Annotated in this window: 43 protein-coding genes (1 of these 43 cut by a window edge); 19 read left to right on the forward strand and 24 right to left on the reverse strand. The window is 65.4% G+C overall.

Features of this window, described 5'->3' with window-relative positions; all coding sequences use genetic code 11:
• The first annotated feature begins 142 nt into the window (after window positions 1-142).
• The gene (locus WFI54_RS06295; protein ID WP_336651941.1) at window positions 143-1,330 is read left to right on the forward strand and encodes a multidrug effflux MFS transporter; all 1,188 of its coding nucleotides are present in this window, start codon (window positions 143-145) and stop codon (window positions 1,328-1,330) included.
• A gap of 119 nt (window positions 1,331-1,449) precedes the next feature.
• Here the strand turns inward: WFI54_RS06295 and WFI54_RS06300 are convergent, their stop codons facing one another.
• From WFI54_RS06300 to WFI54_RS06315, 4 genes are all read right to left on the reverse strand, one after another.
• Entirely contained in the window at window positions 1,450-3,168 is a 1,719-nt protein-coding gene (locus WFI54_RS06300) for an ABC transporter ATP-binding protein (RefSeq protein WP_336651942.1), read from the reverse strand.
• Window positions 3,165-4,145, reverse strand: coding sequence for an ABC transporter permease (locus WFI54_RS06305; RefSeq protein ID WP_336651943.1), 981 nt, complete (start codon window positions 4,143-4,145; stop codon window positions 3,165-3,167). Before WFI54_RS06305 ends, WFI54_RS06300 begins: the two co-directional genes overlap by 4 nt.
• On the reverse strand, window positions 4,138-5,064 hold the full coding sequence (locus WFI54_RS06310) for an ABC transporter permease (RefSeq protein ID WP_336651944.1): 927 nt from the start codon (window positions 5,062-5,064) through the stop codon (window positions 4,138-4,140). The genes WFI54_RS06305 and WFI54_RS06310 overlap by 8 nt, the downstream gene beginning before the upstream one ends.
• A gap of 177 nt (window positions 5,065-5,241) precedes the next feature.
• Entirely contained in the window at window positions 5,242-6,858 is a 1,617-nt protein-coding gene (locus tag WFI54_RS06315) for a peptide ABC transporter substrate-binding protein (protein WP_336651945.1), read from the reverse strand.
• 290 nt (window positions 6,859-7,148) lie between these two features.
• On the opposite strand from WFI54_RS06315, the gene WFI54_RS06320 reads away from it, so the two are divergent.
• Window positions 7,149-7,940 (forward strand): CPBP family intramembrane glutamic endopeptidase, encoded by a 792-nt coding sequence (locus WFI54_RS06320; RefSeq protein WP_336651946.1) that lies wholly within the window; start codon window positions 7,149-7,151, stop codon window positions 7,938-7,940.
• A gap of 13 nt (window positions 7,941-7,953) precedes the next feature.
• Here the strand turns inward: WFI54_RS06320 and WFI54_RS06325 are convergent, their stop codons facing one another.
• The 7 genes from WFI54_RS06325 to WFI54_RS06355 form a co-directional block, all read right to left on the reverse strand.
• Window positions 7,954-8,661: a hypothetical protein gene (locus tag WFI54_RS06325; RefSeq protein ID WP_336651947.1), complete on the reverse strand. Its 708-nt coding sequence runs from the start codon at window positions 8,659-8,661 to the stop codon at window positions 7,954-7,956.
• Between the two features lie 63 nt (window positions 8,662-8,724).
• A complete protein-coding gene (locus tag WFI54_RS06330) occupies window positions 8,725-9,645 on the reverse strand; it encodes a homocysteine S-methyltransferase family protein (protein ID WP_336651948.1) in 921 nt (306 codons plus the stop codon).
• An 89-nt stretch (window positions 9,646-9,734) separates the two neighbouring features.
• Entirely contained in the window at window positions 9,735-10,490 is a 756-nt protein-coding gene (locus WFI54_RS06335) for a phosphotransferase (RefSeq protein WP_336651949.1), read from the reverse strand.
• A 9-nt stretch (window positions 10,491-10,499) separates the two neighbouring features.
• A complete protein-coding gene (locus WFI54_RS06340) occupies window positions 10,500-11,231 on the reverse strand; it encodes a GTP pyrophosphokinase (protein WP_336651950.1) in 732 nt (243 codons plus the stop codon).
• Between the two features lie 199 nt (window positions 11,232-11,430).
• Window positions 11,431-12,231, reverse strand: a complete 801-nt coding sequence (locus tag WFI54_RS06345; RefSeq protein ID WP_336652200.1) for an alpha/beta fold hydrolase — start codon at window positions 12,229-12,231, stop codon at window positions 11,431-11,433.
• Between the two features lie 19 nt (window positions 12,232-12,250).
• Window positions 12,251-12,682 carry a VOC family protein gene (locus WFI54_RS06350; RefSeq protein WP_336651951.1) on the reverse strand — a complete coding sequence of 144 codons (432 nt, stop codon included), beginning with the start codon at window positions 12,680-12,682 and terminating at the stop codon, window positions 12,251-12,253.
• A 74-nt stretch (window positions 12,683-12,756) separates the two neighbouring features.
• Entirely contained in the window at window positions 12,757-12,966 is a 210-nt protein-coding gene (locus WFI54_RS06355) for a DUF4287 domain-containing protein (RefSeq protein WP_336651952.1), read from the reverse strand.
• 36 nt (window positions 12,967-13,002) lie between these two features.
• Here WFI54_RS06355 and WFI54_RS06360 point away from each other — a divergent pair, with 36 nt between their 5' ends.
• Window positions 13,003-13,638, forward strand: a complete 636-nt coding sequence (locus WFI54_RS06360) for a maleylpyruvate isomerase N-terminal domain-containing protein (RefSeq protein WP_336651953.1) — start codon at window positions 13,003-13,005, stop codon at window positions 13,636-13,638.
• 5 nt (window positions 13,639-13,643) lie between these two features.
• Here the strand turns inward: WFI54_RS06360 and WFI54_RS06365 are convergent, their stop codons facing one another.
• The 5 genes from WFI54_RS06365 to WFI54_RS06385 all read right to left on the reverse strand — a co-directional run bounded on the left by WFI54_RS06365 (window position 13,644) and on the right by WFI54_RS06385 (window position 33,245).
• On the reverse strand, window positions 13,644-13,976 hold the full coding sequence (locus WFI54_RS06365; RefSeq protein ID WP_336651954.1) for a hypothetical protein: 333 nt from the start codon (window positions 13,974-13,976) through the stop codon (window positions 13,644-13,646).
• 122 nt (window positions 13,977-14,098) lie between these two features.
• Window positions 14,099-30,394, reverse strand: coding sequence for an SdrD B-like domain-containing protein (locus tag WFI54_RS06370; RefSeq protein ID WP_336651955.1), 16,296 nt, complete (start codon window positions 30,392-30,394; stop codon window positions 14,099-14,101).
• Window positions 30,395-31,004: 610 nt separating this feature from the next.
• Window positions 31,005-31,430 (reverse strand): SRPBCC family protein, encoded by a 426-nt coding sequence (locus WFI54_RS06375; RefSeq protein ID WP_336651956.1) that lies wholly within the window; start codon window positions 31,428-31,430, stop codon window positions 31,005-31,007.
• A gap of 15 nt (window positions 31,431-31,445) precedes the next feature.
• On the reverse strand, window positions 31,446-32,519 hold the full coding sequence (gene ychF, locus WFI54_RS06380) for a redox-regulated ATPase YchF (protein WP_336651957.1): 1,074 nt from the start codon (window positions 32,517-32,519) through the stop codon (window positions 31,446-31,448).
• A 153-nt stretch (window positions 32,520-32,672) separates the two neighbouring features.
• The gene (locus tag WFI54_RS06385) at window positions 32,673-33,245 is read right to left on the reverse strand and encodes a TetR/AcrR family transcriptional regulator (RefSeq protein WP_336651958.1); all 573 of its coding nucleotides are present in this window, start codon (window positions 33,243-33,245) and stop codon (window positions 32,673-32,675) included.
• 64 nt (window positions 33,246-33,309) lie between these two features.
• On the opposite strand from WFI54_RS06385, the gene WFI54_RS06390 reads away from it, so the two are divergent.
• Genes WFI54_RS06390 through rmuC form a run of 3 tightly spaced genes read left to right on the forward strand, consistent with a single transcriptional unit; the run spans window position 33,310 to window position 35,852 of the window.
• The gene (locus WFI54_RS06390) at window positions 33,310-33,930 is read left to right on the forward strand and encodes an NAD(P)H-dependent oxidoreductase (protein WP_336651959.1); all 621 of its coding nucleotides are present in this window, start codon (window positions 33,310-33,312) and stop codon (window positions 33,928-33,930) included.
• A gap of 12 nt (window positions 33,931-33,942) precedes the next feature.
• Window positions 33,943-34,527 (forward strand): 3'-5' exonuclease, encoded by a 585-nt coding sequence (locus tag WFI54_RS06395; protein WP_336651960.1) that lies wholly within the window; start codon window positions 33,943-33,945, stop codon window positions 34,525-34,527.
• 47 nt (window positions 34,528-34,574) lie between these two features.
• Complete coding sequence (gene rmuC, locus WFI54_RS06400) at window positions 34,575-35,852, forward strand: DNA recombination protein RmuC (protein ID WP_336651961.1); 1,278 nt, start codon at window positions 34,575-34,577, stop codon at window positions 35,850-35,852.
• A 75-nt stretch (window positions 35,853-35,927) separates the two neighbouring features.
• On the opposite strand, the gene glpX is transcribed toward rmuC, so the two are convergent.
• Window positions 35,928-36,911: a class II fructose-bisphosphatase gene (gene glpX, locus WFI54_RS06405; protein WP_336651962.1), complete on the reverse strand. Its 984-nt coding sequence runs from the start codon at window positions 36,909-36,911 to the stop codon at window positions 35,928-35,930.
• Between the two features lie 75 nt (window positions 36,912-36,986).
• Here glpX and fbaA point away from each other — a divergent pair, with 75 nt between their 5' ends.
• Both fbaA and WFI54_RS06415 read left to right on the forward strand, forming a co-directional pair.
• Window positions 36,987-38,015 (forward strand): class II fructose-bisphosphate aldolase, encoded by a 1,029-nt coding sequence (gene fbaA, locus WFI54_RS06410; protein WP_336651963.1) that lies wholly within the window; start codon window positions 36,987-36,989, stop codon window positions 38,013-38,015.
• Window positions 38,015-38,791: a DUF6264 family protein gene (locus WFI54_RS06415; protein WP_336651964.1), complete on the forward strand. Its 777-nt coding sequence runs from the start codon at window positions 38,015-38,017 to the stop codon at window positions 38,789-38,791. The genes fbaA and WFI54_RS06415 overlap by 1 nt, the downstream gene beginning before the upstream one ends.
• A 265-nt stretch (window positions 38,792-39,056) precedes the next feature.
• On the opposite strand, the gene WFI54_RS06420 is transcribed toward WFI54_RS06415, so the two are convergent.
• From WFI54_RS06420 to WFI54_RS06435, 4 genes are all read right to left on the reverse strand, one after another.
• Window positions 39,057-39,821, reverse strand: coding sequence for an amino acid ABC transporter ATP-binding protein (locus tag WFI54_RS06420; protein ID WP_336651965.1), 765 nt, complete (start codon window positions 39,819-39,821; stop codon window positions 39,057-39,059).
• Entirely contained in the window at window positions 39,818-40,768 is a 951-nt protein-coding gene (locus WFI54_RS06425) for an amino acid ABC transporter permease (RefSeq protein WP_336651966.1), read from the reverse strand. Before WFI54_RS06425 ends, WFI54_RS06420 begins: the two co-directional genes overlap by 4 nt.
• A gap of 3 nt (window positions 40,769-40,771) precedes the next feature.
• Window positions 40,772-41,695: a transporter substrate-binding domain-containing protein gene (locus WFI54_RS06430; RefSeq protein ID WP_336651967.1), complete on the reverse strand. Its 924-nt coding sequence runs from the start codon at window positions 41,693-41,695 to the stop codon at window positions 40,772-40,774.
• 64 nt (window positions 41,696-41,759) lie between these two features.
• A complete protein-coding gene (locus WFI54_RS06435; protein ID WP_336651968.1) occupies window positions 41,760-43,421 on the reverse strand; it encodes an amidohydrolase in 1,662 nt (553 codons plus the stop codon).
• A 156-nt stretch (window positions 43,422-43,577) separates the two neighbouring features.
• Between WFI54_RS06435 and WFI54_RS06440 the strand changes: the two genes are divergently transcribed.
• Window positions 43,578-44,570 (forward strand): LacI family DNA-binding transcriptional regulator, encoded by a 993-nt coding sequence (locus WFI54_RS06440; protein ID WP_336651969.1) that lies wholly within the window; start codon window positions 43,578-43,580, stop codon window positions 44,568-44,570.
• Window positions 44,571-44,611: 41 nt separating this feature from the next.
• Here the strand turns inward: WFI54_RS06440 and WFI54_RS06445 are convergent, their stop codons facing one another.
• Complete coding sequence (locus WFI54_RS06445; protein ID WP_336652201.1) at window positions 44,612-45,643, reverse strand: 4-hydroxy-3-methylbut-2-enyl diphosphate reductase; 1,032 nt, start codon at window positions 45,641-45,643, stop codon at window positions 44,612-44,614.
• Between the two features lie 162 nt (window positions 45,644-45,805).
• Between WFI54_RS06445 and xseA the strand changes: the two genes are divergently transcribed.
• Entirely contained in the window at window positions 45,806-47,035 is a 1,230-nt protein-coding gene (xseA, locus tag WFI54_RS06450; protein WP_336651970.1) for an exodeoxyribonuclease VII large subunit, read from the forward strand.
• 31 nt (window positions 47,036-47,066) lie between these two features.
• A complete protein-coding gene (locus WFI54_RS06455; RefSeq protein ID WP_336651971.1) occupies window positions 47,067-47,588 on the forward strand; it encodes an Lrp/AsnC family transcriptional regulator in 522 nt (173 codons plus the stop codon).
• 20 nt (window positions 47,589-47,608) lie between these two features.
• Here the strand turns inward: WFI54_RS06455 and WFI54_RS06460 are convergent, their stop codons facing one another.
• Window positions 47,609-48,730: a class II histone deacetylase gene (locus tag WFI54_RS06460; protein ID WP_336651972.1), complete on the reverse strand. Its 1,122-nt coding sequence runs from the start codon at window positions 48,728-48,730 to the stop codon at window positions 47,609-47,611.
• A gap of 260 nt (window positions 48,731-48,990) precedes the next feature.
• Here WFI54_RS06460 and WFI54_RS06465 point away from each other — a divergent pair, with 260 nt between their 5' ends.
• From WFI54_RS06465 to WFI54_RS06500, 8 genes are all read left to right on the forward strand, one after another.
• Entirely contained in the window at window positions 48,991-49,974 is a 984-nt protein-coding gene (locus WFI54_RS06465) for a sugar ABC transporter substrate-binding protein (RefSeq protein ID WP_336651973.1), read from the forward strand.
• A 78-nt stretch (window positions 49,975-50,052) separates the two neighbouring features.
• A complete protein-coding gene (locus tag WFI54_RS06470) occupies window positions 50,053-51,570 on the forward strand; it encodes a sugar ABC transporter ATP-binding protein (protein ID WP_336651974.1) in 1,518 nt (505 codons plus the stop codon).
• A 12-nt stretch (window positions 51,571-51,582) separates the two neighbouring features.
• A complete protein-coding gene (locus tag WFI54_RS06475) occupies window positions 51,583-52,593 on the forward strand; it encodes an ABC transporter permease (RefSeq protein ID WP_336651975.1) in 1,011 nt (336 codons plus the stop codon).
• Between the two features lie 157 nt (window positions 52,594-52,750).
• Complete coding sequence (locus WFI54_RS06480) at window positions 52,751-52,993, forward strand: exodeoxyribonuclease VII small subunit (protein ID WP_336651976.1); 243 nt, start codon at window positions 52,751-52,753, stop codon at window positions 52,991-52,993.
• A gap of 5 nt (window positions 52,994-52,998) precedes the next feature.
• Complete coding sequence (locus tag WFI54_RS06485) at window positions 52,999-53,688, forward strand: DUF4245 family protein (RefSeq protein WP_336651977.1); 690 nt, start codon at window positions 52,999-53,001, stop codon at window positions 53,686-53,688.
• Entirely contained in the window at window positions 53,688-54,362 is a 675-nt protein-coding gene (locus WFI54_RS06490) for a carbonic anhydrase (RefSeq protein ID WP_336651978.1), read from the forward strand. The genes WFI54_RS06485 and WFI54_RS06490 overlap by 1 nt, the downstream gene beginning before the upstream one ends.
• A gap of 84 nt (window positions 54,363-54,446) precedes the next feature.
• Window positions 54,447-55,850 (forward strand): class II fumarate hydratase, encoded by a 1,404-nt coding sequence (locus WFI54_RS06495; RefSeq protein ID WP_024355581.1) that lies wholly within the window; start codon window positions 54,447-54,449, stop codon window positions 55,848-55,850.
• Window positions 55,851-56,026: 176 nt separating this feature from the next.
• Window positions 56,027-56,803 (forward strand): SGNH/GDSL hydrolase family protein, encoded by a 777-nt coding sequence (locus WFI54_RS06500; RefSeq protein WP_336651979.1) that lies wholly within the window; start codon window positions 56,027-56,029, stop codon window positions 56,801-56,803.
• A 58-nt stretch (window positions 56,804-56,861) separates the two neighbouring features.
• Here the strand turns inward: WFI54_RS06500 and WFI54_RS06505 are convergent, their stop codons facing one another.
• Window positions 56,862-57,671 carry the 3' portion of a PhoH family protein gene (locus tag WFI54_RS06505; RefSeq protein WP_336652202.1) on the reverse strand. Its footprint extends 486 nt past the window's final position, so only the last 810 of its 1,296 coding nucleotides appear in the window; its start codon lies beyond the right edge, outside the window; it ends in the stop codon at window positions 56,862-56,864.

Consider the following 57,671-nt stretch of genomic DNA (forward strand, 5'->3'; position numbering starts at 1 on the left):
CGCGACAACGCGGTTCACAGTGCCTCTGTCTGGTATTACGGACATGGCGGATCGGGCGCTTCGCCCCTCCGCGCGCGCGAGCGCCCTGCCCAGTCGCGCTCACGCCCCGCACCCCGAGCCGCAGATCGTATATGATCGGGAGATGTTCGCGCGCGATCGTCTCTCCCCCGGACTGCTCGCCGTACTGTCGTTCCTCGCCGCCGTCGGCCCCTTCGCGACCGACATGTACCTCGCGTCGTTCACGTCAATCGCTGCCGACCTCGGCGCTGCGCCCTCGTCTGTGCAGCTCACCCTCACCGCGTTCCTCATCGGCATGGGCCTCGGCCAGCTCCTGCTCGGCCCGCTCTCCGACCAGTGCGGCCGCCGCCCCGTGCTCGTGATCGCACTCGCCGTCTTCGCCGCATCGAGCATCGCGATGGTGTTCGCTCCCAACATCGCCGTCTTCGTCGCGCTCCGCGCCGTGCAGGGCATTTCGGGCTCTGCCGGGGTCGTCGTCTCCCGCGCGATCGCCGTCGATCTCAGCCAGGGTGCCGACGCGATCCGCGCCATCAGCCTCATCGCGATGTTCGTCGGGCTTGGCCCGCTGCTCGCCCCTCCTGTGGGCGGTGCGATCCTCACCCTCGGCGACTGGCGCGCCGTGCTCGCAACGCTCGCAGCCATCGCCACCGCCATGTTCGCACTCGCGCTGATTCTCGTGCCCGAGTCGCTCCCCCGCGAGCACCGCACATCTTCAGGTGTGCGCACCGCGCTGCGAGACTTCGGCAAGCTGCTCGCAAACCGCCGCTTTCTGCTGCTCAGCTGCGTCTTCGGCCTGGGCTTCGGCAGCATGATGGCCTACATTTCCGCCTCACCCTTCGTGGGTCAAGCGGTGCTCGGCATGCCGCCTCTGCTGTACTCACTCGCCTTCGCAGCTGGCGCCTTCGCGATGATCCTCGCGAACCTCACCAACGCCAGACTCGCAGGAACCGTGCCCGCCACACGCATGCTGCTCATCGGCAGCGGCCTCTCCCTCGCCGCCGGCGCAACGCTCACCACCGCCGCACTCACCGACGCGCTCTCACCCCCGCTCTTCATCGTCTGCGCCTTTGCCCTCACCGGCGGCACCGGGCTCATCATGTCGAACGCGAGCGCTCTCGCCCTCAGCCTCGCCGAGACCTCGCGAGGAGCGGGCTCCGCGCTGCTCGGGGCCAGCCAGTTCGCCGTCGGCGGCCTCGCGTCGCCCCTCGTCGGCGCTTGGGGCGAGCACACCGCCCTGCCGATGTCGTTGTTCGTGCTCACCGCCACGACCCTCGGGGGCATCGGCGCGCTCCTCTACCGTCGCGGCGCCTGAGCGCGCACCCGATCCGCACGCCCACACACCTGCTACGCGGGGCAGAAACGCCGGAGGGGCGGATCAGCATCAGCTGATCCACCCCTCCGGTCTGCGCCGCGCAGCGCGCGTGCGCAGACTCAGCTCAACCCGAGCTCGATCTTCGCGCCGGGAATCGCAGCGAGCAGGTTCTTCGTGTACTCCTGCTGCGGGTTCTCGAACACCTCAGCAGTCGTTGCCTGCTCCACGATGCGACCCTGCTGCATTACGCACACCCTGTCGGCGATGAGTCGCACCACCGCGAGATCGTGAGTGATAAACAGATACGTCAGCCCCAGCTCTTGCTGCAGCTCGGCGAGCAGATCGAGGATCTGCGCCTGCACCAGCACGTCGAGCGCCGAGACTGCCTCGTCGAGCACGAGAATGTCGGGCTTCAGCGCGAGACCACGTGCGACGGCGACGCGCTGCCGCTGCCCGCCCGAGAGCTCGTTCGGATAGCGGGTGGCGAGCTCGCGCGGCAACGCGACCTGGTCGAGCAGTTCGAACATGCGCGCCTTCCGGCTCGCAGTATCGCCAACGTTGTGGATCTTCAGCGGCTCCATGATCGTGTTGCCGATGTTGTGCAGCGGATCAAGCGAACCGTAGGGATCCTGGAAGACGGGCTGCAGGGTGCGCCGCAGATCGAACAACTTGCGCCCTGACAGCGTCGCAGTCTCTTCACCGCCGATGCGGATCGAACCCGTCGTGGGCTTCTCCAGCTGCAGCACCATCTTCGCGATCGTCGATTTGCCCGACCCCGACTCGCCCACGAGCGCCATCGTCTCACCGCGGTTCACGGTGAAGGAGGCGTCGGAAACGGCGTGGAAATCTTCAGAACCGAAGTTGCCCTTTCGGATCTTGTAGACCTTGCCGAGCCCCTGCACCTCGATCATGGGTTCACCGTGCTTCACCGTGGGCTTCTCGCTCTCGGCCAGGGCCGCAAGATCGAAACTCTCGGTGGGTGCCGCCGGCACCACAGCGTCGGAGCCGATTCGCCGCGAGGCGAGGCTCGGCGCAGCCGAAACGAGGCGCTTGGTGTAGGGATGCTGCGGATGCTGCAGAATCTCACGGCTCGGACCCGACTCGACGATGTTGCCCTTGTACATGACGATCAGCTTCTCGGCGCGCTCGGCAGCAAGGCCGAGGTCGTGCGTGATGAACACCACGGCGGTGCCGAGCTGCTCGGTCATGGAGGAGAGGTGATCGAGCACCACGCGCTGCACGGTGACATCGAGCGCCGAAGTGGGCTCGTCGGCGATCAGCAGTTGCGGATTCGCGGCAAGACCGATGCCGATGAGCGCGCGCTGCTTCATACCGCCCGAGAACTGGTGAGGGTACTGCTTCATGCGCTGTTCGGCGTTCTGCAGACCTGCCTGTTCGAGCACCTCGACGGCGCGCTGCTTGACCTCCTTGCGACCCTTCGCCAGCCCGTTGGCGCGGATCGCCTCTTCCACCTGGAAGCCGACCGACCACACCGGGTTGAGGTTCGACATGGGATCCTGCGGCACGAGGCCGATCTCACGCCCGCGGATCGACTCCATATCGCGTCGACCGATGCCCACGAGCTCGCGCCCGTTCCACTGCACCGAGCCGCCGGTAGTGCGGCCGGTGCCCGGCAGCAAGTTGATGACGGCGTGCATGGTCGTCGACTTGCCGGATCCCGACTCGCCCACGATCGCAACGGTCTCGCCCGGGTACACGTCGAAGGAGATGCCGTGCAGCACCTCGTTCGGCTGCTTCTTCGTGCCGAACGCGACCCTCAGATCGCGCACGGTCAGCAGCGGCTTCGCGGCCTGCTCGTTTTGATTGGCTGCGCTCATCGACGGGCCCTCGCCTTCGGGTCAAGCGCATCGCGCACAACTTCGCCGAGCAGGATGAACCCCAGCACGGTGACCGTGAGCGCGAGCGACGGATAGATGAGGGGCATGGGGTCGGTGCGCAACGAAAGCTGCGCGGCGCTGATGTCGTTGCCCCAGCTGATGAACTGCCCGGGCGGCAGGCCGACCCCGAGGAACGAAAGCGTCGCCTCGGCCACGATGGCCGAAGACAGCGAGAGCGTGGTCACCACGATGGCCGGTGCGAGCGCGTTCGGCAGCACGTGCCGCACGAGCGTCGCGAAGCGCGACAGGCCGAGCGACTCGGCAGCCATCACGAAGTCGGCGTTCTTCACCCGCAGAATCTCACTGCGCACGATGCGCGCGGTGATCGGCCACGAGAAGCCACCGATCGCGAAGGCGATCACCAGCGGGTTGCGGTACTCCTGCATGACGCTCATCACGACGACAGCGGCGAGGATGTAGGGGATCGAGAAGAAGATGTCGCCGATGCGCGAGAGCACGGTGTCGAGCGCTCCGCCGAAGAACCCGGCGAGCGCGCCCATCACGGTGCCCACCACGAAGGTGATGGTGATCACGATGAGACCCACCGAGACGGAGGTCGATGCGCCGTAGATGATGCGCGCATAGACGTCGTACCCCTGCTTCGTGAAGCCGAGCGGGTGCCCTGCGGTGGGGGCGCCGTTCGAGTTCGCGAGGGAACTGGCTCGCGGATCCACCTGGGTGAACATACCAGGGAAGAGCGCGACGAGCGCGACCACCAGGATGATCACCACCGAGATCCAGAACATGGGTCGGCGCCGCATATCGCGCCAGGCGTCGAGCCAGAGGTTCGACTTCTTCTCCTTGATGCGCACCGCATCGACGGGAACAACAGGGGTTTCGTCGACCGGAGCGACGAAGTGCTCGATCGGCGGGCGCACGCTGCGCCCGGGCTGGGACTGGTTCTGGGAATCAGGCATAGCGGATCCTCGGATCGAGCACGGCGTAGAGCAGGTCGACGACCAGGTTCACGCCGAGGTAGATGAGCACCATCACGGTGACGAAGGAGACGACCGTGGCGTTCTCGCCCTTCAGAATGGCCTGGAAGAGCACGTTGCCAACGCCGGGCACGTTGAAGATGCCCTCGGTGACCGTCGCGCCGACCATGAGCACGCCGAAGTCTGTTGCGGTGTTGGTGATCGTCGGAATGAGGGAGTTGCGCAGCACGTGCACGGGGATGACCCGGCGGCGGCTGAGCCCCTTCGCGTAGGCCGTGCGCACGAAGTCCTGGTTGAGCGTGTCGATCACGGAGGCGCGCGTGAGGCGCATGCTCGTGGCGTACAGGCTCACGCCCAGCACGATTGCGGGCAGCAGCAGATCTTGCACCGGAGCGCCCGAACTCACCGTGGGTTTGAACCACCCCAGCTTGAGGCCGAGGCCGAACTGCGCGATGAACGCGATCACGAAGATCGGGATGCTCATGAACAGCAGGCCGATGATCAGGTTGACGTTGTCGAACAGCTTGCCCTTGCGCAGCCCCGAGAAGAGGCCGATGACCACGGCGAGCACGAGCTCGATGGCAATCGCCATCGCGGCGAGCTTGATCGTCACCGGGAAGGTGCGGGCGAGGATCTGCGAGACCGGCTCCCCCGAGAAGCTGACGCCGAAGTCGCCGACGAAAATGCCCTTGAGGTAGAGCAGGTACTGCACGATGAACGGCTGATCGAGATGGTACTGCGCGCGCACGCGCTCAAGCACCGCTTCGCTCGGCTGCTTGTCGCCGAACATTGCGGCGATGGGATCGCCCGGCATCGCAAAGACCATGAAGTAGATGAGGAAGGTGGTTCCCAGCAGCACCGGGATCACCTGCAGCAGACGGAAGAGGATGTATCTCAGCACGAGCTGGTTCCTCCCCGTTCGGTGTGGGTTGACATGTTGCGTATTCTCTCGCAATTAGGCGGAAACACGAAGCCGAGAACTGCAGCGTTCTCGGTTCGGAAGAAAAGGGCCGCTCGGCGCACCGCGCCGAGACGAGGCGAGGGCCCCGGGTCTGAGACCCGGGGCCCTCGCTGAGGGTTACTTCTTGGTGATCTCGTTGAAGATCGGCACCGAGTTCCAACCGAACGCGACGTTGTCGACGTTCTCCGAGAACCCACCGGTGGTGCCCTGGTACCAGAGCGGGATGGAGGGCATGTCCTCAAGGAGCATCTCCTGCGCCTCGTTCAGCATCTTGTTGCGGGCCTCGTGGTCGCTCTGCTGCACGGCCTCATCAAGCTTCGCGTCGAACGCGGGGTTCGAGTAGAAGCCGTGGTTCGAGCTGGCACCCGTGTAGTAGAGGGGCTGCAGGTAGTTGTAGGCACCCGGGTAGTCGCCCTGCCAGCCGGCACGGAACGGACCGCCGACGACGTCGGCCTCACGGTCATCGAGGAAGGCTGCGAAGGTCGGGTAGAGCTTCGGAGCGGCCGAGACGCCGAGGTTGGTGGCCCACTGGTTGGCCACAGCCTCAACCCACACCTGGTGGGGGCCGTCGGAGTTCGTGGCGACCTGGATGGTGCCCTCGTAGGGGCTGATGGCGTCTGCCTGAGCCCACAGCTTCTTGGCCTCGTCGAGGTTGAACTCGAGCTTCTCCTTGCCGGCGAGGTCGTCGGCGTAGCCGTCGACCACGGGCGAGGTGAAGTCGACCGCGGGAACGTTGGTGCCCTCGAAGATCACGTCGATGATCTCCTCACGGTCCACAGCCATCGAGAGCGCGGCGCGGCGCAGCTTGCCCTCTTCGTCCATACCGAAGTGCGGCAGGCTGGTCGAGATGGCGAGGGTGGTGGTCAGAGCGCCGGCCTGGTTGATGGCGCGGTCACCCAGCTCGTCCTGGAACACCGCGAAGGAGGTGTCGGGGATCTGGTCGAGCACGTCGAGGTTGCCGGCGAGCAGATCGGTGTAGGCGGCGTCGAGCGAGGCGTAAACCTTGAACTCGATGCCGTCGTTCGCGACCTCACGCGGGCCGACGTAGGTGTCGTTCTTCACGAGGCTGATCGACTCGTCGTGCTTCCAGGCGCCTTCGCCGTCGAGCTTGTAGAGGCCATTGCCGATCGGGTTCTGGCCGAAGGCCTCCATGTCCTCGAATGCGACGTCAGGCAGCGGGTAATACGCCGAGTAGCCGAGACGGTCGGGGAAGTCGGGCGAAGCCTCAATGGTGAAGGTGTGGTCGTCGACGACCTTCAGGCCCTCCATGGCCTCGACCGGATCGGTCTCGCTAAAGCCCTTGATAGCGCTGAAGAAGTACTGGTTGCCCAGCGCGTTGTCGACGTTCGCAGCGTAGTTCCAGGCGTCCACAAAGTTGTGGGCGAGCACGGGGGTACCGTCGGAGAAGACCGCGTCGTCGCGGAGCTTCACCTCCCACAGGGTGTTGGTGTCGTTCATGGGCTCGATCGACTCGGCAACGCCCATCTGGGTCACGCCGTCGGCATCGTAGTAAACGAGGCCTTCCCAGAGCGAATCGACAACCTTGCCGCCGCCGACCTCGGTGGTGTCCGCCGGGATCAGGCCCTTCTGGGGCTCGGTGTTATTGACGGTGATAATGCCGCCGGCTGCGGCCTCGCCGCCGCCGTTCGAGCCGCCGCCGGTGCAACCGGAGAGCGCAAGCGCGCCCGCCGCCGCCAGAGCGATGAACCCGAAGCCAATCTTGGATCGCTTCACGAGGTTTCCTCCTTGAAATGTTCCATCCGGTCAGGGCACGCCGATGTGGCTTCCGCCCCGGATGAATTCGAAATGACCTCCCCAGCCTAACGACAGCCGGGGAGGCGTCTGCACAAAACAGTGTCTGTAACGGCATCGTGATGGAGGTCTGTAGGAGTCCGAGAATCTTCTTCCATACTTCGCGGGCAGAACTGTACGAAATCGACATGTTCCTGGGAGATTGCGCCGCGAACAGAGCCATCGCCGCACCTGCACCGTCTCCGGGCCTTCGCTCTCTATACGCTGGTGCGGTGACGCAACCTCAATCGCCGGCGCGGCTGCGCTGGGAACTCGGCATCGTGCTCGCGCTCTCCTTTGGGGCCTCGGGTGTGTATGCGGTGGTGACTATCATCGAGCGCCTAACGCGCGAGGCCGCGCTCAGCGCGCAGACGGCCACGATCAACCGGCCTCTCGCCGAGAGCCCCGTCTTCGATCTGATCTACCAGCTGCTCGGCGTCACCTTCGGGCTCGCGCCGGTTGCGCTCGTGGTCTTCTTGCTCTGGCGCGACCGACGCCCCCATCTCGGGAGGCTCGGGCTCGGCGCACCCACCCGCCCGGCCGGCCCGCGGCGCGGCTGGTGGCTGCGCGAGAGCGGCGCTGGTGTTGCGCTGGCAGCGCTGATCGGCGTGCCCGGGCTGGGGTTCTATCTGTTCGCGAAGTGGATCGGCATCAACACGACGGTGGTGCCGACAGCCCTCGATGCCTTCTGGTGGACGGTACCGGTGCTCGTGCTGCAAGCACTCAGGGCCGCCCTCGGCGAGGAGCTGATCGTGGTCGCCTACTTCTTCGACAGGATGCGCCGTCTGGGCGTCGGGCCAGTCGCGACGGTAATCGCGAGCGCGCTGCTGCGCGGCAGCTACCACCTGTACCAGGGCTTCGGCGGCTTCATCGGCAACGTGGTGATGGGCCTCGTCTTCGGCTGGGCGTACCAGCGCTGGGGCCGGTCCCTCCCGTTGATCGTGGCCCACTGGATCCTCGACATCGTCAGCTTCGTGGGCTACCCGCTCGCCGTCGCACTCTGGCCGGCACTGTTCGCCGGGTAGCGCGAAACGATGCTCAGCGGATCGTGCGCACCCAGGCGTCCGTGAGCCCCCACACCTCGTCGTAGAGTTCGGGAGCCGCAGCACAGCGCGTGGCGGGCTTGCGCACGACATAGCCGGCGTCGGTCTTCGTGGCACCCCAGCCCTCGCGCATCGCGGCGCACGAGTCCGGGAACGACGACAGCAGGTCCGAGGTGAGCACGAGATTCACACCGTCAGGGATATTGAAGTTGACGGGACCGAAGCGCTGCGAGATCTGCGAGGTCGCGTTCCAGGGACCGATCGCCATGTCGTAGGTCGGCCCTACGTCGACGGTGGGCGGGCCGCTGGGCTGCGACGTCGGCGTGTCATCGTCATCGTTTGTGGTCTTGGGCTTCGCCGGGGAGGTCGTCTTCGGCGTCTGCGTGGGAGTCGCGTCGGTCGTGGGCTGCGGCGTTTCCTGGGTGCCCCGAGCGAGGTTCAGAATCATGATCGATGCGATGAGCGCCAGCACGGCGACGATACCGACGACGATCCAGGGCTTCGCGCGAGCGGCGCGATCGCCGGATCCGTCGCCCGGATCGGCCGGGGAGGTGCGCTTGCTCGCGGGGAGCTGGGAGGTGCGTACCCGCTCTGCCTGCTCGTACGCCAGACGCTCGCGGGCGGGGACCGGCGCCGGTGCAGACTCGTGAGCGTCGTTCTTCGACGACGCTCCGAACAGCTCCTCGAATGGGTCTCTATTCACGACACCAGCCTAGCCACAACCACCCTCGGCCCAATAACCGGCGAGGCCGATTCAGAGCACCCCCTAGGGAAGCAAAGCAGCGAGCGCCGCGATATGCGGGGTGTCCGTGCCGCAGCAGCCGCCGAAGACGCTCGCGTTCGGCGCGAGTTCGCGCAGGCCGGCCTCGAGCGCGGCGAACGACTCGGGGCCGTCACCGGGGCCGTCGTCGCCGACGTGCGCCGCGTTCAGACGGAAGCCGATGAGGCGCTCCAGCTCCGGGCTCGCACCGCAGGCGGCCAGGCCCTCTGCCACGGCGGAGGGGTGCGCGCAGTTCACTAGAAAACCAATCGCGGCGGATCCCGTCGCGCCGTCAACCGCGCCGATGGCGGCGGCGAGCGTGCTGCCATCGGCGAGCAGCCCGTCCTCGCCCACCACGAACGACACCGCCACAGGCATCCGGGCGGCCTGCGCAGCACGCACCACGCCGATGCCCTCGGCCGCGTCGAGCGTGGTTACCGCGGTGATCCGATCCGCTCCGGCCTCGGCGAGTGCGTTCACCTGAGGCGCGTGATACGCCTCGGCCTCGGCCTCGGTCATGCGCCGCCCCTCGATGTAGTGGTCGTCGAAGCGCGGGCCGACACAGCCGTTCACCACCACCTCGATCGACTCGTCGCCCTCGTCCTCGTCGAGTTCGCGCAGCAGCGCTACGGCGTCGGCGTTCAGGGCGTCGAGGGCCCGCTGTTCGTAGCCCAGGCGCTCACCCCAGTCGGTGTTGGCGCGCCAGGTGGGGGTGTCAAGCACGAGCGGGCGCCCGTGTTCGATCGCGAGCCGCAGAAACGGGCGGTAGTACTCGCGGAGCGCTTCGCGCCCCTCCACAGTGTCGAGCAGCGTGAATGCCGCGAACTCGGGCAGTCGTTGCCCCAGTCTGTCAGTCAGTGCCGTCTCGATCCCGCCGTCGGCCAGGCCGAGCTGCATTGCTCCGCTCGTCGTGGTGGTGCTCGTCATGCTGGTACTCCTCACGGGGCCGTTCCGAACGACCCTCTCCGGTAGTCTCGGCTCCAGTCTGGCATAAGCTCACCGCGGTTTAGTGCTCGCTACAGCAGTCGGCGGATCGCCTCCCGGCGGGCGTCGAAGCCGCGCACCCGCTCCAGGTGGCGATCCATTACACCCGAATCCCGCAGCGCGAGCGTGCCGGGGTCGCCACGCTCGATACCGGCACGCCAGCGCTGCGCGATGAGCTCCATGCGCGCATCGACAGCGTCGAGCAGCTCGCCTGGCGCGATCCCGCCATAGGCTTCTGCGGCGAGCGCAACCCTGCGTGCCGCTTCGGCGACGGGGATTTCGCGCAGCAGCGGCACCCCTGACCAGCAGAGAAAGGCGAGGTCGTCGATGGGGCGACCTGGGCCGGCGCGATCCCAGTCGATCATGCCCGCGAAGGTATCGCCCGCAACCACCCAGTTGTAGAGGCCGGGATCGTTGTGGCAGATCAGCTCGTCGGGGCGCAGATCTTGCCTGCCTTGCCGCCACTCCAGCGGGCCCGGGCGAAAGTCGCTCACAGCGTCGTGGAAGCGTCGCAACCAGGCGGCGGCCCCGGTGAGCGCCTGCTCGCCTGGCTGCTCGGTTTCGGGGTTGAGGGTCTCCCCCGGCAGGTAGTCAAGCACTTCGAGCCCGTCGGCGTCGAAGCCGTGCACCTGGGGCACGCCGTCGAGGTCGCGTGCGTGCAGGTGTGCGATCAGGGCGTGCACGGCAGGGGTCCAAGGGCCCGTGGGACGGTGCACACGGATCTCGCCGCTGGGCGTGCTCCGACGCCAGACGCCACCGGATCCGCCGGGAAGATGTTCGTTTTCCACGCCCCGACTCTACTGCCGCAGACCACGCAGTTCGATTGGTGCCGTGTGCAACGGCGGTTCTCCGTGCACCTGCACGTGCAGGCGCTGCATGCGGGTGTCGAGTTCGGCTGCGGTGTCGGCGGCGTGTTTGAGCTCTGCAAGCAGGGCGTCGGGCACGCGGCGAGCGTACTTGTAGTAGATCTTGTGCTCGAGGCTCGCCCAGAAATCCATGGCGACGGTGCGGAACTGCACTTCGACGGGAACGTCCACCCTGCCCGTCGAGAGGTAAACAGGCACTGAGATAATCGCGTGCAGGCTCTTATAGCCGTTGGGCTTGGGGTGCTTGATGAAGTCTTCAACTTCGAGCACGGTGATGTCGTCCTGCTGGGTGAGCAGGTCGAAGAGCCGATATACGTCGCGGATGAAGGCGCAGGTGACGCGCACGCCGGCGATGTCGTGGATTTCGCGACGGATCTCGTCGAAGTCGCTGCCGAGGCCGCGGCGCTGCAGTTTGTCGACGAGGCTGTCGACAGACTTCACCCGGCTCGAGACGTGCTCGATGGGGTTGTACTCGTGCATGTGCAGGAATTCCTCGCGCAGGATCGCGAGCTTGGTCTCGACCTCCTGCATGGCGAAGCGGTATTCGAGGAGGAAGCGCTGCATCTGATCGCCGAGGGCTCGCAGTGCGCTGGCGGAGATGGTGATCTCGTCGTCGGAGCCGTCCGATCCTGTCTCGAAACTGTCGACTGCGGCTGTGCTCATGTCGCCAGCGTAGTCGCCTCCGTTCGGATGGGGCTGAGATTGCGTCGGCGGGCCTTCCTCACCGGCGCGACCCTGCCTCGCTGATCGGGCAACACGACACCGGCGCCGTCGGTCTGGGATCTGCCCAACATATGTCGTTTCCTGCGGGATCGGGCATATCTTCGGCAGATCCCATATCGACAGCCGCGGCCGGGTCGCCTCAGCCGCCCAAGAAGGTGCGCAGCGCCGTGACGACCTCGTCGGGCTTCTCCGAGTGCACCCAGTGGCCGGCGCCGCGCACCGTCATTCTGACCGTGCGCGGGAAGAGCGCGCGCATCGCCGGCGCATCCTCGTCGGAGACGTAGCTGGAGCGCTCCCCCGCGATCCACAGCACAGGCCCGGTGAATGTCAGCCCCGGCAGCTCGGGGAAGCCCATCACTGCCGGAAGCTGCTCGCGCAGCAGCCGCAGGTTCGGCTCCCACTCGAAACCGTGCTCTCCGCGGCGTAGGTTCTGCAGCAGGAAACCGCGCACGCCGCTCTCGGGAATCGCAGCCTTGAGGGCCTCATCCGCGTCCGAGCGCCGCGTCACCGATCCGAGGTCGAGGCCGGCGAGGGCGTCGAGCAGGTGACGAAACTCGCCGCGCGAGGATCCTGAGGCGACCGGCGAGATGTCGATCACCACGAGTCGGCGCACCAACTCGGGGTGGCGCAGCGCGAGCACCATCGCCACTTTGCCGCCCATCGAGTGCCCCACGACATCGACCTGCCCGTCGGCGGCGAACCCTGCACGCAGGTGCTCGGCGACAAGATCGGCGATCTCGACGTAGTCGAAGGCCTCGGTCCAGGCCGAGCGGCCGTGGTTGGGCAGGTCGACGAGCAGGCTCTGCGCCTCCGGTTCGAGCCCCGTCGCGATGCGCATGAGGTTCTTGCCACGACCGAAGAGGCCGTGCAGGAACACCACGCGGCGCGGCGCGGCCTCACCCACCACGACGGAGTGCACGAAGGGGCTGGTCTGGTCGATCACCCCTCCACGCTACCGCTCAGGCGGCGTCGCAGGAGAACGACCACATCACGCCGTAACGGTCGAACACCTGCCCGTACCAATCGCCCCAGGGAGCCTGCTCGAACGGCATGCCCACGGTGCCGCCGCCGTCGAGGAACTTCTGGATGAAGGCACGCGCCTCATCGGGGGTGTCGGTGGTGTAGAGCATCGAGTAGGCGGATCCGCGCACGGGATAGTCGGTGCCGTCGTCCATGGAGTCACCGCCGGCGATCACTCCGGCACCATCGGGCAGCACGAGCGTCGAGTGGGCGACCGACTTGGGATCGGGCGTGAACGGCATCCCCTCCATCGGGGGCATGTCACCGTACCTCATGATCTGCAGCTCACCGCCGAAGATCTCGTGCCAGTGCTGCATCGCCTCACCTGTGGTGCCGGGCAGTGCGATGTACGTTGCGAGGGTGTGCGGCATGGTCTGCTCCTTTGCGCGGGGTGACGATCACCCCAGTATGCGCCTACCTGGCGCGACGCAAAAGCCCCTGGCAGCTATGCCCCGTCGTGCTCGGCGCGAAAGACGTGCACGAGGGCGTTCGCGTGCCCGTGGCCCATGCCCTGCTCTTTCAGAAACGCGACCTGCTCCATGTGCTTTTCGCCCGCATGGGGTCGCAGCAGAGCGATCCACTCGTCGATCGATCGACCGTACTTCGCTTCGATCGACGGAAAGTACGACTTCGGTCCCTGTGTTGGCTCCGCCATCTGGTGCTCCTTCTCTTGTGGCTCCACACTAGGAGGATGCAGCACGACACGCTAGACACCGCGAGATCCGCCGTCGCCGACTTCAGCGCCTCAGCAGAGTGGGTGAGCACCGTCGTAGCGGGCATCGTCGCACCCGACTGGGCCGCTCCGGGCCTGGGCACCTGGGATCTGCGCGCCCTCGTGGGGCACACGAGTCGCGCGCTCCTCACCGTTGAGCAGTACCTCGACAGGCCGGCGCAGCGGGCGGAGATCACCAGCCCGGCCGATTACTTCAGGCGCGCCGGTATCGCGACTGGTGCAGATCCGAACCAGGTGCACGCGCGCGGCGTGGCCGCGGGCGACGCGCTCGGCGATGATCCAGTCGCGGCATTCTCGCGGATCGCGGATCGGGTGACCGGCCTGGTGCGCGAGGCCGGAAACCCCGTGATCACCTGCATCGTTGGCGGGATCCGCCTCAGCGACTACCTCCCCACGCGCACCTTTGAGCTGGTGGTGCACGGGATGGATATCGCAACGGCAACGGGGGTGCACTCCGGCCCTCCCACCCGTGTGCTGGAGCGCACGGTCGCGCTTGCCGCTGAACTCGCCGTGGCAGCCGGCGACGGGCCGCAGCTGCTTGCTGCCCTCACGGGACGGGGCACCCTTTCCCCCGGATTCTCAGTGCTCGGCTAGCGAGGTCAGCCCTCTGACATGCCGTCCACGATGATGTGCAGATTCGACTCGCTCAGGGCCAGCACGTGCTCTCCCGGCAACAGCGTGTCGAGACTGTCGAGGAACTCGCGGATCTCGCGATTGTCTTCCGCGTCGGCGACCTCGATCACCACCCCACCGGCATCGGAGTTGACGGGGATGTAGGCGTACACGTAGCCGCCCTGCTCCTCCATCCGCACATTGCTGGTGTATTCAACACCACCGAGCGTCACAGGCTCCGCACCAGACTTCGGCCAGTTCGTCCACAGCAGCGCAGCGACCACCACTGCCGCGAGCACCGCTGCAGCGGCGATCCACACCGCCCTGCGCCTGGGTCGGGAAGACCGTCTCGGCCGGAGGGACCGCCGAGTGCGCGGCCCCTCCGCCTCCGACTGCGTAGAGCTGGGCTGATCCGGCTGCTCCTTCACCGCGTTCCCCTCCATCAGGCTGCCTCGCTTCCGCGCTTGCTTCGCTGACGCCGCACACCAATGAGCACCACGAGCCCGCCGAGCGCAAGCACCAGCGCGCCGAAAGCAAGGATCGACTGGGCACCCGTCAGCGCCAGAGCCGGCTTCGGCACCGCCGCAAACGGGAACTCGAGCGTGAGGTCGTCGCGGCTGGCCGAAAGATCGACCTTGCCGTCCTCATCGAGTTCGGAGATCTGCGCGCTCGCGGAGACCACACGCCCCTCTTCCAGGCCGGCCACGAGACTGCCACGGCTCAGCCGGTAGCCCTGGGGCTCGCCGACAGTAGTGCGGTACTCCCTCGGCTGCAGGAAGGCGTCCGACTCCTCGTCATAGCTCGTCGGGTACACCTCGAACTCGTAGCGGCCGGCGTCGTCGGTGAGCTGGGTCGCATGCCCGCGGGCATCCTCCGCAACCCGCCACTCGCCGTCGATCCGCTCCCACAGCGTCACCAGCTGGCCGGGCAACGGGGGCTCGGAAGACCGCTGGCGGCCGTCCTCATCGGTGTCATCCCAAACCGTTCCGCCGATGAGTACCTCGTGATCGTAAACCTTCAGACCGACATCCATAGCGCGATCATCACGCACACTCGCAACATCGACCACACCGCCGTTCTGATCCGCAATCGCGAAGGAACGAGTGACGCCGGTGTAACGCGTGCCGAAATCAGGCTCAGCGGGGCTGATATCGCTGTCGATCGCCGGGTCATCGCCAACGTTCATCGGCGACCACACGTGGTACCCCTCACGCTCAACGGTGACGCGGTACTCGCGCGGTGCGAGGAATCCGGGCTCGTGCTCCTCATAGTGAGTCGGACTCACCTCGAAGGCGTACACCCCGTCGGCGCCCGTCTGCACGCTGCTGTTCCCGGCAAGATCCGCAATCTCCTGCCACTCGCCATCGATCAGCTCCCACAGCACCGCCGTGCGGCCCGCAACACCTGCTTCGCCGGCATCCTGCAGACCGTTGAGATCAGCATCGTCCCACACCCGGCCGCCGATGACCACCGAGGTGGGGTACACCGCGAAGCCCGCATCAGCGGTCAGCACATCATGCGCAGTCGCGAGATCGACGCCGTCAACGCCGAACTCGACCAGGCTGATCGGATCGGTCAGCACGTAGCTGAAGGGCTTGTCGATCGCAATGCCATCGACATCCGCGGCGCCCGCGTAGAAGAAGGCATTGCCGATCTCCACGAGACGCATATTCGCAGGAGCCTCGACGAGCACACGGTACTCCTCGGCCTCACGATAGTGCGGAGAAGCCTTGTCGAGATCCGCCACCTCAACCGCGAAGCGGTACTCGCCGTTGGCGTCCGTGACCGTTGACGACGATGTGCCAGCCCCCTGCGAGGCCTCCCAGAGGCCGGTGTCGCGGTTCAGCTTGAAGAGCTTCACGGTGAGCCCGCCGAGGCCCGGCTCACCGGCCGACTGCACACCGTCGCGATCACGGTCATCGAAGACGGTGTCGCCGATCACCCGAACCGAATCATGCACCACGACGCCGCCGTCGACAAGCTCGGTGCTCGCCGCCGTGTCGTAAAGCGCATAGCCGTTCGCGTCGGCCGCAACGAGCGTGACCTCCTCGGAAACCGCGGTGTGGCGGGGATCCTGCACAGCGTGGCTGTATCGAGGAGCACCCGCAAGCTCCAGGTTCACGAACTTCGACTCCGTCACCACGCCGTCGACGACCGTCGGCGAAAGCGTCTGCCGCGAGCTCAGATTGAACTCAACCGCGTACACGTACGGCGTCTGATAGCCGGGGCTTGCGGGGTCAGTGTCTGCAACCTTCGCGGTGAACTCGTAGGCACCGTCGGCGCCGGTGCGCGTGCGATCGACGGGCACCAACGCACCCGCGACCACCCGATTCAGCACCACGTCGACACCCTTGAGACCGGGTTCACCGGTATCCTGCACGCCGTCGCCGTCGCGATCATGCCAGATGCGATCGCCGATCGTCACCTCGGTCTCGAACTCGGTGAGGCCGAGATCGACGTGCTCAGCCGGCACCCCGGTGAAGGTATCGATCGGCAGCAGCTGACCCTGCTGCAGCTTTCCGAGGATACGCGTATCCGAGACCGCCGAGTTGGCGATGGTTCGCGCATCGTGCACGAAGTCGTTGTCGCGCGCCGGATCAGCACCGACATGCAGCTTCGTCACAGCCTGCCACAGCGGGATCTCGGAAACCCGCACCCGATACTCGTAGGGCACCCGCTGCACCGAATCAATGATGTGCAGCTTGTCGAAGGAATACGAGGAAACCGCGGTACTGCGGATCGGGCGATCCGTGCTCTGCGCCGCTGCCGGCTCGATCATGAACCCCTGCGCGTCCTGCTTGGCTTCCACCCAGGCGCCCTGGTGCAGCACCTCGAGCGTCGCCGTGTAGCGCTTCTCTGCCTTCGCGGCGTCGTTCTTCACGCCGTCCCCGTCGGTGTCGATGAACACCTCCCCAGACAGCGTCGAGCGCGCGTGCGCGACCAGGCCGAGATCGACGGTGTTGTCGTTGACGCCGTACATCACGCCCGTCGCCTCATCGAAGTCGCCGATGCTGACGAGGTGGTCGCCCACCTTCGCGTTGCGGTGCATCGTGCCATTCGGGAAGAAGTCCGAGTCGAACTCAGCGGCATCGGCCGCCGAACCCTGATGGGCGAGCGCGAAGGTGTAGCCGTCGACGAGCCGATCGACCACCACCTGGTACTTCGTCTCGACAGGCTCGCCAGCCTCAAAGATCGAGCTCGGCACCTTCGTGAAGTAGTAATAGCCGTCGGCGTTCGACACCGTGGACTGCGTGAAGCCGGTGCGGGTCCACTCCCCTCCGCTGGGACGCACGTACTGCTGCAGGGAGAGCGCCTGGCCCGCAATGCCCGGCTCGCCGTCATCCTGCACGCCATCACGGTTGAGATCGTCCCAAACCCGGTTGCCGATCACACCTGAGGTCGACTTCTCGTAGAAACCGATACTCACCGACTCGCGATCGGCGAAGCCCGAGGCGAAGAGCCCTTCGAGATCGAACCGCAGCGTGTTGGTCTTGACGACCTTCGTCCCCTTCTCGGTCAAGCCGTCGTTGTCGTTCGCTTCGGTGAAGGGGTCGATGTGATGCACGAACGGCGAAACCACCCACTCGGGGTTGAAGCCGTCGTTACGGTCGGTCACCTCGATGTAGTACTCGCGGTCGACAGGCAATACGTCAAAGGCGTACTTGCCCTGCGCGTCGGTCACAGCGACCATCGGCTTCCCGTAGGCGTCGACGGCGGTCTCACCGTTCATGCGCTTCAGGTACACGTGGTAGCCGGCGATGCCGGGCTCGGCCGGTCCCGCCTGGTAGCCATCGAGGGAGTCGATGCCTTCCTGGAACACCGTGCCGCCGACGCGCAGTGTCTCGGCGACGCCGAAATCGAAGCTCATGCGCTCGGCATCACTGGTGGAGCTGTCTACCCTGGCCGCCTCGCTGATCGTCCTCAGTGCTGAGTTGTCGACCGGAGCCGGCACATCGAGTGTCTTGCCCGGCGCGTAAACCTGCACGCCCGCGCGCTTGAACACCTCTGTCGTGGTGGCCGAGAACGAGTCGTAGGCCTTCGGGAACTCGAGCATCACCCGGTAGTCGCCCGGCTGAATGTTCGAGAAGGTGTAATAGCCGTGATTGCCGTTGTAGTCGGTCTCCGTGAGCGTTGTCAGCGGGCCCGCCGAGCGGATCGGCTGCAGGAAGACCTCGTCGAGCACCGACTTGCCCGTGGCCTCGTCGACGACCTCCCACTGGTTACCCACCTGATGAATGGGGTTGCCCAGCGCGTCGACGTTGTAGCCCTTCGGGGTCAGCAGGCTGACGCGAACACCGTTGATGCCCGGGTCGTCGATCTTGCCGTCAAAATTGAGATCCTTCGACGGTTTGAGCAGCGTGCGGCCGTTGCCGTCAACGAAGGGGTCGCCCTCGTCTTGGACGCCGTTGTAGTTCACGTCGTGCCACACGTAGTTGCCGAGGTAGACGTGATCCCGCTTCTCGGTAACGAAGGAGCCGGCAAGGTTCGATTCCTGCGGGATGAAGCGGCTCACGCGCTGCGTCGCCATGAAGGAGTTCCAGAGCGCCGCGTTCGGCTTGCGCTCGGCATCGTCGAACTGCTCGAGGTAGGCCGGGGCGTTGAGCGGAGCCTTCATCTGGTAGGTGAACTTGAGCTTGCTCTGACCGGGCAGCTGCTCGGTCGGGTTGTTGAAGAGCACGAGGAGGGTCTTGGCCCGCTTCAGCAGCTCGGGATCGGCCTTGAGCTCATCAAGCTTTACGAAGTGGCGGTCGCGCACCGTGGAGGCCGCACCCGGGGTGCCGAGGGAGTCGTAGAACGACTCGGTTACGGCATCGGCGTGCGGCACCATCGCGGCGTCGACGATCTTGCCGCCCTGCTTCGTGAAGGGACCGACGTAGACCGTGTACTCGTTGGGTTGGTACGTCTTCTTCTCGGCACCCTCGCGCTCCAACTTCATCCCGTCGCTGCGCAGCCACGCCGAATACTGCGAGCCTCGCTGCAGAGTTGCGTTGCCGATGGAGGTGTCGCCGGAGAATGGCAGCACGTCGTACAGGATCGGATAGGGGTAGGCCCGGTCTCCCGATTCCTTCGAGTTGTCAACGGACACCTCGAAGGAGAAGTCGCCGCCCTCGCGCACCGGGGTCATCTCCGGCGCCACGGTGCCTGCCCGGTTCAGATCGGAGTAGGCGATCTTGCGCTTACCGAAGTTGTCGTAGGTCTCGTACTGGAACAGGGTGCGCTCCGAGAACACGAGCCTGTCGTTCATCAGGCTGTTCTTGTTGAAGTCGGTGAAGTCGGTCGAGTAGCCCAAGCGGTTGCCCGAGTTCTGCTGCGAGTTCAGCGGGTAGAGCAGACCGGTGCTGTTGGTGACCACCGCACGCGATTTCAGGTCTTCTGCTTCGGCTCCCGGCGAGTAGGCGTCGACAGCCCCGATGAACTCGACCACGATCTTGTCACCGGGGTAGACATTGCCCTCGAACCAGATCGACACGACGTTGCGGTCGAAGCCAGGCCACGGTCCCGCGTAGAGATCGGTGTACTTCAAGTGCGAATCAGGGCTCGCCTCGCTGCCGTCTGCGCGCACCAACTTCCAGGTCCAGAGGTTCTTCTCCTTACCCGTCAGCGAGTAGCGCGAACGGTGCTCGTTGCTCAGCGGGTGCTCGGGAGTGATCTGGTCGGCGGGCACATAGGTGAACGCGCCTCCCGACTCCATCACCGTCGGCAACTGGAACGTCACGAAGGGGTCGACGAGGGTGTCTTCGGAGTAGGTGTTGTCCTCATCGCGCGACCACATGGTGTCGTCGGCGTTGATGAACTCGCCCGTGAACTTCAGGTGCGGCGACGATTTTGGCGCGATGGCCATGATGTCGGACCAGCCGAAACGCTCGGTCGCGGGGCGGGACGAATCGCTGCGGTAGTAGAGCGCGTCGTACTTCACATTGACGACGGGGCGCGACGGTGTGAGGTAGGAGCGGGTCTGGTTCTGGGCGAGCTTCGACACACTCGTGCTCACATAGTTGCCCCACGCCTGTGCGGTACCGAAGATGAACAGCGTCGATTTCGCCGTCGACGAAGCGCGCAGACCCACCCGCACGGCATTGTCGGTCACCGAGGCGGGGTACTGGGTGATGCTCTGGTTGGTGGGATCAGTGTCGAGCACCGACTGCTTGCCCGCGGCAACGGGGTCGGCGTCGATGTCGAGACGCAGGCCCTGCGGCACCAGGTAGCGTTCCGGCTGAAGCGCCTTCACCACCACGCGGAACTTCTTGATATCGGTGCGCTCAGCACTGGTGTTCAAGGTCAGCTTCTCATTGCTGAGAATCGAGCTGCCACCGGGGTTGAGCAGTTTCCAGTCGCCGCCCTCGTAGCCGTTCTCTGCGAGTTCATGAGACACGTAGACGTAGCTGCGGAAGGCATCATCGACGTCGGTGCCGTCGGCGGCGAGGTGATCCAGCGTCGCCTGTGGCAGCTCCCACGCACCCGAGGTCAGGTACATCGTTGTCGTCGTCAGCGGCAGTCCGCTGACGGAGACGGTGCTGTCGTTGGTCTTGTGCGTGGGAAGTATGTTCTCCACGACAAACTCCTTCAGACCCGAACCCGAGTTCTTCGCGTGGGTCACGAGGTACTCGACCGTGTCTGAGGAGTTGAAGTAGTTGTCGCCGGACATGCCGTTGGAGTAGGCGATGCGGGGGCGCGTCGTGTTCACACGCACCTCTGCGCGAGGCTTCATGATCTCAACCTGCGCCGCATCGGTAGCGTAGCGTCCGGCCATGTCGCCATTGCCGTCGATGTCGACGGCAGCGCCCGTATCGGAGGCGTAGCTGTGGTAGCCCATTGATGCCGCGGACTGCACGATGAAGTCTTCGGGTCGCTGCGTCGAGGAGCCGTCGGTCGGGATCAGGCTCGTGTCGTCGGTAATGAGCGACACGTATGAGTCGACGATGAGATCCGGGGTCTTCCAGGTGGGATCCTCGGACACTTCGTTGTCTTCGTAGCCGGCCACGAGCTGCACCTGGGTGAACAGCTTGAAGCTCTGGCCCGACTGCAATTCGCCGCGGGTGCCGCGCTCGTTCGCGGGAGGGGTCACTAGCCACTGGATGCGATTGCGGTGCTCGCCCACCTTCACCACGGCGGGAGTCACCCGTTCAACGGTGTAGCCCATCGCTTCGAAGGCAGCGCGGTCGTAGATGTCGTTGCCGATCTGCAGACGCACCTCCCCCGTCGCCTCAGCGAACTCGATGACGTGCTGCGTGACCACGAAGCGGGAGTTGTGCACATCGCCGGCGGTCTTGATCATCTCGTAGGGATTGACGTTCGGGTCGGGAGCGTTCGTCACCTGGGTCGTGTACCAGTACTTGCCTGCGGCGTCGACCTTGATACTCTCCGCCTCAGAAGCACCTGGATAGGCGACGACCTTGGTCACATTCGTGATGGAGGGCTTCCGCAGGTTCAGAAGGGTGCCGCCGTAGGCACCGAACTTGGCGTGCTTGTCGTTCGGCAGTTCGGGGCTGAAGGTGTCGCCTGGTTCCGTCCACGGGACATTACTGTTGAGCGAAATCGCAGTGGATCCCTGGTAGCTCTTCGTCGCAGCAATGAGGCGTTCCGTCACCTTCAGCACACCCATGTTGGTGTTCCAGGTGCTCGTCGTGTCTCGTCTGTTGCGATCGTTCGCGGTGATGGTCAGGCCGTTCGACGACTTTACATAGGGGTAGCCGGTGGCCTGGTCTCGCTCCGTGAGCGAGGTTGGGGAGCCTGTGGTGTACCTGCCCGAAACGACCGGGTTGAACACCGGGCGCTCGGTGTTTGCGAAGGTGAGCACCTCCTGGTACCGGCTGTCGTCCGTGTCGGGGCCAAAGGTCGGGGTGTCGATGGTCACCACGCGCGGCGAGATCACGAGCGACTGGCCGTAGGCCACGTCGGCTGCGCGATCCTGATTGACGGTGAAGTGCAGCACGAATCGCTTGCCGACAGTGCTCTCCACGATCTCCACGCGCACATCGAAGAACTCGGTGACGGGCTTTCGCAATGTTGATGAGCGGTAGCTGATGTCGTTCACAGTGGCCGTGAACATGACGTTTTGCTGCTCGTCGAGGTCGCGATAGTAGCGGCCATAGGAGCCGTCCTCGAGTACCGGTGCCACGCCGTAGGGCAGGGCGATGGTGACGGTCGGCTCGAACCATGAGCCGCGAGCGCCACCGATGGTCTGCGGCGCATACCGCCAGATGTCGTCATTGAGGTTGTCACCCGAGTAGTAGTTGTAACCACTGTTCACCCGGTTGTACTCTCCCAGCACCTCCAGCTGCTGGTTCTCCACGGTCGAGTGGAGCGTGAACTCCTCGTAGAGATCGACGCTGAAATCCTGAATCGTGGGATCGATGCCGCTGGCGTGCTGATCCTTCTCCGGCTTGCTCCATACGCGAAGCGTCGGCTTGCGCATCGCGATCTGGTCACCGGTGACGATGGCGGGCTTGCCACCCGAGGTCGTCGTGGTGCCTTGCGCGTTGATGCCGCGAATGTAGGCACCCCACGGCTCAACGGCAAAGTAAGAGGTGTAGCTACCGAAGTAGTACGCGAGATCGTTGACCTCGATGCCCTGTGACATGCCGTCATTGGGGTAGCGCCAGGTGTTGTTCTGGTTGATGCCGGCGCTGAAGCCCCCGTAGGTGGCGCCGTAGATCTCGAGGTACTCCTCCTCCTTGATCGAGGTGAGCGTGAACTGGTCGTGCCAGTACGAGACACCGGAAAGGCGTGTGGCGTCAGCGGCTGTGGCCGGCGGGCGCTCCTCGTACACGCGCACCCCGATCTCGACGCGCTGGTACTTGTCGTTGGTGCTTGAACTGGGCGCGTTGAACATGCCTGTGAGCGGCGTCGCGACCTTCACCTGCACCACATACGGCACACCGTCATCGAGCGTCGCGGCGGAATACGATCCGGCCTCCTGCGACTGTGCCGGTGCACGATATCCCTGGTCGTTCTCGGGGGTCTGGATCACCTCGAAGGTACTCGGAATCGAGTTCCCGTTTCCGTCGACCGCGGTGATGCCAATCGGGGTGGTGCCGTCCTCCTCGTATGGTGTGATGCCCAACGGGAGGATCTCGGTGTACTCAAGGCCGCTCTCGACAGCACGGTCGCCGAGGTTCGCGGCGTGGAGCCGCACCGTGAAACGCTCGTGGAGTTCCACGGCGTAGGTGTACGGGTCGTCGACGTAGGGAGTGTAGCCAAGCCGTTCGCGGTTGTACGAGTTGAGGGTGCCGTCGTGCTCGTAGAAGTTCGCGGGATCGGTGCCGTACGCTTTTCGTTTCACAGCAGGAACCATCTCGCTCGCGCCATACAGCCAGGCGCGGCTCAACTGCATGCCGTCTTGCGCCCACAGAATGCGCTCGTCAGCTTGCACCGCCCCGTCGTTGACGCGCCCCTTCGCGGCATATCGGAAGTTGTCTTCCAGATCGGCTGCCGCGAAGGTGAGGTAGAGGTCGTTCTTGTATGTGTCGTTGCCTGAGGCATACCCCTCACGCAGGTAGGCGGGGTGCGACTTCTGCTTGTTCGCGGTCTCGTCGTAGAAGGTGCTTTGCAGGTTCGAACCGGAGGAGTTGTTCGGGTGGCGGCGCTGCCCATTCGAGCCGGGCTGCCACGAGAAGGAGTTCGACAGGAACTCGAGTTCGGTCAGCTCTGCGGGGCGCTCGCCAGTGATACCGGCGTCGTGCAGCAGCGACGCCATATCCATGGAGGTGTTCATCGCGGAGTTCGCGACGGGCACGTTGCTCGCGTACCAGCCGAAGAGCGGCGCAAACACGGGGGTGCCATCGGCGTAGTCGGCTCGGGGCAGCGGGATGTCGGTGCGCACCCGCGAGGGGTAGATAATCTCGATCTGCTCGCCGCGGCCCAGGGTTTCGTCCTGGAACTCGTAGCTGAACACCTGGAAGTCGATCTGGTCGGCGGGGTTCGCGGTGGTGTTCAGCGGTTCGGCGTTCGAGAGCAATCCCCAGCCGTTGTTGTGTCCCGCTTTGTTGAAGGTCTGGGAGCCGGCGATGTCAAGCCCCTTGGCCGATCGCACGGTGACCTTCGGCGGGGTGAACGCCCGCGACTGGCCGGCTTCGGTGCGCACCACGATCTGCAGCGCACCGGCGTCGATCGCCGCCTGCACGTCGAGTTCGCCGCCGCTCACGTACTGCGAGAGCTCGGTTTGCAGGTACTGCGGCAGCTTGTCGTAGATGACGGGGCGCCGCAGCGGCGCCTTGCCGTACGGAGTGTCCGTAGCCGTTCCCTGCCTGGTCGTGTGGTTCTTCGCGGTCAGCTTGTAGAACACCGCGTCTCCCGCGACGTACTCGCTCTTGCCGATCTTCGAACCGACATAGCTGGCTTCCGCCTCAGCGGCGGTGCCGAAGGATTGGATGTTGAACTCGACACCGGGAATCGCCTTGTATACCCGCTGATTCGCCGAGGCGAGGTAGGTGTACGAGCCGACGGGCTGCCACTGGTCATCCTGGTGGGTGAGCGTGGTGCGCGCCTGTGAGGTGATGACATATGACTTCGTGGTCGCCGCTCCCGCGGTGCGCCAGTGGCCGATGCCGGGGATCGTGAAGGGCACTGCCTCGAAGACGGTGCCGGTGGCCGGGTTCATGGCTGGCACGGTGCCGTAGGAGACGCGCAGTTCGTTGATCGCAGCCATCGAGTGCACGGCAGAATCGAAGTCGGCCACGGGCACCCAGGCATTGCCGTGTTTGAAGAACACCTTTGGCTCCGCGACGCCAGTCTCGCTCGCGCCGAAGGTTCCGGTGAAGCCCACGGGGTACTGCGGCTTCGGAAACGCGGTGAGCTCGAATGCGCCGAGCGCACCTGCGTCGAGCGTGATGTTCAGATCGAGGTCGGTGTTGTTGTGCAGGATCTCGTTGCGGATGTTCTTGACGGTGAGCGTCATCGTCTCACCCGAGACGTTCTCCTGGTCGAATCGGCTCTCGATGACGAGCTGGTTCGGGTCGGAATAGCGGTAGAGGTGGTTCTGCACCTGACCCAGGGACTCCGCAAAGCTGTCGCCGTCGTAGTTCTTCGTGGTGGTGGTGCCGGTGATGCGGGTGCCGTTCACGCCGGTGCTGTCGTAGCTCATGAAGTGGTGCGTGTAGGCGGGGCGCGCGTAGGCATTCCACTGCGGGGTTTTCGCCTGCGTGGCGCCGAGCCCGGGCCCGAAGTCGTTCACCGCGGTGAACTCCACGTAGAAGAACACCGATTCGCGATCGTTGAGGGTGACGTCGAACGACACGTCGGCGCGCTTGGTGTTGGGCGTGGAGATCGTCACAGCACCCGGGGCCACCTCTACTGCGGCGTTGGGGCTTTCCAGGAGGCGGGCCGCGCGGTTGGGGTCGCCTCGCATGAAGTCGGAGCTCGCCTGCACATCCGAGATCTTGAGCCCTGCGGGTGCTTCGATGTGCGCGATGGGACGGAAGACGGGAAGCGCGCCCGGCGCATCATCGCCTGCGGCCGTTGTTCCGACGTTCCGCAGCTCGTAGAGCACTTTCGTGGTGTCGCCGACTGCCATATTGCGGTAGTCGATCTGCGCGCCCGTGTCGGCGTCGTAGAAGAGTGCGGGATCCGCTGCTCGTTCGAAGTTCTGCTGCAAATGCACAGCGTGCGTTTCCATGCTCGCGACGCGGGTGAAGAGGCGCGGTGCCGCCTGCCCCGACGCGCTCGAGAGCGTGTATGTGGGCTTGTCGCTGTTGTTCGAGCCGCCCGCTGAGACGGAGATCGTGTTGTACGAGGTCACCACGGCGTTCGTGTTGAACGTGGTGTGGTACATGAGAGTTTCGGTGGCACCCTTGGTGCGGTCGGTAGCGAACGATGGCTTCGACTGCCAGCTCGCGCCGCCGGTCTCCTCGTCAACCCAGACGCCGGCGAGGAAGACATCGCCGCCCTCTCGCATCTTCGTGGGCAGCGGATCAGCGGAGGCCGCCCGGGTGATCGATCCCCACAGCCCTACTGATGCGTCCCTCGGCACGAACTTCACCGCGATGTTGTCGAGGTGCTGCTTGCGCAGCGTGGCGGTGCCGCCGAGCACCACGGGCACATCTTGTGTGGTGAGCGTGCCGTCGTCGAACAGCGGTTGCAGTTTGAAGACGTGGAATCCGTCGCCCCGGTCAGTGAAGTCAGCCAGGTCGAGAGTGACGTGCTTCGTGCCCTGCGAAACCACCACCGACTGCACAGACCAGTCCCCCGCGAAGATGTCGGAGGGGATCTCGATGGCGCGCGTGCGGAACGCGGCATCGGGGCGCACGTTGATGACGGCGTCCTTGATGTCGGCTTCAGAGCTGTTCTCGATGCCGACAGCAACCCGCGTGGTGTTGGGGTCGACACCGTTGGCTGCGTAGTCGTAGACCTTGGTGGCACCGTCGTTGAACACCATGCTGAGCTTTGCGCCGAGCTTCGGAGTGTAGCCGGTGAGGGTTGCGCTCGTGGTGCTCATGAGGGTCTTCGTGCCCGTATCGCCGGGCACGCGGTACAACTTGGTGGTGCCGCGCAGCGCCTTGTTGCCGTTCACGACGCCGCCGACGCGCACATCGACCTCGGCGAGCGATGCACCCAGGGTGTCAGGGGTGGCGCCCGCGATTTCCGCGGTGCGCTCGCCGAATCCTGCCACCTTCGAGAAGATCGCCTCGAAGCGTTTCGGGTGGCCGCCTTCTGCGCCGAAGGAGACCGTGAAGGTGCCGTCTCCGTCGTCGTGGATCCCGCGCGGCTGGGTGTTGTCGTAGTCGAAGCGCGCTGCCGCAGACAGCGGTGCGTCTAAGCGGATCTCGACAGCGTTGCCCTGCGCGTCGAATGCGCGCACCCCTGTCAGGTACTGAAGCGTCGTTGAGGCGGCAACGGTGAAGTACTTCGCTTCGAGGTTGTAGACGGGGTCTTCTTTCGGGTTCGCCGGATAGGTGAACTCGTAGATCATCTCGTCGTGGAAGGAGGCCGGATCATAGCTGCAGAGCCATTCGTCGGCTTCGGTAGCGGCAGGAACGTGCACATCGGGACCGTGCCCGAGGCAGTAGGACCTGCTGGGCTGATACGTGTTCACATTGCGGATGCTCGCGAGATACTCGCCGATCCGCCCCATCGGAATCACTTTGTCAGGCAGCGAGGTGTTGTCGTTGGCACCCGTGCTCGTCTCGGCCATGGGGTACGCGACAAGGGAGTTCACTGAGTGCGTGGCTGTGCGGGTGAGCACTGTTTTCAGGCCCATACGGTCGGTGGAGGTGAGCACCGTGGGCTTCTTGCCCGTGACTGAGGAGGAGTGGAAACGACCCATGTACTCGACGACATCGTTGTTGACGCCTGCCATCTGCGGCGCGGCGCTGTTGCTTTCGCGTGTGAACTGCAGATTCACTTCTACTCGCGACACCGGGGCCTCGGGTCGCACGTCTGCGTCCCAGGCTTCCTTGTAGTAGGGGTGCTCCGCAACACCCTGCCACTGTCCGTAGCTCGCGAAGAGCTGGTCGTCGGCCATGTCGGGGCGCGCGGTGTTGATTCGCCAGAATCGTGACCCCTCCTGGCTGTTTTCCACCCACGCGCTGCCGGGAACCGTCTTCCAGAGCTGTTCCTTTCCACCCACCATTCGGTAGATCTTCACGGTGTCGATGTAGGGGCGCATCTCATCGCGGATCTTGAGGTAGTACAGGTCGAAGTGCTCGAAGGGCATGTTGACGTCGAGGCTGACGCGCTGGTTGTTGTTGTCGTAGGTGGCGGTGGGCCTGGTGATCGTCGAGGTGAATCCGCCCAGCGACTTGTACCCCTGATCGAGCGTGTAGTCGTGGATCACGCAGGTGTAGCTGTCGCAGCTCCAGGGGCGGTAGATCTCCATCGAATAGGTATTGCCGGCGCCGAGCCCGCGGGTGACCTGGTTGACGCCCTCGATCTGCACCCCGGTCTTGGTTTCGCGCACCGTGATCTGGTTGTTCTTCGTGGCGGTCTTCTCAACGGAGTAGGGAGGTTCCTGCGTGCCGGTGAACGTGGCGCGAACTGTCTGCGAGGAGCCCATCTCGATGTCGGCGTCGTAGTCGACGATGGCGATGGTTTGCAGCCCCTTCAGGCTGAGATTCTTTCCCGAGATGATGATCTTGGCGATGTTGCTGAGCGTCACCTCGCCCGAGGCGACCTCGGCCTGGGTGAAGGACTGCTTGGTGCCGGCAGCATCCACGAAGATGATGCGAACATCGGAGGCATTGTCGAGGTAGGCACTCTGCAGTGCGATTTTCGAGAAGACGAGTGAGCCTGTCTTCGTCGCCTTCAGCATGTCGATGACGTACTCCGAGGAAGGAGAGTTCACTCCCAGCGTGTCGAGCTTGTACTCGACCCCGAAGCGAGACTCGTAGCCCACGTGGGTGGTGTTCTGAGTTTTGCTCGCACCGTACACGCCCACCACGTCAACAGCCGGGATGAGCTCGTTCGGCAGCTGAATATCGATTGTGCCGGTGGCCTGTCGTTTCGTGTTCTTGTCGTAGGGCTTCGGCTGGTAGGTGCGGATCTCGGCCGTCACGAGGTGCTGCTTGTCGAGCTTCTCACCGACCCGTGCCTCGACTGACGCGAAGTTCACCGCCCCGTTCGAACCGAGCTTGTCGGTCTCGATGAGCACCTTCGCCACTCCTGCCGGCAGAGCGACGCGCAAATCTCCGCTTCCGGTGTACTGGCTCAGATCGAGCACCCCGGTTTTGCCGTCGAGGGTTTCGTAGCTGGCCCTGACGTTCTCTGCCTGGGCGAAGAGCGCCTCCTTGAGGATCAGTTCGGCGTCTTTGAGTCGTTCCGCTCCGCTGTTGAGCACCAGCGTGGTGGTGGAGTTCGCTGCGACAGTGTCGTTCACGCCAAACAGGAAATCGATCGTGCTCTTCGCGTTCCAAGGCACCGTCGCACGGGGCCCCTTTCCGTCGATGCTGATCTGAATGCTGGGCACTACCTCTTTCGGGTAGATCACGTTGAAGCTCACGTCGCGCTTCGCCGTGTGCTCGACCTCGGTGTAGGTGGTGTTCTCGCCGAAGTCGTCGTTGCTCGCGATCTTCTCGATGTAGACGACGGTGGCCTCTGAGTTCATAGGGCCGACGCGATACGGCTCACCGAAGATTTTGATGGTGACGGGCAGGCTGGCGCCCGGGTTCACGCGGCCGGTGAGGCTGAACGACAGTTTGCGGTCCCAGTCGAGGCTGTTCAGCTCGGACAGGTCGAAGGTGAGGGTGACGATGCCGGTGTCGGCCTCGTCGCGCAGTGTCGGCTGCAGGGTCTTGGTGACCTTCTCGCCGGTCTTCTTGTCGGTGTAGGAGTAGACGATTTTGGCGTTCTCGAAGCGTTTCTCGGCCTTGTCAAACTCGTAGCTGACCCTGTCGATGGCGAAGTCGGGGTCGACGCCGTAGGTGATCCGCGGATCGAACACCGGGGCGTTCGAAGCGCTCTTGAGATCCGCGATCTCGTTGTAGGTCTCGTATCCGTACACGACGTCGTTCTGCTTCGTCGTGTGCGAGAAGGTGAAGTCGTAGCTGGGCGCGACGATCTCTCGCTCGACAAGCCGAGTCTTTGCCCAGTTTGCGGTCTTCGCGAACAGCACGTTCGTGATGGCGGTGACCTTGAACTTCGTGGGCGGGCTCGGGAAGCCCTGCCGGCTCAGCGGCAGCGAGATGAGGTACTTCCGCGCGCTGGGCCCCTGTGCCCCGTCGGGGGTGATCGGCTGCTTGTTCGCGCCGTGCTCGCGGTCGATGGAGATCATGCCCGTGCCCGAGTAGGTGTAGGGGATCTCTTCGGTGAGCTCACTCTCGCCATCCCAGTCGGTGACATCGTAGATGAGGATGCCGCCCTCGCCCGGCACACCGATGAACTGCCCCGAGGTGTAGTTGCGGTCGGGGTTGGGCGTCGGCGCTCCACCCTCGTTGTGCACCCACCTGTTGATATCGAAGGGGATGATGCCGTTGACACTGCTGGCGGTGGAGTCAATGTCGAAGGTGACCGAATAGCCGTCGATGTTCGCGGCGGGATTGGTCGAGGTGTTCGAAAGCGAGTACATGTACTCGATGTACTGGTAGCGATCCCAGATCGGCACCAGGTCGGGTCCGCCGCCGGGCACATACGACTCGATGGCGGTCTCCCACTTCAGGTCAGAGGAGATCACCGACACCCGCGACTCGTCGTCGAGATCGTGCGGGGTGCTCCACGACGAGCCCTCGACACGGTTGAACATGTCGTAGGAGACTGATCCGTTCACCTCGAAGGTCGTGCCCTCCGGCACGCCTCCGTAAGGGCCTTCGGTGCCGTCGTTGTAGGTGGTGAGGAAGATATCGAAGGCGGGGTTCGTGCCGGCACCGAGGTCGCCGTCGTACTCCATGATAAGGGTACCGCCGCGCATCGTCGTGTCAGAGATGACGTTCCAGCCACCACCGGCGCTCACGCGGCCCTGCACGCCGAGCTTGCTGGGCTCGCGATCCCGAGGCAGCACCCGGTACTCGCCGGTGGCCTCGTCGTATTCGAGCGACGGCAGGTGGATCATCACCCGGACGCCGCTGGCAGCGCCCGATGCCCATCCAGGCACGAGGCGGTAGTTCAGTCGCGTCTCCGTACCCGTCGAGAGCACGCTGGCCTTCGGGTTGAGATACCCCGGCTCGCCGGCACTCACGGTGCCGTTGAGCGTAATGCTGGGCAGTTCGTCGGCGACGGCAGCGGGGATCGAACTGGCCCCACCCAGCACATCCGTGAACGCCAACAGCACAGCGAGTACGCCGGTCACAGCCACTGAGAAGAGCTTCTTCAATGTATCCCCCAGCTGCGCGCGCGCAGCCTTCCCCTTTGTTCGGCCGCGCCAGCAGGCGCTCCCGAAACCCCGATCAGCGCCGCCATGCCCGGGACGCCTAGGAAATCAACGATGTCATCCCAACTGTCATCGCGATTTCGCCGCACTCATCCTATGAGAGATTTGAGCACTCCACCAACTGATTCATCGGCGCCGGCTCTGATCCTCGAATCCCGCCCCTGTAGGCCGCTTCACCGCGAGCGCGGAGCACGATCCGAAGGCCCTGGGCGAGCTGTCATTTTCCCGCCACGGCCTCTTTCGGGCGTTGCAGCCGCCAAGCGCGCACGGTTTCCTGTGAGAGGCAGGTGGTCCACCGAGCTACGACGAGACCCCGTCGGCATGATCGACGGCACTCAACTGACAACGCGCGTTCCTCCTGCGGCGCCTTTGAGACATTGGAGACACCGCCTGGGCCGCCGAACTCGTCGACGGCGAGCCGCCCGAGTCAGGTGCCGGGCGGCGGCAACGGGGGCCGGCAAACCGAATCCACGTCGGAGGCCGCGAGCTACTCGCGGCCTCTGCGGTCCTCTCCGCCGCGACCCCCCGGAGATTCGTATCCGTCGAAGCTTGCCTACCCCAGCAGATGGCCGAGCCGAACCAGGTCTGCGCGCAGCCCACGCCCGAACGAGAAGCCGATCACCGGCTCAAGCACCCGTGCGATCCCGCGCAGTCGCACCTCCAGGCATGCCTCGATCTCACAGCCCGCACCGACCGGGGTGACCCGGTAGCTGCCGCCCCCGTGCCAGGGGTTTCCGTCAAGACGCCATGCAACATATTCGCCGACCGTCAGGTGGGAAATCTCCCAGCTCATCGTGAGCGCCCGTGATCCCATCTGAACATCTGTCTGCCCATGCACTCCGAGCTCTGGAGCGTCGGCATCAACGTAACGTGAGCCGACAATCGACTGGCGCCACCGCGTCTCGTTTGAAACGTCTGCCAGGAACGAGTAAACACTCGCGGCCGATTGGTTCACCTGCAGCCGGCTTGAGGCCCTCATCGTCGCTGACGTCTCCTAAACGTTGAACCGCCATTCGCAGACGTCGCCGTCCTGCATGACGTAGTCCTTGCCTTCCATGCGCGCCTTGCCCTTGGCGCGGGCCTCAGCCACCGATCCGCACTCCACGAGGTCTTCGAAGGAGATGATCTCGCCCTTGATGAAGCCCTTCTCGAAGTCGGTGTGGATCGCACCTGCGGCCTGCGGCGCAGTGGCACCCTTCTTGATGGTCCAGGCGCGGGCCTCCTTGGGGCCGGCGGTGAGGTAGGTCTGCAGGCCGAGGGTGTCGAAGCCGACGCGAGCGAGCTGATCCAGTCCGCTCTCTTCCTGGCCGATGGAGGCCAGCAGTTCGGCGGCGTCCTCAGCGTCGAGCTCGATGAGCTCGCTCTCAATCTTGGCGTCGAGGAAGATCGCCTTGGCGGGCGCGACGAGCGCTGCGAGTTCGTCGAGGCGGGCGCGATCCTGCAGCACGGTCTCGTCGACGTTGAAGACGTAGAGAAACGGCTTCGCGGTGAGCAGGCCGAGTTCCTTGATCGGCTCAAGATCGATGCCTGCGTGTGAGAGCACCTGGCCCTCGTCGAGCGCGGCGCGGGCGGCCTTTGCGGTTTCAACGACGGAGGCGTCGATCTTCTTGTTCTTGAGCTCCTTTTCAAGGCGCACGATGGCCTTGTCGAGGGTCTGCATATCGGCGATGATCAGTTCGGTGTTGATCGTCTCCATGTCGCTTGCCGGATCGACAGCGCCGTCGACGTGCACCACGTCGGGGTCGCTGAAGCCGCGCACCACCTGTGCGATTGCGTCGGCCTCGCGGATATTCGCGAGGAACTGGTTGCCGAGGCCTTCGCCCTCGCTCGCGCCGCGCACGATACCGGCGATGTCGACGAAGCTGACGGGGGCGGGCAGGATCCGCTCACTGCCGAAGATCTCGGCGAGCTTGTCGAGGCGCGCGTCGGGCAGGTTCACTACACCCACGTTCGGCTCGATCGTGGCGAACGGGTAGTTCGCGGCGAGCGCGTCGTTCTGGGTGAGTGCGTTGAAGAGGGTGGACTTGCCCACGTTGGGGAGTCCTACGATGCCGATTGTCAGAGCCACAAGGGTTTATCCTACCCGTCGCCCGGGCGGCTCGCCGCTGGTGCGGCCGCCATGGACTGAGCGCCGCACCAGGGTCGGCGAATGGGTGGGGGCCCGGGTGGGGGCGCGGGCCGGCCGGGCCGAGGGCGCGGATCGCGCTGCGCCCGCCGATCCTCACCCCTTCGCGAGCATGCGATCGAGCGCCGACTCGCACGAGGCCCGCGCCTGTTCGGGCGTCAGATGCCCGGCGGCGGCGAGCGTTCCGAGGCCGTGTACAAGCCCCCAAACGGCGTTGGCGTCGGCTTCGGTGTCGAGGCCAACGCCCGACGCGACGGTGAAGAGCGCCGTTTCGAGCGCGTCAATGAGCGGGGCCATCGTCTCGGTGGGGGCACCGGGGATGCACACCGTCGGGTCGTAGACGGCGTCGAATGCGTGGGGGTGTTCGATTGCGAAGGAGATGTAGGCGTAGGCGCCCGCGCGCAGTGCTGCGGAGGGGGTGTCTGCGCTTTCGGTGGCGGTCTCGACCTGGGCGATCAGGTCCCGCATGCTGCGCTCGGCAATCGCTCTCAGCAGGCCGAGCCTGTCCGTGAAGTGGTGGTAGGGGGCGTTGTGGCTCACATTCGCGGCCCGGGCCACTTCGCGCAGGCTGATATCGTGTGCGGATCGGGTCGCGAGCAGCTGCATCGCCGCGTCTTCGAGCGCTCTGGCGAGACTGCCGTGGTGGTACCCATCGCGAGAACTTGACATGCGCAACATCTTCCCCTAACTTGACGATGTCCAGATGAGTTGACGCTGTCAAGATAGGAGCTTTGTGTTCACCACCCTCGTCATCGACGGCCACCCGAACCCCGACTCGCTCAGCGCGGCGATCGCCCGCAGCTACGCCGCAGCCCACGGCAATGCACGTCTCATCGCCCTGCGAGAGCTCGATTTCGACCCGCACCTGCGCTTCGGGTATCGCAAGCGCATGGAGATCGAGCCTGATTTGCAGGATGCCCGAGCGGCGATGCATCTCGCGAAGCGCATCGTGGTGGTCAGCCCGATGTGGTGGGGGTCCGTGCCGGCCCTCCTCAAGGGCTTCTTCGACCGCGCGCTGCTCCCGAAGCAGGAGTACCTCTATCCTGCCCGGGGGCTCCCGAAGGGCCTCCTCCGCGGACGCAGCGGTCGCCTCTTCCTGCTCGCCGACACCCCGGCGATCGCGGTGCCTTTCACTGGCACTCACGCCGTGGCGCAAGTAACTCGCCACACCCTGAAGTTCTGCGGGGTGCGACCCTTTCGCGTGCACCGTCTACTCGGCGTCAAGTACCGCGCCCCGGAGCGCATCGAGCGTTGGATCGCTCGAGCCGGGCAGATCGGGGCAGCGGACCGCCGACGCGACGATGCGGCGCAGGGTTCACAGACCCCCGCGCCCGTGAATGTCAGACGGGTGTGACACCCTAGACGCGTGCCCGTCGACTTCACCGCCATCGATTTCGAGACCGCCAACAGCCACCCTTCGTCGGCCTGCGCGGTCGGCTTGGTGCGCGTGCGCGAGGGGCGTGTGGTGGATCGCGTGGAGTGGCTAATCCGCCCGCCGGAGTCGCACGCCGCGTTTCTGCCGTTCAACGTCAAGATTCACGGTATTACGGCGGCGATGGTGGCGGAGGCGCGTGACTGGGCGGGGCAGTTGGCCGAGCTGCGCGACTTCATCGGCGATGACGTGGCTGTGGCCCACAACGCGAGCTTCGACATGGGGGTGATCCGTGAGGCGTGCGCTGAGAGCATCACCCCGGTGCCCCGACTGCGCTACTTGTGCAGTGTGCAGGTGTCGCGCAAGACCTACGAAATCCCCTCGCATCGCCTGCCCCTCGCGGCCGAGGCTGCCGGGTTCGGCGAGTTCGCGCACCACGATGCCCTCGCCGACGCCGAAGCCTGCGCCGCGATCATTTCCGACGCGGCGAAGCGCCACGATGTTGACGATGTGGCTGCGCTCGCTAAGAAGACGGGGCTGCGCATCCAGCAGTTGAAGGCGATTCCCCTCAAGCTGTAGCCGGGCCATTGAACAAGAATGTCAGTGGTCCCTGACACGATGTGACCATGACCATTCTCACTGTTCTCCTGATCGTCGTCGCGGCGCTCGTCTTCGGCGTCGCCGGTTTCGTAGCGGGGCGCCGGGGTGTCGCGTCCGCCGCCGCGCAGCGCGTCGCAGAGCTCGAAGCGCGGGCCGCTCACGAGCGCGCGTTGGCGGTGCAGCAGGCCAGGCTCGACGCCGAATCGGGGGCGCGGCTGCTGCGTGAAGAGCTCGCGGCTGCCGAAACCAGGGTACAAGGGCTTGAAGATCGGCTGCGTGACGCACACGAGCACGCGAGGCAGCGCTCCGAGCTCGATCGCGATGAGCAGCGGGTGCTGCAGCAGCTCGCTCCGCTGCGCGACAGTCTCGGCAAACTGGAGACCACGGTTTCGGCTCTGGAGCAGCAGCGTGCCTCTCAGCACGGTGAGCTGACCGAGCAGTTGCGACAGGCCGCGCGAGCCGAGGAGAAGCTGCGCGGCACCGCAGAGCATCTAGCTGCTGCGCTGCGCTCGAACAACACGCGGGGGCTGTGGGGCGAGACTCAGTTGCGGCGCATCATCGAGGCTGCTGGCATGGTCGAGCACGTCGATTTCGAAGTGCAGCAGCATCTCTCTTCGGAAAATGGGGCGGCCCGTCCCGACCTCGTGGTGCGCCTGCCCGGCGGCAAGAGCATCGCCATCGACGCGAAAGTGCCCTTCGACGCGTATCTCGAAGCGCAGCACGTCACCGACGAGACCCAACGAGCCAACCTGCTCGGTCGGCACGCGAAGGCTCTGCGCGAGCACATCGTGGCCCTGGGCAATCGCAGCTACTGGTCAGCGCTCGCCGACTCCCCCGAGCTCGTCGTCGCATTCGTGCCGAGCGAATCGCTGTTGTCGAGTGCCCTCGACACCGACCCCCTGCTGCTCGAGTATGCCTTCGAGCGTCGCGTGGCCCTGGCCTCACCGGTGAGCCTGTGGGCCATTCTCAAGTCGATCGCCCACAGCTGGCGGCAGGAGTCGCTCACCGCCGAGGCGCGCACTCTGTTCGACCTCAGCCGGCAGCTGCACACCAGGCTCGGTCGCACCGCAACCCACCTCGACAAGCTCGGCCGCACCCTCTCGCGGGGCGTGCAAGACTACAACGCCTACGTCGGCTCGCTCGAACGCCAGGTGCTGCCCACAGCCCGCAAGATCGGCGCCCTCAACGGCGAGAAGATCGGCACCGAGCCCGTACAGCTCGAAGATGCGGTGCGCCCGCTCATCGCCCCCGAACTGCGCCCCGGCGGGAGTGACGAAAGCGATAACGCCGACGCCCACAACTGATTGAAGCCCCAGGCGCAAACGCCTGGGGCTTCAATCATCAACCCCGCGAACTCCGAGGTCGGGCACTGAGCGGGATCAGCTCCAGCGATCCGGGTCCATGTCGCTGATGACGTGGCGGATCGTGCCCGAGTGAGCGCGCATCACGATGCTCTCAGCCCGCACGAAGGGGCCGCGACGCTGCACACCGTCGACGAACTCGGCGGAGGTGATACCCGTTGCCACGAAGTAGCAGTTGTCGCTCGAGACCAGGTCGTTCGCTTCCAGCACGCGGTCAAGGTCGTGGCCGGCGTCGATCGCCTTCTGGCGCTCTTCGTCGTCCTTCGGCCACAGGCGCCCCTGGATCACGCCGCCCAGCGCCTTCACTGCGCAAGCCGTGATGATGCCCTCGGGGGTGCCGCCGATACCCACGCACATGTCGATGCGCGAATCCCAGCGAGCGGCGTTGACGCCGCCGGCGACGTCGCCGTCCATGATGAGTCGCGTGCCAGCGCCGGCCTCGCGAATATCTGCGATGAGCTGCGCGTGACGCGGGCGGTCGAGCACGGCCACGCGAATGTCAGACACGTCGACGCCCTTGGCGCGGGCAAGCGCACGCACGTTTTCGCCGATCGGGCGGCGAATGTCGACAACGCCCACACCGGCCGGGCCGCACACGAGCTTGTCCATGTAGAAGACCGCTGACGGGTCGTACATGCTGCCGCGGTCGGCGACCGCGATCACCGAAAGCGCGCCGGGGCGACCCTCGGCGGTGAGTCGGGTGCCGTCGATCGGATCGACAGCCACATCACACTCGGCACCCTCACCATTGCCAACCTGCTCGCCGTTGTACAACCACGGGGCGTCGTCCTTCTCGCCCTCGCCGATCACCACGGTGCCGTTCATGTTGACGGTCGACAGAAAGCGCCGCATCGCATCGACCGCAGCGCCGTCGGCGGCGTTCTTGTCGCCGCGCCCGATCCACGGAGTGGCGCGCATCGCAGCGGCCTCCGTGGCGCGCACGAGTTCCATTGCGAGGTTGCGATCGGGCTGCCAATCGCCCAGCGAAACAGGTTCAGTCATACCGACAACCCTACCGCGTAGACTGGATCCTTGGAGCGGCAGGGAGCCGATCCTTCACGACGCCAAGGAGCACAGATGCCAGTTGCAACTCCGGAACAGTACGCAGCCATGCTCGACGCCGCGAAGACGGGCGGCTTCGCCTTCCCCGCCGTCAACGTCTCGAGCTCGCAGACTCTCAACGCAGCCCTGCAGGGCTTTGCCGAGGCCGGTTCCGACGGCATCATCCAGGTCAGCTTCGGCGGTGCCGACTACTTCGCCGGTCACACCGTGCAGAACCGCGTGGGCGGTGCGATCGCCTTCGCGAAGTACGCAGAAGAGGTCGCCAAGGCCTACGACGTGACCGTGGCCCTGCACACCGACCACTGCCCGAAGCAGCACCTCGACAACTTCGTGCTGCCGCTCGTCGCCGCAAGCGAGGAGCGCGTCGCGCAGGGCGGCCTGCCCTACTTCCAGTCGCACATGTGGGACGGCTCGGCCGTGCCACTCACTGAGAACCTCGACATCGCGAAGGAGCTGCTGCCCCGCATGGCCGCAATCGGGGTCATTCTCGAGGTCGAGATCGGTGTGGTCGGCGGCGAAGAAGACGGCATCACCCACGAGATCAACGACCAGCTCTACACCACGCTCGACGACGCAGTGGCGACGGTCGAGGCGCTCGGGCTCGGCGAGCAGGGCCGCTACCTCACCGCTCTCACCTTCGGCAACGTTCACGGCGTCTACAAGCCGGGCGGCGTGAAGCTGCGCCCCGAGCTCCTCGCCGAGATCCAGGAGGGTCTCCAGGCGAAGTACGGCACCGGAGCGAAGCCCCTCGATCTTGTCTTCCACGGCGGATCGGGTTCGAGCGCCGAGGAGATCGCCGAGGCGGTGCGCAACGGTGTCATCAAGATGAACATCGACACTGACACCCAGTACGCCTTCACCAGGCCAGCGGCCGACTTCATTCTGAAGAACTACGACGGTGTGCTGAAGATCGACGGCGAGGTCGGCAACAAGAAGCAGTACGATCCGCGCGCGTGGGGCAAGCTCGCCGAGAGCGGCATGGCGGCTCGAATCGCACTCGCCGCTGAGCAGCTCGGTTCCGCCGGCAAGTCGGTGAGCGCCTAGTGGCGGATCCGCGGGAAGAACGCCCCACTCCCGCATACGGCGAGTACGCGCCCGAGGGATGGAGGTGGAAGCCTGAGGGCGCCGAGGCCGCGCAGGCCGAAGCGCCCGACCAGGGCACCGTCTCCGGCGTGCCCCACAATCTCGGCGTGGCGCCGCAGGCGCCTCAGCCGGCACCGGCACCGCAGTCGGCACCCGCATCGCACCCCGCTCCGTCTCAGCACGCGCAGCCGGAACGCCCTGCGGCTCCCGCCTCGGAGCGCGCGCAGCAGCCCAACGCAGGCGATCCGCCACCCTACCGGGCAGATGACGCGCCTGCGGCCCGCGGCACCCAGCAGCCCCGTTTTGCGCCAGGGCCGCAGACGAAGCCACGACGCACCGGCGATATCGCGTTCACCATCGCACTGCTCGCGCTCGGAGCTTTCGGTGCGCTCTATTCGGCGCTGGTGCTGTTCTCGTTGCCGCCCACGGTGGCGCTGGTGGGGGATGCGCTGGAGATCGCCGATTTTGCTGCGCCGTCGTGGCTGGGCACCTTCAGCACGGTGAGCGCGCTCTCGATGTTCGCGCTGTATGCGGTCGCCCTCGTCTTCTCGATTCAGCGTATGCGCGGCGGCAAACTCGCGTTCTGGGTGCCGCTGTCGGCGGGCGTGCTCGCGATGATCCTCACTTTCGTGCTCACGCTCATCGCCATGACGAGCGTTCCCGAGCTCATGCAGGCCGCGGAGGATCCCGCATCCATGCAGAAGCTGCTCGACTACCTCAATTCGACGCAGCCGTAGGGTCTCACGGGCTCGCCGCTCGCGAGCTCGCGAGCCCGCGTCGCTCCCTGGGGAACGCGTCGAGGTCACCCGTGTGAACCTTTCGCTTACGCGCAAAGGGCCACACGGGTGACCTCGTTTCACAGCAGCCGGGCGGCGGAACCGGACGCGGGCCATGCAGGCAGTGGCGGATCCCACTCCCCCGCCCGGGTCACGCCTCTGGCGGCGCGCAGCGCGTCGGCGCGAACCGTGAACCGAGACCGCGATCCACGATCCGCCCCTCTGCTTAGAGCACCTTTGAGAGGAACGCTTGAGTTCGACCATGCTGGGGTCGCACCAGCACCTCTTCGGGTGAGCCGTGCTCGACGACCTGACCACCGTCCATGAAGGTCACCGTGTCTGCGACCTCCTTGGCGAACCCCATCTCGTGGGTGACCACGATCATCGTCATACCGGTCTCCGCGAGCGACTTCATCACGTCGAGCACTTCGCCGACGAGTTCTGGGTCAAGCGCGCTGGTCGGCTCGTCGAAGAGCATGAGATCGGGTTTCATCGCGAGCGCCCTGGCGATCGCGATCCGCTGCTGCTGTCCACCGGAGAGCTCACTCGGGTACGAGTCGGCTTTGTCGGCCAACCCCACCCGCTCGAGCAGATCGATCGCCGAGCGCTTCGCTTCTGCCTTCCCTTCGCCTTTGACGAACATCGGAGAGCAGGTGATGTTCTCCAGTGCCGTCATGTGCGGAAAGAGGTTGAATCGTTGGAACACCATGCCGATGTTCTCGCGCTGCTTGGCGGCTTCACGTGGGTGCAACTCGTACAGCTTGTCGCCGTGCTCACGGTATCCGATTACTTCACCGTCCACCTCGATGCGCCCGGAGTCGATCGTCTCGAGGTGGTTGATGCAGCGCAGAAACGTCGACTTGCCCGAGCCCGAGGGGCCCAGCAGGCAGCTGACCTCGCCCCGCTTCACCGTCATGTCGATGCCTTTGAGCACATGGTTGTCCCCGAAGGACTTGTGCACATCGAGCGCCGTCATCTTTGCTTCGCTCATCGCGTGGCCTCCTCGTTACCGACCACCGAGGTCTCGGCCTGTGCCGAACCGCGGGTCTTCTTACGCTTGCGCTCGATTCGAGCGTTCTGCCCCTTCGAGAAGTGACGCTCGAGTCGGCTCTGGCCGAACATCATGATCGATGTGAAGACCAGGTACCAGACCGAGGCGACCAGGAGCAGCGGGATCGGGTTGAGTGTCGCAGATGAGATGTCCCTAGCGCGGGTGTACAGGTCGTAGTTGTAGGGAACCGCGGTGACCAGAGAGGTCGTCTTGAGCATCGAGATGAGCTCGTTGCCTGTCGGCGGAATGATGACCCGCATCGCCTGCGGGATGACAACCTTGCGCATCCGCAGCCACCAGCTCATGCCGAGAGCGTCGGCGGCCTCGCTCTGGCCGCGGTCGACCGAGAGCAGACCTGCGCGCACGATCTCGGCCATGTAGGCTGCCTCGTTCAAGCCGAGGCCGACGACAGCAATCCAGAACACCGGGATGACGTCGGCGAGCTCGAGGGTGAACCAAGGCTCGGCGAACGGCAGTCCGACATTCACCTGCTGGTAGATCGCAGTGAAGAGACCCCAGAAGACCAACTGCACGTAGACGGGGGTGCCGCGGAACAGCCACAAGAACCCGAAGGCGATGCTGCGGAGCACCGGGTTTGTCGTCTCTCGCATGATCGCGATGACGATACCGACGACAATCGCAAGGATCATCGAGAGCACGGTGAGCGCGAGCGTGTTCAGCGCACCCATCATCACGCGGCCGTCAAAGAGGTACTGCGCGAAGGAGGGCCAGTCGTAGGCCTCGCGCTGAGCCGCATCGAGCACGAACGCGATGATCGCAATGATGAGAGCGACCGCGAAGAAGTTGCGCCAGGGGTGGCGGAGTGGCACCGCGCGAATTGGCTTCGGCGGTGCCACATTGACCACCTGGGTGATCGGCTGGGTCACGTGTTAGTCCTTATCGCCAGCGTTGATGGTGATCTTGTCGTAGCGACCGGCCTCGACGCCCCAGAACTCGAGGATCTGGTCGTAGGTGCCGTCGTCGTGCATCGACTGCAGGGCCACCGCGAAGGCCTTGGCGAGTTCGCCGCCGGTCTTCTTCGAGAACGGCGCACCGGCGGGCATGTTCTCGTAGATCGGCGAGCCGACAAGCTTGCCCTCGGAGTTCTTCACCGCGTAGCTGACGACGGGCGAGTCTGCGACGAGCGCGTAGGCGCGTCCCAGGTTCACCGCGGCGACCATTTCGTCAGTGGTGTCGTAGCCGAGGGTATCGATGGTGCCCTTGCCTGCCGCATCGCACTTCTTCTGCACCTCGGGGAGGTAGTAGAGGGGTGCGGAGCCACCGTTGGGCACGGCGATCTTCTGGCCGCAGATGTCGAGCTCGTCGTCGATCGGGTTCTTTTCGAGGGAGGCGAACTGGTTGCCTGCCCAGATAAAGTCGACCACGTCGAAGTCCTTCTGGCGCTTCAGCGTGTCGTAGTAGCCGGCGATGCCGAGGTCGAACTTGCCGAGCTCGATGTTCGGGATGATGTTCTCGAACTTCGCGATCTTGAGCTCGGGCTCGAGGCCCATTCGGGTGATGGCGGCGGCGACCATGTCGACCTCCCAGCCGATCGCGTTGCCGTCCGCATCCTTGAACTCGTTGGGCGGGTACGTCGCGTCGACGCCGACGACGACGCTGCCACGCTCTGCGATATCAGCGGGAACGAGGGCCTTGGCTTCTTCATTGACGCCGAGCTTCGCGAGGTCGACCGCGGTGTTCGCAGACGTCGACTCGTCAGCGGGCTTCGTGTCGGCGTCGTTGCCGGCGCCCGAGCAACCGGCGGTGAGCAACATGGCGGCGATCGCCGCTGCTGCCAGCAGGCTCTTCTTCATGGGGGTTCCTTTCATTGGATGGGTGTGAGGGATTCGAGGTGCGGATGGGGTCGGAGAGCGCGGATCAGCGGCTGTGCACGAGGCGACCGTCGACGTAGACCCGCTCTGCCACGGTTTCGTGGATGCTCGCGCTTTCGCCTGCGAAGGGGTCGCGATTCGCGATGACCACGTCAGCAAGCATTCCGGGGGCGATACGCCCGACCTCGTGATCGCGACCGTTGGTCTCGATACCGCCGAGGGTGTAGGCCCGCAGAGCGGCGGCGAGCGGGAGCCGCTCATGTTCAAGGAACACGCGTTCGCTGAAGTCGGGGTGGTCGGCGGGCACCTGGCGGTTCACCGCGACGTGGATCCCGAGCCACGGGTCGGCCGAGGTGACGGGCCAATCCGAGCCGCCGCTCAGGTGGCTGCCTGCGTTGAGCAGGGAAGCGAAGGGATACTGGTGCCCCACCCGCTCGTCGCCCAGGAAGGGCACTGTCAGTTCGACCATCTGGGGGTCGTAGCTGGCCCAGAGCGGCTGCATGTTCGCGGAGGCGTTGAGCTGCGCGAAGCGGGGCACATCGTCGGGGTTGATGATCTGGATGTGGGCGATCGTGTGCATCATGGTCGATGCCTCGCCGTTCGTCTTCCGTGCCTGCTCGACGGCGTCGAGGGCCTCGCGCACACCGCGGTCGCCGAGGGCGTGAAAGTGCACCTGGAAGCCTTGCCTGTCGAGCTCGGTGACGTAGTCGCGCAGACGCTCGGGATCGACGAAGGAGATGCCGGAGTTGTTGGACACGCGGTGTTCGCATCCCGGAGCGAGGTAGGGCGTGATCATTGCCGCGGTCTGGTTCTCGGCCACGCCGTCCTGCATGATCTTGACGGTGTCGGCGCGGAACCGACGCCCGGCCACCGCGGCTCGACGTGCGGCGAAGTCTGCGATCTGCTCGACACCTTGGGTGCGTTCCCACCAGAGCGCACCGTTGACTCGTGCGATCAGTTCGCCGCGCTCTTCTGCCGCACGGTAGACGTTGTAGAACTCGGGGCTGTGATTGCCGTACTGGCCGATCAGCGCGTCTTGCCAGCTCGTGATGCCGTATTCGATGAGTTTGCGCTGCCCGACGAGGAATCCTTCGTACATGAGCTCGACGGTGGGCTGCGGGGCGTGACGGAGGGCGAGCATGCGCGCGCCTTCGTGCAGGGTTCCGGTCGGTTCGCCTTGGTCGTCGCGCTCGATCCGCCCGTCTGCAGGGTCGGGGGTGTTCCGGTCGATACCGCATCGACGGAGCGCTTCGCTGTTCACCCATGCGCTGTGATGGTCGCGGTTCGAGATGATAATCGCCCGGTCGGTGCAGATCGCGTCCAGGTCTTCTTTTACCGGGGCCCCGCCGGGGAAGGCGGCCTGCTGCCAGCCGGCGCCGATGATCCAGTCGACGTCCGGGTTCTCTTCGACGTAGGCCCGCACCAGCTTGAGGTAGTCCTCGCGGGTGTATCCCTCGCTCAGGTCGCAGCCGAGCATCTCCATCCCCGCTTCGATCGGGTGGACGTGCGAGTCGTTCATGCCGGGGTGCACGAGCTTGCCGTCTGCGTCGACCACCTCGGTCGAGCTCTCGACGGCGTCGAGGACCTCCTGGCCCACCATAACGATTCGACCGTCGCGGATACCGATGTGGTGGGGTGCCGGAATATACTGCTCACCGTCGAACACCGCGCCGTTCAGAATGGCGAGGTCGAGAGAAACGTGCTCCACAGGACTCCTTTGTCAAGACAGGTCTTTCAGTAACTTAATCGTTTAAGCTACGAGAAGTGACATTAGACGACCGCGCATCGAGGTGTCAAGCCGCGAGGGCTACGCCCGATGCGAGAACGATTGCCGTCGCTATACTCGGGACGGCAACGGAGGACTATGGCGACGAAACTGACTGATATTGCGGCGAGCACCGGATTCTCGGTGGCCGCGGTATCCATGGCGATCAATGGCAAGCCCGGCGTCTCGGAATCGACGCGCGCAGTCATCCTCGCCGAGGCCGATCGTCTCGGATATCGGCCCAATCAGAGCGGGCGTGCCCTGCGACTCTCGCGGGTCGGCTCCATTGGCATCTACACCCCCGCGTCCCTCATGGAGTACCCGCTCTACTACGGCGAGATCACCCGCGGGGTGGTCGCCGGCCTGGCGGACTCCGGGTACTCACCCGTCATGCTGCCCTCAGCCGGCGAAACCGGAGACCTGCGGGATCTGCCAGCCGTCGACGGATATATCCTCGTCGAGCCGCACTCGGACGATCTCGGCACGCATGAAATTCTGCGCGGCGAAGCCGCAACTGTCTGCATCGACCCCGCGCCGCCTGGTTCAGCTGAGCCCTGGGGCGTTGTCGAGTCCGATACGCGCACCAGCACCACCGAGGCGCTTGACCTTATGGCTGCGAGGGGCAGCGAACGCCCGGGGCTGCTGACCGTCGAGACGGTCTCGCAGTGGACCGTGAGCATCGAGGCCCGATACCGCGAATGGTGCTCTGAGCGCGGGATCCCCCCTGAGGTGGTTCGCCTTGACCCCGGTGAGGGGAACGGTTCGCTGCGCCAGAAGCTGGCCGCAGCGATCGGCGAGCAGGCCGAGTCCTGCGATGGGCTGTTCATCTGCGGCGACAGCATCGCGGTCAGAATCGCCGGTGTGCTGCGCAGTTTGGGGTACGTCGTCGGCGAGGATGTGAAGCTCGTCTCAGGTGTGGACAGCACCATGATGGAGTATCACACGCCTCCGATCACCTCGGTCGACCTGAGCCCGCTCGTGTTCGGGCAACGCGCCGCCCGCATGATGCTCGACCTGCTCGAACTTCCCGAGCGACCGTCGACCATGCATCGGGAAGTGCTGCCCGCGCCGCTTGTGCCTCGCGCCACGTAACCGAGGCCGACACGCGACGCAGGCCGACACGCAACAGCTCGTCAGCGCACGCGCCCGCCGAGGGCACGCTCGTCTCGGTTGCCAGAGGCGTCCTGTCGCAGCTCCTTTGGCAGCGAGAAGACGAGGTCTTCTTCTGCAGTGACGGTCGCTTCGACGTCCGTGTAACCTGCGTCCGCGAGGTCGTCGAGCAGTTCTTGCACAAGCACCTCGGGCACTGATGCCCCGCTCGTCACGCCGATGGTGCGCACACCGTCGAGCCATTCCTGCTTGACCTCGCTCGCGAAGTCGACGCGGTAGGCGGCCTTCGCACCGTACTCAAGGGCCACTTCGACGAGGCGCACCGAGTTCGACGAGTTCGACGAGCCAACCACGATCACGAGGTCGGCCTGCGGGGCGATCTTCTTGATCGCGACCTGGCGGTTCTGCGTGGCGTAGCAAATGTCGTCGCTCGGCGGGTCCTGCAGATTCGGGAACTTCTCGCGCAAGCGGCGCACGGTCTCCATCGTCTCGTCGACCGAGAGCGTGGTCTGCGAGAGCCAGACGAGCTTGTCGGGGTTCTCAACCTCGAGCGTATCGACGTCCTCCGGGGAGTTCACGATGGTGATGTGATCGGGAGCCTCTCCAGCGGTGCCCTCGACCTCTTCGTGGCCGGTGTGGCCGATGAGCAGGATCTCGAGATCCTGCTTTGCGAAGCGCACGGCTTCGCGGTGCACTTTGGTGACGAGCGGGCAGGTGGCGTCGATGGCGTGCAGGCCGCGGTCTGCTGCGGCGTTCACCACGGCGGGCGACACGCCGTGGGCTGAGAACACGACGTTCGCACCCTCGGGCACCTCGTCGACTTCTTCGACGAAGATGGCGCCCATCTTTTCGAGCGTGCGCACCACGTGGACGTTGTGCACGATCTGCTTGCGCACGTAGACAGGGGCACCGTAGCGGTCGAGCGCTTTCTCAACGGCGACGACGGCGCGGTCAACGCCGGCGCAGTAGCCACGGGGGGCCGCGAGGAGCACTTTCTTGTCGCCCGCGACGGGTTCGTTCTTCAGTCGGCCGGCCTCGCGCCGCAGCCTGGGCATCGCGAGGCTGACAACCGGCGCACCGATAGTGCGCGGATCCCGGGCCTGCGGGGCGGTCTGGGCAGCGAGAACGTCACTCATGGCCGTGATTCTACCGGCCCTCCCTGGGCTGTCCCTCTTCGCCGCAGTTGGGCTCGGGGGGCTGCGGCTAGGCTGGTCGGCATGGCCGAAGCAGGATCCCAGGCACCAGCCACTCGCGACGCTCCGTGGCCGGTGGCCTTGATGAGCGAGAAGATCGCGGCGTGGATCGAGCGTCTGGGCCAGGTATGGATCGAGGGCGAGATCACGCAGTGGCAGCTGCGCGGCGGTCACGTCTACGGCAAGCTCAAAGATCTGGGTCAGGATGCGACGGTGAGTTTCACCGTGTGGCGTTCAGTCGCACAGCGCCTCACCAGCGATTTCTCGCAGGGCGACAGGGTGATCGCACTGGTGAAGCCCAATTTTTGGGTGAAGGGCGGCAGCCTCACGGTGCAGGTCTTCGAGCTGTCGCATGTGGGACTTGGCGAGCTGCTGGAGCGGCTGGAGCGGCTGCGGCGTGAGCTGCAGGCTGAGGGGCTGTTCGATGCCTCGCGCAAACGCCCCCTGCCATTCTTGCCTGGCCTCATCGGGCTAGTGACGGGGCGCGATTCGGACGCTGAGAAGGATGTGATCCGCAATGCGACGCTGCGCTGGCCTGGTGTGCGCTTCAAGATCCATTACGCGGCGGTGCAGGGGGATCGCGCGGCGGCCGAGGTGGCGGCCGGCATCGAGGCGCTGGATCGCGATCCCGAGGTCGAGGTGATCGTGGTCGCACGCGGCGGCGGCGACTTCCAGAACCTGCTGCCGTTCAGCGATGAGCGGGTGGTGCGGGCCGCGGCGGGTGCGAGCACGCCGCTCGTGAGCGCGATCGGGCATGAGGCGGATCGCCCACTGCTCGATGAGGTTGCCGATCTGCGCGCCTCGACTCCGACCGATGCGGCGAAGCGCGTGGTGCCCGATGTGGGTGAGGAGCTTGCCGGTCTCGATCAGGCGCGGGCGCGTATGAGTGCGCGCGTGGGGCAGTTGCTCGCGCACGAGACTGATCGGGTGATGCAGTTGCGGGGGCGGCCGGTACTGGCGCAACCCGAGCGCATTGTGGATGAGCGGGCCGAGGAGCTGGTGCGCTGGGTGGCGCGAGGCACTGAGCTTGCGGATCGGGCTGTGGTGGATCGCGGGCGCGCGCTCGCGGAGGCGCGCGCCCGCTTGGGGGCGCTGTCCCCTCAAGCAACGCTCGAGCGAGGTTATGCGATCGCGCAGCTCACGGAAGCTGATGGTGCTCTCGGCGCGGTGCTGCGCGATCCTGCTGACGCCCCGGCGGGGGCGCGGATCCGCCTCTCTCTCGCCGGTGGACGGCTCGCGGCAACGATTGACTAGGGTGTGACAGCGGCGTGGGATACTGCATCCTATGACCCATGGATCGAAGAGCTCAGACGCGGCCGCAAATGCGCGTGCTGAAGCTCCCGAGCCGTCCGGGGCACTTGACGCGCTCGACGAGCGCCTGATTCTGCTCCTCGAACGCGACGGCCGCATGAGCTACGCGGATCTCGGCAGCGAGGTCGGTCTCACTCCGGGCGGTGCCCGGGCGCGCGTGAAGCGGCTGCAAGAACGCGGGGTCGTGCGAGTGATCGGCGTAACGAGCCCTCACGCAGTGGGCCTCAGCAGCATTGCAAGCCTGCAGATCGAGGTCTCCGGCACGATCGATGCCGTGGCCGACCGAATCGCCGGCTTCGACGGAGTCCGCTATGTCGTGCTCGGCTCGGGCCGCTTCAGCATTCTGGCCGAGGTGTACGCAACGTCTCCGAGCGAACTTTTCACGCTGATCAACCGGCAGATCCGCGAGGTGCCGGGGGTTTCACACATCGAGACATTTCTCTACGAGGCAGTGCACACGCATCGCCCGATCTTCCCGCTCACGAACGGCCGCTAGCGGGAAGATCGCGATGCAGATCAGTCGACAATGAGGCCGAGCGCTCGGCTGAGCTCGGCCGAACGATCGATCACCTCGGTCTGCCACGCGGTGAGAGCGCGAGTCGGCGAGTCACCAACCGAGACATTGAATGGGTCTTCGACATCGGTGCGCACGCCACAGAGAGCCTCAAGCACGGCAATCCCGCAAAATGGCACATGCACTGCGGAGTAGCCGCCCTCATGCGAGAACACGATCTTGCCGTCGCAGGCCTCGTCGGCGATCGCGAGCAGACGCTCGGCGATCCCGCGGAATCCGCCCGAAGTCACACTCATGCGCCCCAGTGGGTCGAGCGCCGAAGGATCGAAGCCGCTCGACACGAGGATGAGGTCGGGCTTGAAAGCGCGGATCGCCGGCCCCGCCACTTCGTCGACAACTGACCAGTAGGCGCCATCCCCGGAACCCGCGGGCAGCGGGACGTTGATATTCGTGCCGGCTCCGGCTCCGGCGCCCTGCTCCTCAACCATGCCGCTGTCCACGGGGAACAGACGATCCTGGTGCACCGAGATCGTGAGCACGTTCGGATCCTCCCAGTAGATCTTCTGGGCACCGTTGCCGTGGTGCACGTCGTAATCGAAGATCGCCACCCGCGTGACGCGCCCCGCCGCTCGGAGCGCCTCGATTGCCACCGGCACGTTGGCGAACAGGCAGTACCCGCGCCCCTGGTCAGGTTCGGCGTGATGACCCGGGGGGCGCACCAGGGCGTACGCGTTGTCGACCGTGCCGTCGAGCACGGCCTCGGCGGCGGCGAGGGTGCCACCCGCAGCCAGTCGCGCGAGTTCGTAGCTGCCTCGGCCGAAGGGTGAGAAGCCGTCACCTGCGTCGCCTCCCCCGTTCTCCGACTGTGTCCGAATCCGCTCAACGTGCCCCGGGGTGTGCACACGAAGCAGATCCGTCTCCGTTACTGGGCGCGCGGGCACTCGAACTAACTGTTCGAGCAACCCGGACACCTCGACGAGTCCCGCAAACCGAGCCTTGGACTCAGGACTTTCGAAGTTGTGGTGCGGCTGCACGTACCCGCCCGACGGGTAGATGCCCGCGTGCGTGCCGGTGTCGTGCCAGGCGTACTGCTCGTGCCATACGTATCCGGTTCTGCGCTCCATTGCGAGTGTCCTTCCCAGGTTCGTGTATCCCTCAAGGGCGCCAGCGCGACGTTGAGGCAAGGTGCCCACCACTGTAACCGCAGGAATTGACAAATCACAATTAGAAATTACGTTTCAGTGTCGAAACATTACTGAAACACAAAACCTATTGACTATCTTCAGTCATTCGTGGTCTCATGGGTGACGCTACAGGACCAGGGTTGACCCAACCGTCCGCGCAGCTGCGCTGGATCTGAGCACACACGACAAGGGAGTCACACATGAAACGCTTCAGCCGCATCCTGGGTGCCGTCGCACTCACATCAGCCGCAGCCCTCGCCCTCAGCGGCTGCACCTCCGACAGCGGGTCCGCAGGAGGGACCGATGGCGGATCCCAGGGCGCACTCGCAATGAGCTTCGCCGGACTGGACATCCAGATCTGGAATGACATGCTCCCCTTCATGGAGACGATCGTCACTGACGCGGGCTACGACTTCGTCACCGACGACCCGAAGTGGAACGCGCAGACGCAGGTTCAGGATTGGGAGTCCTGGATCGTGCGCGGCGACATCAAGGCCATCATGGGGTATCCGGTGCAGTCCGATGCGATGGTCGCCGTGACCACGCAGGCGACCGACGCGGGTATCCCCGTGCTCGGCTACGGCAGCACCTGGGACGGGGTTCAGGCCGCGGTGGTGCTGGATCACGAAGCTGATGGCAGAGAAGCGGGCGAGAAGGCCGCTGAGTGGATCAAGGAGACCTACGGCGACGAGCAAGTCGACGTTGCGTTCCTCGGGTGGCCCGACACAGATCTCGGCCGCCTCCGCGGGAAGGGCATGCTCGACGCCCTGGACGCCGCAAACCTCAATCTCAACATCACCGAGCACAAGGTCTTGAGCCTCGACGACGGCTACGCCGCGGTGCAGAACCAGCTGAACGCCGTACCCAACACCAAGGTGTGGCTCGCGATCGCGAACGATCCCGCGCTCGGGGCCTATCAGGCGCTCACTGACTCCGGCGTCTCCCCGACCGACGAGACCATGCTCCTCGCCAACCTCGACGCCACCGACGCCGAATTGAAGATCATCCAGGAAGAGGGATCCTTCTGGCGCTTCGCATACATCGCGCCGGCCCGCCAACTCGCAGAGGCCAACGCGCAAATGCTGGTCGACGCAGCGGAAGGGAAGCCTGTCAAGGATCAGACGGTTCCCGTCACCGAGGTCACCAGCGCAAACGCCGAGAGCTTCCTTCTCGCGAATCAGTAGCGCCTCCGGGTGCCGGGCTTCGCACCCGGCACCCGCCCCGGTGCTGCGGCACCCCTCACCGTCGAGAGGACTTCAGGAATGACCACTGCGAAGCATCGCCTCGCCTACACCGGCGTGACCGTCGACTTCGGAGCGACCCGCGCACTCGAAGACATTGAATTCGCCGTTGCCCCGGGCGAGATCGTCGGTCTGCTCGGGCACAACGGAGCCGGCAAAAGCACGCTGTTCAACGTCACCACGGGAGTGATCGGCGCTTCCAGCGGCGGCTTCAATATCGACGGGGTGACGATCGACCGCCGGCTCACCCCACGGGAGGCCGCACAACTCGGGATCACGGTGATTCACCAAGAGCCGGCGCTCGCCCCCAATATGTCGGTGCTCGAGAACCTGTTCCTCGCACGCAAAGCACCGGGCGCGGCCGAGCGGCGCACCCGCGCCCGGGAAGCACTTGCGACCGTCGGTGCCGAGTTGCCGCTCGATATGCCAGTCGAAACGCTCAGCCTGGGCGAACGGCAGCTCGTCGATCTCGCGCGCGGGCTCCTCTCCGGCGAGATGAAGGTGCTGCTGCTCGACGAGCCGACGGCCGCGCTGGGTCGCGCTGAGACCGACGCGCTGCACAACCTCATCCGCAGCTTCGCAGCCCGTGGTGTCACGGTCGTCTACGTCTCGCACCGACTCCCTGACATCATGGAGGTCTGCACCCGTATCGTCGTACTTCGCGGCGGACGCGTCGTCGTGGACGGGCCCGCGAGCGGATTCACCCCGGCAAAGTTGGCTGAGGCACTCGTACCAGACCTCCGCTCTCTCGATTTCACTCACGTCGAGCCGGGTCGCGAGGTCATGTCGGTAAGTACCCCCGGCGGGACGGTCGTGGCTCGGGCCGGTGAAGTCGTCGGGCTCTTCGGCATGGCTGGCGGCGAGCAATTCGAGATCGCAGCGCAGCTCGCCGGGGCTTCTGCTTCACCGCAGACGTATCAACTCGACGGCGAGACCTGCCGCTTCAGCTCGCCCGGCCAGGCGATCCGACGCGGAGTCTTCTTCGTCCCACCGGATCGTGACACCGAAGGCCTCATCGCCTCTGAAACTGCGCTCGACAACGTCATGCTTCCCTGGTACGCCGCGGGCCCCTCTCGGGGCTGGTGGGTTTCGTCCCGATCGGGCGCCGAGGTGTACGCGCACGCTCGTGAGGCCCTCGATATCCGCGGACCCTCGGCGGATGCCGAGGTCTCGCAGTTCTCCGGCGGCAACCGCCAGAAGCACCTCCTCGCGCGCTGGCTGTACCCCGCCGAGCCTGTCCTGCTCATCCTCGCCCAGCCCACCCAGGGCGTCGATGTCGGTGCCAAGCTCGACATCGTCGAGGCCGCCCGCGCGGCCGCGGGTCGCGGCGCCGCCGTGCTCGTCGCGTCAAGCGAGTCCGATGAGATCGCCAGCATGTGCGATCGCGCCTACACCGTGCTTGGCGATCGCCTCGCTCAGGTGCCCCGATCCGCATCTTTCAACGCCGACCTCCTGACCTCGCTGCTCACGATCGCCGAGTCGCATGCCTCCGCCTCGCATGCGACCGAGCCCCATTCGGCCACCCCCGGCCGCGCCTGAACGGAAGCCCCCATGAACGCAGAACGCATCAAGATCTTCGCCGCAAAGAACGGCATCTTCCTCGCACTGATCGTGCTGGTCGCGGTCTTCTCAATCCTCCGCCCCAACTTTTTCAGTTTCGCGAACGGGCAGAGCATCCTGCTGCAGGCCGCAGAACTCGGGCTCATCGCGATCCCAGCCGCCTTCCTCATCATGTCGGGCACGATCGATCTCTCGGTGGGATCCGTCGCGTCCGCGGCCGCGATCACCGGCGGTATCACGATGAGCACGACCGGCTCGACGCTCCTCGGCTTCATCGTCGCGATCAGCACCGGCGTGCTCACAGGGGCACTGAATGGATTCCTCGTCTCCTACATGGGGCTGAACTCCTTCGTGGTGACGCTGGGCGCGCTCAGCGTATGGGGCGGATTCGCACTGCTCCTCTCAGACGGCCGCACGATCCCTCGCGCCGAACTTCCGGAGGCGTTCCGCGCCATCGGCACGATGAAAATTGGCCCGGTGCCGATCCAGATCGTCGCCCTCGTAGTGGTCATCGCGCTCGGCTGGTACGTGCTGAATCACACCAAGTTCGGTAAGGAGGTCAAAGCGATCGGCGGCAACGAACGCGCGGCCCGACTCATGGGCGTGAACGTCAAGCGCTCGCGCTTCCTGCTGTTCGTGGCGACGGGTGCCTTCGCGGCCCTCGCTGGCATGTTCCTCTCCGCGAAGGTGCAATCGGCAAACCCGAACATCGGCTCTGGCCTCGAGCTCGAAGCCCTCACCGTGGTGCTGCTCGGCGGCATCGCATTCGAAGGCGGCGTCGGCCGTATCAGTGGCGTCGTCGCGGGCCTCCTCTTCTTCAGGGTCCTTCGCGCGGGCCTGGTGTTCATGCAGGCCTCACCGTTCCTGCAGACCATCCTCATCGGTGCAACGCTCATCGTCGCGGTCGCTCTCGACAACTCGATCCAGCGCATGATCCGGAGCTCCTGGGCCAAGCTTGGAAAGAAGGCCGTCCGGGAGGAGACCCCGGTCGCGACCACGTAGGCATGCAGTCAGGTCGGATCCTGAACTCCTCGGGTGGAGCCCCCGCGCCAGCTGAATGCAACCTTCCGTTCGCATTCGCTCGAGCGACGAGTACCGCCCGAGGAGCGCCCCGCACTCACCTGCCCGCCCTTCAGCCAGCCGCGGTAAGCTGGGAGCCATGTCTTCCCCTGCTCTCCAGGATCCCGCCGAGCTCAGTTATGAGCAGGCGCGCGACGAACTTATCCAGGTGGTGAGCAGGCTCGAACAAGGCGGCATCACCCTTGAGGAGTCACTCCAGCTCTGGGAACGCGGGGAGGCGCTCGCTGCCCGCTGCGAAGAGTGGCTGCTCGGTGCGCGCCAGCGCTTGGAGACGGCCCGCCAAGGCGCCTCAGTAGATACTGCGGTCGTGGAGGACGTGTAGCGCGCATGGCAAAGAAGCAGAAGCACCCGGTTGTCGTTGCCGAGCTCGGACGGCCAGAAACGCCCTCTGAGACCGCAGCGCGCAAGGCCAACGACAGCCGCCTGTATCGTCAGCGCAAAACCGTGAACAATCTGGTGTTCTCTCTGATCGTGAGCGTCGGCATGATGCTCCTGATCGTACTGATGGCACCCGGTCTGGTCGGTGGCAAGAACAGTTTCGAAGACCATTCGGTCGATGTCGCGGCTCTCGCTGCAGATGCCTCACCGAGTGCGGGCCGCGCGCTCGCCGCCCCCGAAGTGCCTGAGAGTTGGAAGGCGAAGAATGCCGGTCTGCGGCAGCGCGACGGTGTTACCTCGTGGCAGATCGACTACACCACCGTCGACGAGGCGACCGACAGCCATGCTTACGCAGCCGTGGTGCAGGCCTTCACAGCTGACGGATCGGCTGTCGAAGAGCGGTGGATCTCGCAGGCACTTGAGCAGCAGACCCCCACGGATGCTGAGCAGATCGGCGGCATCGACTGGGTCGTGTACGAGCACCCCGACCGCAACCCCGACGCGAGCAACATGCTGTTCGGCCTGCAGGGCGAGTGGGAGGGCGACACGATCCTCGTCTACGGCACCGATAGCCCGGCCACTATTCGCACGCTTGCGGCCTCGGTCGCCAGCTCACTTACGGCTTCGAAGGAGCAGTGATGACTTCACCTCGCGTCACCCCCCAGCAGGCCTGGGACGAACTCATCGCCGGCAATGAGCGTTTTGTCGCCGGCGCTTCCGCACACCCCAATCAGGATGTCGAGCGTCGCAGCGAACTCGTCAATGCTCAGACCCCTGATGTTGCCCTCTTCGGCTGCGCCGATTCCCGTATGGCGGCAGAGATCATCTTCGACCGCGGTCTCGGCGATCTTTTCATCGCGCGCAACATGGGTCATGTCGTCGCCGAGTCCATCACGGCGTCGATGGAGTATGCGGTCACCGCGCTCGGTTCGGCACTGATCGTAGTGCTCGCACACGACTCGTGCGGTGCTGTCGCTGCCGCAATCGATCAGACCAGCCGCGAGCCGTCTCCGGTGACCGAGTCGGTGCGCAACACTCTCGCACCGATCCAGCCCTCCGTGCAACGGCTGTGGCTGCGCGATCACACCGACACCCCCTACGCCGATGCGGCGCACATCGACGCCAACGCCGTGGGGCGTATCCATCTGACAGCCACTGTGAACGCCCTGCTGCGTTCCTCGCGCGCGATCAGCGACGCCGTCGATGCCGGCAAGCTCGCGATCGTCGGCTGCCAGTACCGACTCACCGAAGGGCGTGCCGTGCCCTACAGCGTGGTCGGCCCCGTCGAGGTCGAACTCGCAGCGATCGACTGACCGCTCTTTCTACCAACCCTGATCCGCTTTCAGCAACCGAGATCCCGCGATTCAGCGCGGCGTGACGAAGAGAAAAGGAATGCAGTGACCGAAATCGAGTACCGCATCGAGCACGACACTATGGGCGAGGTTCGCGTTCCCAAGAACGCGCTCTACGCCGCGCAGACGCAGCGCGCCGTCGAGAACTTCCCCATCTCGGGCAAGGGCCTCGAGCCGGCCCAGATCGTGGCCCTGGCGCGCATCAAGCGTGCAGCGGCGATCGCGAACAAGGAACTCGGCATCCTCGAGGCCGGCATCGCTGATGCCATCGTGGCCGCTGCCGACGAAATCATCGGCGGCGCGCACCACGACCAGTTCCCTGTCGACACCTACCAGACCGGTTCTGGCACCTCGTCGAACATGAACATGAACGAGGTGCTTGCCACCCTCGCCACGAAGCATCTGGGTGCCCCCGTGCACCCGAACGACCACGTCAACGCTTCACAGTCGTCGAACGATGTCTTCCCGACCTCGGTGCACATCGCCGTCACGGGCGCGCTCATCGAGCAGCTCAAGCCCGCGCTGGAGCACCTCGCCGAGGCCTTCGAGGAGAAGGCCGAACTGTGGAAGACCGCAGTGAAGTCGGGCCGCACTCACCTCATGGATGCCACCCCCGTCACCCTCGGCCAGGAGTTCGGCGGCTTCGCGGCGCAGATCCGCTACGGCATCGAGCGCGTCGAGGCGGCGCTCCCCCGCGTCGCCGAGGTGCCCCAGGGTGGCACCGCCGTCGGCACCGGCATCAACACCCCTCTCGGTTTCCCCGAGAAGGTCATCTCGGAGATTGCAGCGTCGAGCGGGCTGCCCATTACCGAGGCCCGCAACCACTTCGAGGCGCAGGCCAACCGCGATGGCCTCGTCGAGGCCTCGGGCGCACTGCGCACCATCGCCGTGTCGCTGACCAAGATCAACAACGACATCCGCTGGATGGGTTCGGGCCCCAACACGGGCCTCGCAGAACTGCACATCCCCGACCTGCAGCCCGGCTCCTCGATCATGCCCGGCAAGGTCAACCCGGTCGTTCCTGAGGCTGTGCTCATGGTGTGCGCGCGCGTCATCGGCAACGATGCGACGATCGCGTGGGCCGGCGCTTCGGGTTCCTTCGAGCTCAACGTGCAGATCCCGGTCATGGGCACCGCGCTGCTCGAGTCGATCCGCCTGCTCGCGAACGCATCGATCGTGCTCGCCGACAAGACCGTCAAGGGTCTTGAGGCGAACCTCGAGCGCGCGGCGGCTCTGGCCGGTATGAGCCCGTCGACGGTCACCCCGCTCAACCGCCTCATCGGCTACGAGGCTGCGGCGAAGATCGCAAAGCACTCGGTCAAGAAGGGCATCACGGTGCGCGAGGCCGTCGTCGATCTCGGCTACGTCGAGCGCGGCGAGGTGTCTGAGGCCGACCTCGACAAGGCGCTCGACCTGCTGTCGATGACCCACCCGGGCGTCGCCAAGTAGCTCGGCGCTCACGCGAGGGGGTTCGGGATCACATGATCCCGAACCCCCTCTTGCTTACCGGCACGACTGTTTCAGCGTGCGCGACTGTTCCAGAGCCCCTGAAGCAGTCGTGCTCGCTGAAACGCTCGCGCTCGCGCCCGCGACCCGGTCTCAGCGGTGCTCGCTACGCTGGGAGGATGATGCTGGCCCAGTCCCCCGCGCTCGGCGCGAAAGCCCTCGCCCTCTCGGCAACGGCGACGTTCGCGCAACTGGTGAAGTGGCACCGACTCTACGACTGGGCGAATCAGCCGCTGATGCGGCTCGCCGAGATGCAGCCCGTCACCGCCGCCTGGTGGCGCGAGCGCCGTAAGCAGCCCGGCAATTTCTTCTATCTCGCGCTCGGCGACTCCACTGCACAGGGCATCGGGGCGAGCAGCCCCGGGCGCAGCTATGTGGGGCAGCTCGCGGATCGCATTGAAGCCCACCTGGGCGAGCCGATCGCGGTCACCAACCTCGGCGTCTCGGGGGCACCCTCGAATCTGTGCGCGCGGGATCAACTGCCGCGTGCCGCGAAGGTACTCGCACGGCGCAGCCCGGACCTCGTCACCCTCGACATCGGCGCGAACGACATCGCGCAGTGGGATCCGCGGGCCTTCCACCGCAATATCTCAGCCATTTTCGATGCCCTGCCGGATCACACCATCGTGGGCGAGGTGCCCTGCTTCCACCTGCCGTGGAACGACCGTCGGGTGCGCGAGGCGAATCGGATCCTCCGCACGATCGCGGCGGATCGGGGGCTCGCTGTGGTGCCGATCTATGAAGCGACGCGGGCGCGGGGCGTGCGGGGCATTCTCACCGAGTTCGCAGAGGACGCCTTCCACCCGAACGACCGCGGCTACGAAATCTGGGCCGACACCTTCTGGCCGACCGTGCGCGCACGGATCGACGCGCTCGCACAGCAGCGCGCGAACTGAGCCCGGCGGTCGCGCCCATCCCGATGCTCGGGAGGGACGCGACCGCGTTGGGCTCCCCCTACGGCGTGTCGAGCAGCTCGGTGACGAGCGCCGCGATTTCGCTGCGCTCGGAGCGGGTAAGGGTCACGTGCCCAAACAGCGGGTGCCCCTTGAGTTTCTCGATCACGGCTGCGATCCCGTCGTAGCGCCCCACCCGCAGATTGTCGCGCTGTGCGACGTCGTGTGTGAGCACCACCCGCGAGTTCTGGCCGATGCGCGAGAGCATGGTGAGCAGCACCCCGCGTTCGAGCGACTGCGCCTCGTCGACGATCACGAAGGCGTCGTGCAGGGAGCGCCCACGAATATGGGTGAGCGGCAGCACCTCGATGAGGTCGCGCGCGATCACCTCGTCGAGCACATTCTCGGAGACGATCGAGCCGAGGGTGTCGAACACGGCCTGCGCCCACGGTCCCATCTTCTCGTCGCGGTCGCCGGGCAAGTAGCCGAGCTCTTGGCCACCGACGGCGTAGAGGGGGCGGAACACCATGATCTTGCGGTGCTGCCGCCGTTCGAGCACCGCTTCGAGGCCCGCGGCGAGCGCGAGCGCCGACTTTCCGGTGCCGGCGCTGCCGCCGAGGGAGACGATGCCGAAGTTCGGATCGAGCAGCAGGTCGATGGCGAGGCGCTGCTCCGCGCTGCGGCCGGTCACGCCAAACACCTCGCGGTCGCCGCGCACGAGCCGCAGCGAGCCGGGCCCTTCCACGCGGCCGAGAGCGGATCCGCGCGGGGAGGTCAGGATCAGGCCGGTGCCGCGTGGGAGGCTTTCGACCTCTGCCACGCCGTCGAGGCGGTCCTCGTCCCAGAGGTCCCGCATCTGCTCCTCGTCGAG

Origin of the sequence: Leucobacter sp. MMO-125 (genome assembly GCF_037148395.1) — a bacterium.
Lineage (GTDB): Bacteria > Actinomycetota > Actinomycetes > Actinomycetales > Microbacteriaceae > Leucobacter.

Coding starts and splice junctions, on each gene's coding strand:
- WFI54_RS06295 (WP_336651941.1), top strand. CDS start 143: ATGTTCGCGCGCGATCGTCTCTCCCCCGGACTGCTCGCCGTACTGTCG.
- WFI54_RS06300 (WP_336651942.1), bottom strand. CDS start 3,168: ATGAGCGCAGCCAATCAAAACGAGCAGGCCGCGAAGCCGCTGCTGACC.
- WFI54_RS06305 (WP_336651943.1), bottom strand. CDS start 4,145: ATGCCTGATTCCCAGAACCAGTCCCAGCCCGGGCGCAGCGTGCGCCCG.
- WFI54_RS06330 (WP_336651948.1), bottom strand. CDS start 9,645: ATGACGAGCACCACCACGACGAGCGGAGCAATGCAGCTCGGCCTGGCC.
- WFI54_RS06340 (WP_336651950.1), bottom strand. CDS start 11,231: ATGAGCACAGCCGCAGTCGACAGTTTCGAGACAGGATCGGACGGCTCC.
- WFI54_RS06350 (WP_336651951.1), bottom strand. CDS start 12,682: ATGCCGCACACCCTCGCAACGTACATCGCACTGCCCGGCACCACAGGT.
- WFI54_RS06355 (WP_336651952.1), bottom strand. CDS start 12,966: ATGGCGGAGCCAACACAGGGACCGAAGTCGTACTTTCCGTCGATCGAA.
- WFI54_RS06360 (WP_336651953.1), top strand. CDS start 13,003: ATGCAGCACGACACGCTAGACACCGCGAGATCCGCCGTCGCCGACTTC.
- WFI54_RS06375 (WP_336651956.1), bottom strand. CDS start 31,430: ATGAGGGCCTCAAGCCGGCTGCAGGTGAACCAATCGGCCGCGAGTGTT.
- WFI54_RS06385 (WP_336651958.1), bottom strand. CDS start 33,245: ATGTCAAGTTCTCGCGATGGGTACCACCACGGCAGTCTCGCCAGAGCG.
- rmuC (WP_336651961.1), top strand. CDS start 34,575: ATGACCATTCTCACTGTTCTCCTGATCGTCGTCGCGGCGCTCGTCTTC.
- glpX (WP_336651962.1), bottom strand. CDS start 36,911: ATGACTGAACCTGTTTCGCTGGGCGATTGGCAGCCCGATCGCAACCTC.
- fbaA (WP_336651963.1), top strand. CDS start 36,987: ATGCCAGTTGCAACTCCGGAACAGTACGCAGCCATGCTCGACGCCGCG.
- WFI54_RS06420 (WP_336651965.1), bottom strand. CDS start 39,821: ATGAGCGAAGCAAAGATGACGGCGCTCGATGTGCACAAGTCCTTCGGG.
- WFI54_RS06430 (WP_336651967.1), bottom strand. CDS start 41,695: ATGAAGAAGAGCCTGCTGGCAGCAGCGGCGATCGCCGCCATGTTGCTC.
- WFI54_RS06440 (WP_336651969.1), top strand. CDS start 43,578: ATGGCGACGAAACTGACTGATATTGCGGCGAGCACCGGATTCTCGGTG.
- WFI54_RS06445 (WP_336652201.1), bottom strand. CDS start 45,643: ATGCCCAGGCTGCGGCGCGAGGCCGGCCGACTGAAGAACGAACCCGTC.
- xseA (WP_336651970.1), top strand. CDS start 45,806: ATGGCCGAAGCAGGATCCCAGGCACCAGCCACTCGCGACGCTCCGTGG.
- WFI54_RS06455 (WP_336651971.1), top strand. CDS start 47,067: ATGACCCATGGATCGAAGAGCTCAGACGCGGCCGCAAATGCGCGTGCT.
- WFI54_RS06460 (WP_336651972.1), bottom strand. CDS start 48,730: ATGGAGCGCAGAACCGGATACGTATGGCACGAGCAGTACGCCTGGCAC.
- WFI54_RS06465 (WP_336651973.1), top strand. CDS start 48,991: ATGAAACGCTTCAGCCGCATCCTGGGTGCCGTCGCACTCACATCAGCC.
- WFI54_RS06470 (WP_336651974.1), top strand. CDS start 50,053: ATGACCACTGCGAAGCATCGCCTCGCCTACACCGGCGTGACCGTCGAC.
- WFI54_RS06475 (WP_336651975.1), top strand. CDS start 51,583: ATGAACGCAGAACGCATCAAGATCTTCGCCGCAAAGAACGGCATCTTC.
- WFI54_RS06480 (WP_336651976.1), top strand. CDS start 52,751: ATGTCTTCCCCTGCTCTCCAGGATCCCGCCGAGCTCAGTTATGAGCAG.
- WFI54_RS06485 (WP_336651977.1), top strand. CDS start 52,999: ATGGCAAAGAAGCAGAAGCACCCGGTTGTCGTTGCCGAGCTCGGACGG.
- WFI54_RS06490 (WP_336651978.1), top strand. CDS start 53,688: ATGACTTCACCTCGCGTCACCCCCCAGCAGGCCTGGGACGAACTCATC.
- WFI54_RS06500 (WP_336651979.1), top strand. CDS start 56,027: ATGATGCTGGCCCAGTCCCCCGCGCTCGGCGCGAAAGCCCTCGCCCTC.